Genomic DNA, 57,168 nt, shown 5'->3' with positions numbered 1-57,168 from the left:
CGCGCCCCTGCGTCACGAATGCACGCGAAGCGGACTGACCGCCGTCGTGGGCGCTCCCTTGCGCTTCGACGATGGGGTGCGGATCGGCGCGCTGACGTTGACACCGGACGGCAAGGTCACCAGCTACACGAAGCAATACCTGCATCCAGGAGAAGACGCGACCTTCGCGCCCGGATCGGGCGGGCCGCCGATTTCCGTTGACGGCGAGACTGTCGCGCTCGCCGTTTGTGCGGACACGGGCCATCCAGAGCATGCAGCGCAAGCATCCACCATGGGTGCGATCCTGTACGCGGCGGGCGTGCTATTCACCGCGAACGGTTACGCTGCGGATACCGCGTTGCTCCGGCGCTATGCGGCACAGCACCGCTTCGCCGTGCTGATGGCTAACCACGGCGCAGACACAGGCGGATGGTCATCCATAGGCAAGAGTGCGTTTTGGGACGAGCACGGCCGCTGCGTCGTCGCGGCGGACGGACCCGGGGCCGCGCTGGTCATCGCGAGCAGGGCCGACGCCGGCTGGCACGGTGAAGTCGTCTCGTTGCGATGAACCCATTTGAGTGGTGCATCTGTATCGCCACGCCGTGTTGGGGGCCGGGCAAGCGAAGCGTGTTGACCGCTAGCCCGACCTCGGCCACTATTGCCGCGTGAGCATCAGGTTCAGGTTCTGAACCGCAGCGCCGGATGCGCCTTTGCCAAGATTATCGAACACCGCGGACAGCAGGACGTGCCCGTGTTCCATGTTGGGAAATACGCTTAAGCGCATGTCGTTCGTACCGTTCAGCACTTGTGGATCCAGGTGTTTCAAGGCGCACGATTCGTGCAGCGGCAAGACATGGACGTGGGCCGCCTCGGCATAGTGGCGTGCGAGGCATGCCTGTAACGTGACGCCATCCACGTCGGGTGCCAGCAGCCGCAACGCCAAGGGCACCGTCAGCACGATGCCCTGGCGGAACGCACCCAACGCAGGGACAAAGATGGGACGCTGCGCGAGCCCGGCGTGCTGCTGGATCTCCGGGGTGTGCTTGTGCGCGAGTTCCAGACCATATACCTGGTATGAAGGCGCGTTGACGGCACCCTGTCCCTCATGTTCCTCCACGCCGGCACGCCCGCGTCCGGAGTAGCCCGACACCGCATGAATGCTGATAGGGTAGTCGCCTGGTATGAGCCCGGCCTGCAACAGGGGACGCAGCAAGCCAATCGCGCCGGTCGGATAGCAACCGGGATTGGTGACCCGACGTGCGTTGGCAATGCGCTCAGCCTGTCCCTGCGTCATTTCCGGAAAGCCGTACGTCCAGTCCGGCTGTGTGCGGTGGGCGGAACTTGCGTCGATGACCCGGACGGCAGGATTCACAATGGCGTCCACTGCCTCGCGCGCGGCAGCATCCGGCAAACAGAGGATGGCGATGTCGCAGGCATTGATGGCTTCTGCGCGACGCCGCGGATCCTTGCGTTCCGCAGCGGCAAGCGTGAACAGTCTAAGGTCGGTCCGGTTGCGCAGCCGTTCGTGGATTTGCAACCCGGTGGTGCCTTGGTCGCCGTCGATGAAAACAACGGGAGAGCTCATACGTGGAATACTCCGGTGACTGTGGGTTTTGACAAGGAGAACGAGCCCCTATGTTCCATGGACCGCTAGAATAGAGAAAGTTGTATTTCACAACGTGAATATTCAGTTTTTCTGAATCTGGACGCCAATATGCGAGAGATCAGCCTGGACCGTTTGCGCACTCTGGTCGCCATTGCCGACCGTGGCTCATTTGTCGAAGCGGCGCGTGCATTGCACCTGGCGCCGCCAACGGTCAGCCTCCACATCGCTGAACTCGAAGACCGCATTGGGGCGCCGCTCCTGTCGCGCAAGCGCGGACATGTCAGGCCGTCGGCGATAGGGGAGGTGCTGGTGGAGCGCGCGCGTCGACTGCTGGCCGATGCGGAGCAGGCGTTAGACGATATTCAACGCCAGGTGCAGGGGCTCGAAGGGCGCGCGCGGCTCGGTGCGTCGACTGGCGTGATCGCGCACCTGTTGCCGCAAGCGCTTGAGGTGCTGCGCCAGCACCATCCCGCTATCGACATTCAGGTTGCAGTACTCACTTCGCATGAAACGCTGTCCCGACTGGCGGATGGAACGCTGGATGTTGGGCTGATCGCGCTGCCTCAGCCCCCGGTGGCTGGACTCGTGATAAAGCCTTGGCGCCGCGACCCCGTGATGGCCTTTTTGCCGGCGCATTGGCGGTGTCCGGCCCGCGTCACGCCGGAATGGCTCGCTGCCCAACCTCTCATTCTCAATGACGCGACCACGCGTCTCTCGCGTCTGACTGCGGAGTGGTTCGCGACCGGGGGGCACCATCCTGCGCCGCGCATCCAGCTCAACTACAACGACGCGATCAAGAGTCTGGTAGCGGCAGGTTACGGCGCAGCGCTGTTGCCCCATGAGGCCACTACGCCATTACCCGATGGGCGCATCGTCATGCGTGCGCTGCGCCCGGCGTTGTGGCGCCGGCTCGGCATTGCACATCGTGCGGGGTACGTTGAGCGTTCCACGCAACACGTACTCGATGTGTTGTGGGATCTGCGATTGGCGTAGGCGTTGCCATTTTCCAATCGCCATTCGCCATTCGCCGCTTCGGTTCGTTCTTGCTGGGACAGTAGCTTTATTGCATGTCATGCCGAACAAGCGCGGCCGGTCGACATCGACGCCTAGATCGTTGACAATCGTTTTCCTTGCGTAAGCAAACAGGAGCCCACTTTGCCTTCAACGAATCTGCGTCTCTACGCCGACGCTCAATTCGCAAGTCCATATGCGATGTCGGCCTTCGTGGCCCTTCACGAAAAGGGATTGTCGTTTGAGCTTGTCACCATCGACCTGGCCAACAATGCGAACCTCGAACCTGGTTATGCACAGAGCTCACTCACGCAGCGCATACCTACGCTGATTCACGGCAGTTTCGCTTTGTCCGAGTCGTCAGCCATAACTGAATATCTCGACGAGGTTTTTCCGGGCACCTTGTTATACCCAAAAGATGCGATCAGTCGCGCTCGGGCACGCCAAGTCCAGGCGTGGCTGCGAAGCGATCTTATGCCCATCCGGCAGGAGCGCTCCACTGAGGTGGTATTTTATGGCGCTCCCGCAGCGCCCCTATCTGCTGCAGCACGTACGGCCGCAGGAAAACTGTTTTCTGCTTGCGAGGTGCTGCTTACCGACCACTCACCGAACCTCTTTGGCGAGTGGTGCATCGCAGACGTCGACCTCGCTCTGATGCTGAACCGGCTCGTCCTCAATGGTGATGCGGTGCCGGGAAGGTTGGCTGACTACGCTGCGCATCAGTGGCAAAGGCCGTCTGTTCAGCGTTGGATCGCCCTGAATCGCCCCCCGCTGTGAAACCCTCGAACTCGCCGCGCTTTGAGTATGCGACCGGCTAGTTGCTAGCCTCGCACCGCGCTCCTGAAGGCGGCTGAAAGCACGGCAAGCGCATCGCGCGGCCGGCCGTCGTTGACCCGTGAGTGAAGCAGAACCGGCAAGCGTGGTAAGTCAGGCAGCCCGAGCTTGGGGCCTACGTCCACTGCGCCCAATGGCAGCATGCGAGGAGCCAATGCTGCTACGCCGAGCCCCGCCACCACGGCTGCAGCGACTGCAGCAACGCCGCCACCGACGAAAACTTCTGTCCAAGGCAAGCCTGCCGCATCGAGAAGCTGGCCGGCCATCGCACGCACACCGCAAGGTTCAGCAAGTGTGGCAAGCGGCAGGGGCTCGCCGGCGCGATGCTCCCAGCTTGGCGCTGCGAACCAGCCGAATTGCTCGTCGGTAAGAATTTCTCCGTCGCTTCGACCGACATGCAAGCGGACGATCACCGTGTCGAGTTCCCGCCGGTCGAAACTTTGAAGCAGGTCACCCGACGAGCCGATCCGGATCTCGATCAGCAGTTGCGGGCTTTGCGCGTTCATGCGCGCGATCAGTGCGGGCAGCTCCGGTCCCGCAACATGGTCACTGATACCAATGACGAGACGCTGCCGGACCCCGGCAAATCCAGCGAGCGCGCGATCAGCCGCAAGCCTATCGCCAGGCGATCTTCGACAACCTGTATCGCACGCTGCACGAAACGTTCAACGTGCCCGAGGGCGACCAGTTCCTGACCATCACGGAGCATGACGCCGCGAACTTCCGTTACGGCGCGTCCTATCTTGGCATCGCCCGGAGTGACGATCTCGTGTTCATCCAGATCACCGCGAACAACACCCGCACCGTGGAACGGAAAAGAGTGCTGTTCCAGCAGATCGCGGAGTTGCTCGGCGAGAGCCCCGGCATCCGGCCGGAGGACGTGTTCGTGAGCCTTGTCGAGGTCGCAAAGGAGAATTGGTCCCTCGGCAACGGCCTCGCGCAATACGCTTGAGTCGGTGGTCGGTGCTGTTGATCGCGGCCACCATTTGCCGGCTGCTTCGCGACGCGCGACACAAAATTTGCGTGAATGTCCGTCGTCGAGAAAGTTGGTCGACCGCTGAGGGTTGACAAGAGCCGAATGCGACACGGCTGCCGGAGGTCGCTTCACGGGGCCAGTAACAGCCCTTCGGGCGTGTCTCACGAATGACGACTGCTGGGTGCGAAGCGGCCATTAGGGGTTTATATGCCATGCCCCCGTTTGGCAAATTCTCCGTCAGAAGCGCAAGATCTATGGATAGAACGTTTCGCCACGGTTCAGCATGTTGACGAATTCCTCGATTTTACGCGCCCTTGTTTCTGGTTTTTTGGCATTCTGTACCCGAAACAGGATGGCATAGCGGTTACGGCTGTTCAGTGTTGCAAAAAACTTCTTGGCTTCCGGATTTGCGTCCAAAGCCACCTGCAGGTCGTCCGGCACTATCGAGTTACTGGCCGACGTATAAGCAGCCTTCCAGCGGCCGTCCTTCCTAGCTTTCTCGATTTCGCACATGCCGGGCGGGCGCATTCTGCCTGCGGCGATCAGCGCTTCAGCCCTGTCTTTGTTAAGTTTGGACCAGATGCTTTTTGCGGAGCGTGGGGTGAAGCGCTGTAACCAGTATTTCTCGCTCTCAGCCTGCTTTTGACCATCAATCCAGCCATAGCAGAGGGCGCTTTCCAACGCCTGTTCGTAGGTTACGGTTCGCTGCTCGGTGCCTTTTTTCGCTAGACGCAGCCATGCTCCCGTCGAAGTGCTGCCGTTTTGCCCTAACCAACTTTCCCATTCGGTCTGACTTGTAAATGTTAGAACGCATTCGGTCATGTCACTATCCTGAATGGTTGAGTACATGCGCGGGGAAGGCGTCCGCAGTCTAACAGTGCTTATACGGGCATCAACGTCCGTGGTGCGAACCAAAGACCGGTCTCTCAGTAGCCACTAGCCCGTCGGCTGGTTTGGGTCGGTCTGAGACGGCCGGCCCTGGCGGAGGGCCGAAGTCAGAGTCCGGCCATCTTGAGTCGTCCACCGGACGACCCGCTGACGGTCGCATGTAGAATCCAGGCGGCGAAAATTGTAACAGTGGGAAGGTCAGGAGCTACTCAGTGCTGTTAGCGGCCGGCATTCGCCGTGACACCATCCTCAAACCACGACCAACATCACGCACGACCAAATCGAAGCCGCCAAGGCGATCCTTCTCTCCAAACAACGGGTTTCGACCCGCCTTCTGCAACGCACCCTGAAATTGCCCTACTCAGGCACAGAGGCAGTTCTCAATGCCCTGCAACATCAGGATGTGTTGACCCCTCGCCTAGATGGCTTTCGCCGGTTGACGAAGGCGTTCGAGAACGAAGACACCAAGCTCGTGTTTCGTTCGTGCGGTTCGTCTTCGAATCCGTCCGCTATTTTTCGGAAATGTGGGAGGAAGGAAATAGCGGCCACACGAAGATCATGAAGCTTCTGCGCCCCTCCTCGCAGGTCGCGCCGCTCCAGCTTCGGAAACTCGTACTCCATGCGTGTTTCCAGACTCGGCGGATGGGGTTGCTAGAGGCATCGATGGCGTTAGTTGAATACTGCTGTGACCGAGGTCTTGCTCCTGCGGTCGACGACGATGACCTTTCCGAGTTGGGCATCATGTGCTCGTCCGCCTCACGTCCATTCACCTTGGTCAGCGATCCAGCAGCGATAAGGAAGCGCTCCTTCGTCCGACTGGCTCGCTACCTAAGCCTTCGAGGCATGGACTCCGACACGCGTTGCTTCGAGTATTTTCTCCGCGGCGTGTACGACGTACCGACGGGCCAGGGGAAGAATGGAGGAACCTACAACGAGCACGTGGTGCCGCTTGCCTACATCCGAAAGCACTGCGTGCACCTATTGACGCAGGGAGGTACGGCCGAGCAAGCCACAAGCGACATCATCCGGTTTCTGGCAATCGTAAAAATCACCGACGACGAGCGAAACTATCTGGATCGCAGCATCAGCTCCGGTGGGCTAGGGTTGCAGGTCGACATGCCTGAGGCTTGGTACCCCGAAGTGGGGGACATCTTTGCGCGCCTCCACAAGGCGGGCATCGAGTTTCAGATGTCGACGTGACCGGCATAAAGGCAGAAAAGCTCATCGTCGCTCTTTTTGGGAAAGACCTGATCCGACGGCCGCGTTCGGCCACACTGAGACGTTGGCGGAGTTTGTGCGAATGGCCGCTTCGAAGATGAGGATTCAACCGGTCAACGCAACACACTAATGGCTGCGTGAGCGGTGAAGGGTGTTGCATCGACCGGTTGAATCCTCAAGATCGTTACGGCCGTTCGTCGATCCAAAAGCACAGTACGGCAATTGATGCTGCGAATGTCCTTGCCACTCGATCCCGACGAAACAGGACATGCAATACGGCAGCGCCGAGGAGGCCTGGCTGTGGCTGTCCGCCTGCCGGCAGAAACATGCAACGCCGGGGCGGCAGAGCAAGTGGCTCAGACTACGCGGTCGGAACAGTTCCGCCGTCGATGACGTACTCAGTGCCGGTGATGGCGCTGGCCCGCGCGGAGACGAGGAAGCCAATGAGTTCTGCCACTTCTCGGGGAGAGCATGGCCGGCCGAGAGGAATGCCCCCGAGCGAATCCATGATGATCTTGCGGGCGCCTTCCATGTCGATGCCGTTCTGCCGGGCGATCTCAGCAACGAGACCCGCGGCGGCATCTGTCTCGACCCAGCCGGGGGAGACACGCACGACGCGAACGCCTTTCGGACTGACTTCCCTGGACAAGGCTTTGCTGTAGTTCGACAGGGCAGCCTTGGCGGCGGCATAGGCAATCGTGGCCTCCGGCAACGGTAACTGCCGCTGGATCGACGTGACGTGGATGATGACGCCCGAGCGCTGCTCGGCCATCAAGGGCAACAGCGCGCGATCGATCCGCACCGCCGGGAACAGGTTCAGGTTCAATGCCTTGTGCCATTCGTCGTCGTCGAGCACCCTGAAGCCACCCGCCGGCGCAGATGAGCCACCCGCCACGTGCACGACAATATCGACGCCGCCGAGCCGTTCGAGCACGGCGTCGACAATGGTTTTACAGCCCTCAGCCGTCGTGATGTCCGCACCGATGAACCTGTCTTCGGAAAGGTCATCGGGACGCGAACGTGCTGTCGCGAGGACGTTCGCGCCGGCCTTGCAAAGGTGCGCGACAACGGCTTTACCGACTCCTTTGGTCCCGCCTGTGACAAGCGCCCGAAGGCCCTGAAGTTCGGGTGCGGCGCTCATCAGTGAATCTCGAGAGACGCGATCTTGCCGCCAGCCAGGACAAACGTGTAGGTCAGCTCGACCGGGCTACCGGGGAAGGCGCCCGTGAGCCTCGCGCGCATCGTGACGGCGGTGCCATCCTGGGACAGGTCCAACGGCTCGACGTTGTACTGGTATCTGGCTTTGGTGTCTTTCTTCCAGGCCTGGATGGCTTCGAGCCCCTCGATAGTGCGGCCCTCGTCGCGCACGACGGCGTCGGCAGCGAAGCAGTTCGCAAGAGAGGCAGTGTCGCTTGTGGTTTCCGCGTTCAGATAGGCATCCAGCGGCGGCGGCAGGGTCATGTTCATCGGACTTTTCCTGAATGTCACGTTTGCATGTCCCAATGATGGCGCTATAGTTACCACATCGCAAGAACGCACTAAAAAGTAAGTTAGCCGTGCCTAACCGAAAAGCCTACACTCCTGCGACCGCCGCGGTCGATGTCGAAGCGGCATTCAAGCTACTGGAAGGTCGTTGGAAGCTGGTGATCCTGTTTCACCTTTTCGGTGGCCAGGTGCGGCGTTTTTCGGACCTCGAGAGGCTGATCCCCGGCATCACGCAAAAGATGCTTGCCCAGCAGTTACGCCGCCTCGAAGAGGACGGCATTGTGACGCGCACGGTCTATCACCAGGTGCCGCCGAAGGTGGACTACCGCCTGACCGATTGGGGCCAAGCGCTCTGCCCGGCACTGGATGCGATCCTGAAATGGGCGGAGCGCCGTGAAGACTTTCCATCGGCTGCGTCGAGCGTGCGTGCCTAAGGCTGACAGACCTGTTTTCCAGAATACGAATTCTGTGGGTGGTCGACGCGGTGTCTGCTGTAAGTTAACGGATGCGTTTGCATCGGTTTGGGGTGCTCTCCCAAAATTTTCAGAATCACACCGTCGGGTCGCGCTATGGTCGGCCCGCGTCAGCGATCCGCCACTTTCTGTGATGGCCGACGAGATGAAGGCCGACGCGTTATCCGGCGACCGTCTCATGTTGCTCCCGGAACGGACGGTCGTAGAGCTTGTCCGAGCGGCTCAATCGGGGCGGGAAGGGACGACCGGGAAACTGCGGGCCGGGGTCCCTCCCCGGTCATCTTCAGACGTTTGCCCATAGTTGCGCAGAGCCATTCGAGCGACAGCTCCACCGGGCAACGGCCTTTCGTCCTCCGGTACTCATAAACGTTGGAAGTCCTCCTTGCTGCCTAGCGAGTCGCTTCAACGAGCGCTTGGGTTGCGCGATCACGAAACAGTGAGAACGGCCTTCGGCTCGAGAAAAGCCTCGAGCCCAAACGTTCCGTACTCGCGGCCGATACCAGATTGCTTGAATCCGCCGAATGGCGCGGCCGGTTCGTATGCCAGCGTGTTGACTAGCACTCGACCCGCGTCGATTCGCCGTGCGAGCTCGCGCGCACGCTGGTCATCCGCCGAAAACACATACGCTTGCAAGCCGAAGTTGGTGTCGTTGGCGATTGCGACCGCATCTTCAGTATCGCGGTACGCGATAATCGACAGTACAGGACCGAAGATCTCTTCGCGCGCAATCGCCATGTCGTTGGTTACATCGCTGAAGACGGTCGGACGTACGAACCATCCTGCATCGATGCCATCTGGTCGGCCTTCGCCTCCCGCGATCAGACGCGCGCCTGAGTCGATGCCGATCCGGATATAGCGCTGTACGCGTTCCCACTGCTTCTGGCTGACCATTGGGCCGACAGTCGTCCGCGGATCGCGCGGATCGCCTGCCTGCGTGCGCGCAACTTCTTGCTGCACCCGCGCTTCGAATTCCGCGAGCCGCTGCTGCGGAACCAGAATACGCGTGCCCGCGATGCACGCCTGGCCGCTATTCATGAAGCCGGCCTGAATCGCGAGCGGCACCACCTCGTCGAAGTTTGCGTCTTCGAGCACGAGTACCGGCGACTTGCCGCCAAGTTCGAGCGTCACGCGCTTCAACGTCTCCGCACCCGCGCGCAGAATCGTCTTGCCGACTGCGGTCGAACCGGTGAACGACAGCTTTGCGACATCCGGATGGGAACTGATCTGCGCACCGACCGTTTCGCCGCGTCCCGTTACGATGTTGAACAAGCCCGGCGGCAAGCCGGCTTCGTGCAACGCCTCGGTGACGACGCGCGTCTGGATCGCGCTCATCTCGCTTGGCTTGATGACGGCCGTGCAACCCGCAGCCAACGCGGTGGCGAGCTTGCCGCAGATGAATCCCGCGTTGCTGTTCCATGGCGTAATCAGACCGGCGACACCTAGTGGCTGCATCACGACCTCGGCAATACCCGCGCGACGCGTGAACGCATAGTCCTGCAGCACCTTCGCCGCTTCGAGCAGCACATTGCTGGCATGCTGCGCCATCCAGCGGCCGCGCGATATGGGCGCGCCATATTCCTCCGTGATCGCCTCGTACAGTTCGTCCTCTTTGGCGACAACGGCTTGGTGCATGCGCTTGAGCATGTCGATGCGCTCGCTCTTGCTGGTGCGGGAAAACGCGGGAAACGCGCGCTTTGCTGCGGCGATCGCATCGCGCGCGTCCTGCGCATCGGCGAGACGCACGCGGCCAATTACCTGCTCGGTCGCTGGATTGAAGAGGTTGAACAGTTCGTCGCCGTGCGGTGTGACGAAGGCGCCGTCGATATAGATTTTGTCGATGATCTGCATGGCTGCTCCCAGAAGACGTTCCAGATCACTAAAGATAGACCCGATGCATTGCCCCGACTAGTCATACAATACGGCATGTATCATTGAAAAATATAGGATAATGAGGACATCGGGCTTGGGCGAACTGGAGGCGGTGCTGGCCGTCGCGCGTCATCGCAGCTTCCGCGCGGCCGCGACGGATCTGGGCATGTCGACGTCTGCGCTCAGTCATGCCGTGGCGGCGCTCGAAGCGCGTATCGGCGTACGGCTCTTCAACCGCACGACGCGCAGCGTGTCATTGTCGGAAGCCGGCGTGCAGTTCGTCGACAGCGTTGCGCCTGCACTCTCCACGATCCGCGTCGCGATCGAGCAGGCCGGCAGCTTCCGTGACACGCCGTCGGGCACGCTGCGTATCAATGCGTCAACCGGCGCGGCCAGGCAGGTGATGCCGCTCTTCATCGAATTCCTGCGGCGCTATCCGGAGATGAAGCTCGATCTGGTCACTGAAGGGCGCCTGATCGATATAGTTGCCGAAGGCTTCGATGCTGGCATTCGGCTGACTGAAACGGTGCCGCAGGAAATGATCGCGGTGCCGTTCGGGGACAGGCAGCGCTTTGCCGTGGTCGGCAGTCCAGCCTATTTTGCGCAGCAAAAACCGCCGCGCACGCCCGCCGATCTGAACGCACACCGCTGCATCCGCTCACGCATGCCGAGCGGCGCGATATATCAGTGGGAGTTCGAGCGGCACGGCGAAACGTTGCGTATCGATGGCAAAGGCGCGCTGACGCTCGACGAGCCGGGCCTGATGCTGGCGGCGGCGCGTGCCGGTCTCGGTCTTGCGTATCTGACCGAATGGAACGTCGCCGCGGATCTGGAAGCTGGCACGCTGGTTCGCGTGCTGGACGATTGGACGCCCCCGCTCGACGGCCTCTGCCTGTACTATCCGGGCCGCCACCACGTGCCGGCCGGACTGCGCGCGCTGATCGACATGATCCGCGAACACACCGACGCGCGGCGGGCGCGCCATCAGCGCACGTCCGCATAGGGCAAGGAGCCCGGCGCACTGACTTAGTGCGGCGTTACGAGGTACGGACGACCGGTTGAGTCCGCAGTCGACAACGGAAGTTCGGAGCTCAGCCGGGTCGATCGAGCGCTGGCTGGCGACGAACTTCCGGGTTCGGCCAGTTTGCGACGATCCTCGTCCGAGATCGAATGACCGCAGCGGGCACGAAGACAGCCACACGTTTGCGCACCGCCTCATGACCCTGTTCGTTCGACAGGCGTCTACAAAATCACCCCAACAATCGTTGCTCAAGCCATCTGGGCTTGCCTTCACTTCTAGCCACTGAAAGCGCTTTTCACATTGCGGAATTCACGCCGAGTTTCCGCAGTGTTTTGTTTTCGTTCCTCGAAAACGCGTTCCGCATCGCGAAATCCAAGGCCTATCTCATTGAAAAATAAGGATAAACCAACTCTTATGTCTTATATAAGACTTCACCGCAGTGCACCAGAAGCGCCATACAATGATTCCACGCTGCCTGCTTCGACATTCATAGATCCGTAGCGGCACACGCCCCCCTTTCTTCAAACACGCTTAGGAATTTGACATGGCCCAGTATCAAGACGACATCAAGGCAGTTGCCGGTTTGAAAGAGAACCACGGCAGCGCATGGAATGCCATCAACCCCGAGTATGCTGCCCGCATGCGTGCCCAGAACAAGTTCAAGACGGGCCTGGACATTGCCAAGTACACCGCCAAGATCATGCGCGCCGACATGGCCGCCTATGATGCCGACTCGTCCAAGTACACTCAGTCGTTGGGTTGCTGGCACGGCTTCATCGGCCAGCAGAAAATGATCTCCATCAAGAAGCACTTCAACAGTACCGAGCGCCGCTACCTTTACCTGTCCGGCTGGATGGTGGCCGCGCTGCGCTCCGAGTTCGGCCCGCTGCCGGACCAGTCGATGCACGAAAAAACCTCCGTGAGCGCGCTGATCCGCGAGCTGTACACCTTCCTGCGCCAGGCCGACGCCCGTGAACTGGGCGGCCTGTTCCGCGAACTGGATGCTGCCCAAGGACCTGCCAAGGCCGCCATCCAGGAAAAAATCGACAACCACGTCACCCACGTTGTGCCCATCATCGCGGACATCGACGCGGGTTTCGGCAACGCCGAAGCAACGTACCTGCTGGCCAAGCAGTTCATCGAAGCGGGCGCATGCTGCATTCAGATCGAAAACCAGGTGTCCGACGAGAAGCAGTGCGGTCACCAGGATGGCAAGGTCACCGTGCCGCACGAGGACTTCCTGGCCAAGATCCGCGCCATCCGCTACGCCTTCCTGGAACTGGGCGTGGACGATGGCGTCATCGTGGCCCGTACCGACTCGCTGGGCGCTGGCCTGACCAAGCAGATCGCCGTGACCAACACGACGGGTGACCTGGGCGATCAATACAATTCCTTCCTCGATTGCGAAGAATTGTCGGCCGACGAACTGGGCAATGGTGACGTCATCATCAAGCGCGACGGCAAGCTGCTGCGCCCTAAGCGCCTGCCTAGCAACCTGTTCCAGTTCCGCGCCGGCACGGGCGAAGCGCGCTGCGTCCTGGATTGCGTCACCGCACTGCAAAACGGCGCTGACCTGCTGTGGATCGAGACCGAAAAGCCGCATATCGCCCAGATCGGCGGCATGGTCAGCGAGATTCGCAAAGTCATCCCGAACGCCAAGCTGGTGTACAACAACAGCCCATCGTTCAACTGGACCCTGAATTTCCGCCAGCAGGTGTATGACGCGATGAAGGCCGCGGGCAAGGATGTATCGGCATACGAGCGCACCCAGCTGATGAACGTGGAATACGATCAGACCGAACTGGCGAAGCTCGCCGACGAAAAGATCCGGACCTTCCAGGCCGACTCGTCGCGCGAAGCAGGTATCTTCCACCATCTGATTACGCTGCCGACCTACCACACCGCCGCACTGTCGACCGACAACCTGGCCAAGGAATACTTCGGCGACCAGGGCATGCTGGGTTATGTGGCTGGCGTGCAGCGCAAGGAAATCCGTCAGGGCATCGCCTGCGTCAAGCACCAGAACATGTCCGGCTCGGACATCGGCGACGACCACAAGGAGTATTTCAGCGGCGAAGCAGCCCTGAAAGCGGCTGGTAAAGACAACACCATGAACCAGTTCTGATACCAGTAGTACGCCCAAAACATAGCGCCAACCCAAAACGGGTTGGCGTTTTTTTATCCGGCGACATAGCGCGGGGAGGGGGCTCATCGAACGTTTTCTAGTGCGCTCACCTGCAAAGGCTTTATGTGTGGCTCGGTAGAGAACGACGAGCGGCGGATTCGCAGGTGGCCAGGAGCCGTCATTCACCGCTATGTTCACGCGTGCTGCCAGAAAAGCGACAGCCCTGCGCGTCCGGTCGGCTATCATGCTGATCCTCTCCGAAGTGGCTCCTTATGATTTCCGTCCGTAATGTCACGCTGCGCCGCGGCGTCAATGTCGTACTCGACCGCGCGTCCGTCACTTTCACCCCCGGAGAAAAGATTGGTCTTGTCGGCCGCAATGGCGCCGGCAAGTCATCCTTCTTCGGCCTTCTCAACGGCACGCTGCACGAAGACAGCGGCGAGTTCTCGATTCCCGCTGCATGGAAGATGGGCCAGGTCGCGCAGGAGATGCCGGAGACCGAGCAGAGCGCGACCGACTTCGTAGTCGAGGGTGACACCGGGCTGCTGGCCGCGCAGGCCGAAGTAGCCGCCGCCGAGGCCAGCGACGACGGCATGCGCATGGCGCACGCCTATATGGCCCTGCACGACGCCGGTGCACACGATGCCCCCGCACGTGCCCAAGCGCTGATCCTGGGCCTTGGCTTCAGTGCTGAGCAGCTTAGCCAGCCGGTCAACAGCTTCTCCGGCGGCTGGCGCATGCGACTGCAGCTGGCGCGCGCGCTCATGTGCCCGTCCGACCTACTGCTGCTCGACGAGCCGACCAATCACCTCGACCTCGACGCGCTGGTCTGGCTGGAAGCCTGGCTCAAGCGCTATCCAGGAACCCTGGTAATGATCAGCCACGACCGCGAATTCCTCGACGCGGTGACGCAGGTGACGGTGCACGTCGACAACGCCAAGCTCGTGCGTTATGGCGGCAACTACAGCAAGTTCGAAGACATGCGCGCTGAGCAGCTCGTGTTGCAGCAGGCCGCGATGGCCAAGCAGGTGGAAAAGATCGCCCACCTGCAGAAGTTCATCGACCGTTTCAAGGCCAAGGCCTCGAAGGCGAAGCAGGCGCAGAGCCGGGTCAAGGCGCTTGAACGCATGGAGAAGATCGCACCGGTGCTTGCCGATGCTGAGTTCAACTTCGAGTTCAAGGAGCCCCTCAACGTCCCGAACCCGCTGTTGTCCATGCTGGACGCGAGCTTCGGCTACCCCGCGCCGGCCGGCGCACTGCCGGGCACGCCGCCCACGGTCATCGTGCGGGGCATCAACCGTTCCGTGCTGGCCGGGCAGCGCATCGGCATTCTCGGTGCCAACGGCCAAGGCAAGTCCACGCTGGTGAAGACGGTGGCGCACGCGCTGGCGCCGATTTCCGGCGAAATCAGCGAAGGCAAAGGCCTGAACATCGGCTACTTCGCACAGCAGGAACTCGACGTGCTGCGCCCGCTCGACACGCCGCTGGAACACATGATCCGCCTTGCCAAGGACACGCCGGCGCACATGCGCGCCCCTGGCCAGAGTGGCACCGAACAATCGCTTCGCACCTTCCTCGGCACATTCAGCTTCAGCGGCGACATGGTCCATCAGGCGGTTGGCACGATGAGCGGCGGCGAAAAGGCGCGGCTCGTGTTGTGCATGATCGTGTGGCAGCGTCCCAACCTGCTGCTGCTCGACGAGCCTACCAACCACCTCGACCTGGCCACACGCGAAGCGCTAGCCATGGCGCTCAACGAATTCGAAGGCACGGTGATGCTGGTCAGTCACGACCGGGCCCTGCTGCGCGCCGTATGCGACGAGTTCTGGCTGGTCACCAAGGGCGGCGTCGAGCCCTTCGACGGGGATCTGGACGATTACCAGCAGTTCCTGCGCGACGAAGCCCGTCGTATGCGGGAGCAGCCTGCCGCGCAGTAGAAGGTCATCGCCTGCAATGGTGAGACAAAGGGCAGGGGTGAGCTTCGCAGGATTCAGCGTGAAGGTTGCCATCGAGCGCCTCGAGACTGATACGAATTTCGGCGTCGAGATCGTTCCCGGACTCACCTTTTTAGCCGCTTTGTTTCGCTGGATCGAACGGCAGAGATGGGTAGGTAGGAAACGACCGCCGTTCCGCCCCCTCCGTGGACTGGAGCCGGCCATCAAGAGACGTCCCCCATGGCCCGGAGGCAGGCCGCAGTGCTAAATCGACAACGCTAATCCGATACCGGGTCGTGACAGCATACGCAGAGCTTGTTTGCGTCGGCATCCCGGAAGTATGCGCCGTAGTAGTGAGGGTGATACTGGACTCTCAGGCCAGGAGGCCCTTCGCAATGCGCTCCGTTTGCGAGCGCGCAGGCGTATGCCCGATCAACCGTCTGCCGGTCACGCGCAAGCAGCGCCACCATCTGGCCATTTCCACCTCGCGCGGCATTGCCGTCATATGGCTTGCCAATAAGGAACAGCGGCCGCGGTGCGTCCGTTGCCATCCATCCTGCCCATGGCCTGTCGCGTTCGCAGAATTTGAGGCGATGTCCCAGTTCCTGCATCAAAGCCGAATAAAACTCGAACGCGCGATCGAAGTCGTTAATGCCGAGAAAAGTGTGCGAGATCACATTGAGTCTCTCAGGAGGACGGTGCCGACCAACATTATCACCGCCACAAGCTCTGATAACCCAATCCGCCGCTTCGGATTCGAACGGCCGCTTTCGGCAAGCCGGGGGGCGAATCGGGTCGGGAAGAGACCGAGGTCCCTTCCCGGCCAGGAAGGGGCATTGACAGCGCTCAAATCAACGGCTGCTTGCAGTATGGAAGCTGACACTCGTTCGTCCGAGAAGTCGTTGTCAAGCAAGCCCGCGCGACTTGCCTCCATTAATACCCATTCCATGGCCCCCGAATTAGGTGATCGTCTTGCCCGACTTTGACGAGGTCACGTCGTGCGCGATCTGTGAGAGTCGCTTTTCGCCAAACAGTTGAAGCAACGCATTTTCTGCTGAACGCAAGGCCTCATTGATGTGCCGATTTACCGCCGCCTCTACCGGGCAATCGCGATTGTCGTCAGCCGGGCCGACCGCGAACAATGCGGTGTGCGCGATGGCCACGTAAACGTCTCTCACCGTAAGAGCGTTGAGGTCACATGCGAGTGCCCAACCTCCGCCTGGACCGCCTGTAGACCTTGCATATCCAGCTTCGCGTAGCGCAGCCATTGTGCGGCGAACAACAACGGGGTTCGTATGCAGCATCTGCGCGATCGTCTCCGAAGTGGTCGCGCCGCCGCGAAGATGCATGTGGATGAGTACGTGCAGAAGTCGAGCCAGCCGGGTATCACGTTGCATAACTTTGAAAATGTGGAATTAGGTAACTTTAGATGTTACGATATACCGAGCTTCTTGTGTAAAACTGTCTCTTCGAGCAAGCATGAGTGCATACCGTCAAACCTATATTGAAGCCAACGGCATCCGCCTGCACGTCGCTGAGCAGGGCGATGGTCCGTTAGTGTTGCTTTGTCACGGCTTTCCCGAGACCTCGCATGCCTGGCGCCACCAGCTGGGGGCACTTGCGCGCGCCGGCTTCCGCGCAGTTGCCCCAGATTTGCGTGGCTACGGATCAAGCGAATGTCCAGCGATGATCGGACAGTACACAACCTTGGACGTCGTCGCTGACCTGGTTGCGCTCGTTGATGTGCTTGGAGAACGCGACGCAGTTATCGTGGGAAATGATTGGGGCGCAACCATTGCCTGGTATGCCGCGATGCTTCGGCCCGACCGATTTCGCGCGGTCGCTGCGCTCGGGGTGCCAATGATGGGCCGCGCTCCGATGGCGCCGAGTCGGCTTTTTCCGCAGACCGACCAGGCGTGGTTCTACACACATTACTTTTCCCAACCAGGGTTGGCCGAAACAGAACTTGAGCATGACGTTGCGGCCACATTGCGCAAGATCTATTTCTCTGCATCGGGCGATGTAGGTGTCCGCGACGCGAATACACCTAATCCCTTTGGACTTCTGTTACGGAGTGGCGGGCTCCTTGACTCTCTGAATGATCCGTCCTCGTTGCCCGCGTGGCTCGCCCCCGCCGACCTGGACAAATTTGTTCAGGCATTCAGCGTTTCTGGCTTTCGCGGCGGATTGAACTACTATCGCAACCTCGACCGCAACTGGGAAGTGCAAGCCGCTTTCGAGGGCCTGCGCGTCGAGGTCCCGGCGCTTTACCTTGTCGGCGAGCGCGACACAGGTCTGGCAATTCCAGGCATGCACGAGGTCATCGGCGCCATGCCCCAGTTCGTGCCAAACCTACGCCTCTCCCAAGTGATTCCGCGAGCAGGGCACTGGCTACAACAAGAGGCACCGGATTTGGTCAACTCCGCATTGATTGAGTTTTTTCGCGATCTTTGAGTTTGCCCCGGCGTGATCCGACGGTTCAACTGCGGATAGCGGACATTCCGCGCTCAATGAGGAATGTCGGAGACGGGTTCGACCACGGAAGTTCGGAGCTGAGTCGGGTCGATCGAGCACGGTTTTGGGTTGCGGCGTTTCCACTACGACCGACGCAAGGACGTCATAAGACGACTTGTATTGGCGAGAATTGTCCTGGCGGGATAGCCCGCAAACGCAGCGCTTGTCGCGCCCACTACGCGGTATTCAAGTCGAAGCGACAGAAATCCCGGCAAATGCTAAGCAAGCAACAGCAAGGCATCAGCGAGCGAGAGCACCGTTGTGCGCGAATCGAACGCCGTTGAAAAAAGATGATCGTGCACGACCTGATCCGGGTCGTAGCAGCAATCCTTGACCGTGAATAAACGGAAGTCCGCATCGCTCGCGTACGCGACCGACGACAGCACCACACCGGTCGACGCAATGCCCACCATGAGCAGGGTGTCGATGCCCTGGGCGGAAAGCCGCACCTGCAGGTCGGTACCAAAGAACACGCTGGCACGATGCGCGATGATGAGCGGTTCCGTGGCCTGTTGGCCGAGTTCCGGTGAGATCTGGTCGTCGACGAATAGACCAAGTTGCTTGATTCCCTGTCCGTTCCTGTTCAACGGACTGACTTCCGGATAGCCTGGACCAAAGTGGATCTTGGCGAAATAGATGCTGACGCCCTTGGCTCGCGCGGCGTCACACAGCTTGCGCGTATTGGAGAGCAAGGTGGGCGCGACCGATGGAAACAACGCCAGGATGTCGGTCTGATAATGCATGACCACCAGCGCGGTTTGCGCTGGAACAATTGCCGGAATCCGCATGGTCACACTGTGCGCATCAGCGGCGCTTTCCATGCCCTGTTGATGGTCTGACGAATCGGCGGATCCACGTTCAACGGGTGGCGACATAAGGCTACGCGATAGAGAGTGATGATCGACTCTACCACGATCAATCGGCCCGGACGGGCGCCGAACGTGGTCCGGCGCCCTTGTTTGCCCCTTATTTGCCCCTTATTTGCCCCTGACTTAACGCTATGTACGCAGATCGAAGCGGTCGAGGTTCATCACCTTTACCCAGGCAGCGACGAAGTCCTTGACGAACTTATCCGCCCCGTCCTCGCTTGCGTAGACTTCGCTCAGGGCCCGGAGTTGAGAGTGTGAGCCGAACACCAGATCCACTCGCGATCCGGTCCACTTGACCTGCCCCGTCTTACGGTCACGTCCCTCGAACACATCCCGGGTGAGCGCCTTCCATTCCACGCCCATGTCGAGCAGGTTGCGAAAGAAGTCGTTGGTCAGCGTTTCCGGGCGGTCGGTGAAGACGCCGTGCGCATCGTTCCCTGTATGGACATTCAGCACACGCAGGCCACCGATCAACACCGTCATTTCGGGCGCGGTCAGAGTCAGCAACTGCGCCTTGTCCAGCATCATCGCTTCTGCCGGAACACGAACGCTCGGGTTGAGGTAGTTGCGGAAGGCATCGGCCGTGGGTTCGAGGGCGCCAACCGAATGCACGTCGGTCTTTTCCTGCGAAGCGTCCATGCGGCCCGGCGAGAACGGTACGGTCAGCTTCTGCCCGGCCTTCTCCGCTGCCTTCTCGATACCGGCGCCGCCCGCCAGCACGATCAGATCGGCCATCGAGATCTTCTTGCCACCGGACTGGGCACCGTTGAACTCGCTCTGGATACCTTCGAGGGTCTTCAGCAGCTTGCCCAGCTGATCCGGCTCATTGGCCGCCCAGTCCTTCTGCGGAGCCAGGCGAATGCGCGCGCCGTTGGCGCCGCCGCGCTTGTCCGAACCGCGAAACGTCGATGCCGATGCCCAGGCAGTCTTCACCAGTTCCGAGACCGACAGCCCCGATGCCAGGATCTTCTGCTTGAGCGCCGCCACGTCCTGGTCATTGACCAGCGGATGGTCCGGCGCCGGAATGGGATCTTGCCAGAGCAACTCTTCGGCCGGGACTTCCGGGCCGAGGTAGCGGGCGCGCGGTCCCATGTCCCGGTGGGTTAGTTTGAACCAGGCACGGGCGAAGGCATCAGCAAATTCCTCAGGGTTCGCCATGAAGCGCCGCGAGATTTTCTCGTAGATGGGGTCAAAGCGCAGCGACAGGTCCGTGGTCAGCATGGTCGGCTTGAGCTTCTTCGACGGATCGTGAGCGTGCGGAACCGTTTCGCCGGCATTCTTGGCCACCCACTGGTTGGCTCCGGCAGGGCTCTTGGTCAGCTCGTATTCATAGCCGAACAGGTTTTCGAAGAAGCCACTGTCCCACTTCGTCGGCGCGGTCGTCCAGGTGACTTCCAGGCCGCTGGTGATCGAATCCGCACCCTTGCCTGTGCCGAAGCTGCTCTTCCATCCCAGACCCTGGTTTTCAAGGTCGGCGGCTTCGGGCGCGGGGCCTACGTGATCAGCGGGACCGGCACCGTGCGTCTTGCCGAAGGTGTGGCCGCCGGCAATCAGCGCGACGGTCTCCTCATCGTCCATGGCCATGCGGCCGAACGTATCCCGGATGTCGTACGCCGCGGCGAGCGGGTCCGGATTGCCATCGGGGCCTTCCGGATTCACGTAGATCAGGCCCATCTGCACGGCACCCAGGGGATTCTCGAGGTTGCGGCCGGGGTCGGTACGGCTGACTTCACCACCGTGCAATTCCTCGTCGGCTACAATCACACCTTCGTTGCCGTCCTTGCCGGCGGCGCCCTTGTCGTAGCGGACGTCGCCGCCCAGCCAGGTCTTCTCATTCCCCCAATACACGTCCTGGTCCGGTTCCCAGGTGTCTTCACGGCCGCCACCAAAGCCGAATGTCTTGAAGCCCATGGTTTCAAGGGCAACGTTACCGGCGAGGATCATCAGGTCGCCCCAGGAAATCTTCTGGCCATATTTCTGCTTGATGGGCCAGAGCAGCCGGCGAGCCTTGTCCAGGCTGACATTGTCCGGCCAGCTGTTGAGCGGTGCGAAACGCTGCTGGCCCCGGCCACCACCGCCACGGCCGTCACCGATGCGGTATGTGCCGGCGCTGTGCCAGGCCATACGGATAAACAAACCACCGTAATGGCCGAAGTCCGCCGGCCACCAGTCCTGCGAGTCAGTCATCAGCGCCGCGAGGTCTTTCTTGACTGCGGCGAGGTCGAGGCTCTTGAACGCCTCGGCATAGTTAAAGCTCTTGTCCAATGGATTGGACTTGTCGGAGTGCTGGCTGAGCAACTCTAGCCGCAACTGTTTCGGCCACCAGTCCCGGTTGGTGGTGCCGTCACCGGCGGCGTGGTTGAAGGGGCACTTTTCGTTAGACATGCTCTCTCCTTCGGAGGCGTACCAAACGTGAGTTCTAGTGTGAGTTCTAGTATTTCCGCGTCAATGCTTCCACTCGGGACCTGCGTCGGCAGGCCTGCCGCACACAAAATATAGTTGAAAGCGCTCGGCAACCAAATAAGAGGTTTGCAATTGCCTCAATAGCGCATCGCTATTGGTCACCCGCAACCGTGCTGGGGTTAGCCCCACCGATTGTCGCCCGGTGCTTGACCTATAGTTCCGATACGTAAGCAACTGCAGCGATCAGCGCTCGGAGGTTGCAATCATGACCATGGCTACCACGCTGGCAAGATGCCTGAGCAAGAAGCAGAGCCGGTTTGAAACCGTTCCTCGCCCAAGTGGCCTGGCAACGGCGCAGACTGCGTATGTCCCCGGAGACCGGCTCGCCCGAACTGTCCTGCTGGAGGACAGCCGAGGCTACCTCGCAGCGGTGATCCCTTCCACCCACCAGCTGAAACTGTTAGATATCTGCGAACAAACCGGCCGCAAGCTGTCGCTGGCGCATGGGGATGGCGTGCGCGAAGTGTTCAGGGACTGCGAAATCGGCGCGCTCCCGCCGGTCGGCATGGCGTACGGCACGCTGACCTGGCTCGACGACAGCCTGCTGACGCATCCCGACGTCTACTTCGAGGCGGGCGACCATGAGGAACTGGTGCATATGAGCACCGAGCAGTTCGCCGCCCTCATGACCGAAGCTCGGCGCGGGCATTTCGCGCACCGGATGATGTAGGGCGCCGCGCAAGGTTGGCGCGGCTAGTGCGCATGCACCGCTACCCGCTCGTGAAGCCCCTCACCGCGATCGGGTTGCCGAGCGGGTAGTCGGTGGAGGCGGCGAATGACGCGTGCGCCAGCGACGACGTCAGAACGTCCAGAAGAGGAAGTGTCGATGCCGCCGCTCATGGACCGGGCGAGGAGGCCGGGTTTCGGGGCCGAGCCGCACATCCGGATCGATCACCCGTGCGCGCAGCGCCATGTCGTAGAACGCCCCCACCATCGGTAGGGCGCTGTGCGCGCCTTCGCCCCAGTAGTTGCCGAGCGTCACACGTCCATCGTCGAAACCCACCCACGCCCCTGCGACCAGTTGCGGATGCATCAGGATGAACCAGCTATCCGTGTTGTCCTGTGTCGTGCCTGTCTTGCCGGCCACGTCGGCGCGAATCCCGAAGCGCGCCCGGATCGCCGCGCCGGTGCCCCGGCTAACGACGTCGCGCATCACGTCGACGAGCGTTTGCGCCGCGCCGGCGGGCAGTGCCTGCTCTGGCAATGCGCTCGCGAATTCGGCGAGCACCTTGCCGTCGTGATCCTCGATGCGCGTGACCATGCGCGGTTCGATATAGGCGCCACGGTTCGCGATCGTGCTGTACGCCGAGACCATTTCCCTGAGCGTGACCGGGCTTGTGCCGAGCGCGAGCGACGGCACCGCTTCGAGCGGACTCGCGCGCACACCCATTGCGTGCGCGAGCCGTGCGACCTTCTCGGGGCCTTCCTTTTGCATGAGCTGTGCGGTGACGCGGTTGCGCGAATACACTAGCGCGTCGCGCAGCGTCATCGGCCGGCCGGTGGGCGGCTCTGCGTCGGTAGGCCGCCAGATCGCATTCCCGGTCAGCGCAATGGCGACGTTACGGTCCACGATCGTATCGCTCGGCCGCGCACCGTCCGCGAAGGCCGCGCCGTAGACGAACGGCTTGAACGTCGAACCCGGCTGACGCCGGGCCTGCTGCACGTGATCGAACGGCTCGTCACGGAAGTCGCGGCTGCCAACCCATGCCTTGATATCTCCGTTGCGCGGGTCGATCGCGACAAAACCCGCCTGGATCTGCGTCTTGCTCCGGCAGAGCGCGCGCACGAACGTGGGGTTCGTGGCGAGCTTCCTGAGCGCGGCCTCATCCGATTGACCCGCATCGCGTGCGGCGCGGTAGTCGGGCGACTGCCGGATGAACGTCCGGAACAGGTCGTTGCCCGGCCAGCAGCCTGTGCGTTCGTTCCATGCGCCGTTCGCGATCCATTGCAACTGGTTCGTCTGCCAGTCCAACGCCTGCGTCGCCATGGCCTGCAGGCGTGAATCGATGGTCGTGCGCACGACCAGCCCGTCGGCATAGATGTTGTAGCCGTTGCGATCGGCCCATGCGATCAGCCACTTGCGCAATTGCGCCGAAAAATGCGGCGCGGCGCCCGGTTGCGCGGTCTGCAACTCGAAATCGATGTTGAGCGGTTGCCGCTTCAATGCGGTGTAGGCATCGGGCTTGAGCTTCCCGTATTTGTTCATCTGCCCAAGCACCGTGTTTCGCCGCTGCAACGCGCGCTCGGGGTTGAGCACAGGGTTGTAGGTGCTGTTGGCCTTCAGCATGCCGACGAGCGTCGCGCTTTCAAGAATGTCGAGCTGATTGGCCGATTTGCCGAAGTAGGTGCGTGCGGCCATTTCCACGCCGTAGGCGTTGTACAGGAATGGCACCGTGTTCAGGTACGTCTCCAGGATCTGATCCTTGCTGTACACGGCTTCGATCTTGAATGCCGTGATCGCTTCCCTGAGCTTGCGCGTGAGGGTCGGCGCGCGGCCGATCTCGTCGGGATACAGGTTGCGCGCGAGCTGCTGCGTGATCGTCGAGCCACCTTGCCGGTCGCCGGAGAACGTATGCAGCGCGGCCGACGCGGTACGTTTCCAGTCGATGCCATGATGCTCGTAGAAGCGGCGGTCTTCGGTCGCGATCAATGCATCCACCATGTGCGGCGAGACTTGCCCGAGCGACACCCACTCGCGATTGACCGGTTTGAACGCATCGAGCAGTTTGCCGTCGGCCGACACGATCAACGCTGGCCGGTCAACGCGGGCTTTGCGGATGTCGCCGATGCCCGGCGTAAACGGCACAAGCGCAAGCACGTATAGCAGGAAGAGCGCCGGCAATGCAGCGAGCGTCAGCGCGACGCCGCGTCGCGTCGGGTGGCGCAGGCGGCGCAGCGCGCTGTTGAGCGCGAGTCTGGTGATCGTGCTGCCGGCGGCGGCCAGCGGTTGGACACGGGCGAGCCACCGTGCGCAATGCTCACAAAACAACGATGCATATCGGCGAATCACGGTGGCGGGGTGCTGGCGGAAAGAGCGCGATCGTACCAAAGCGCAAGGGCGCTTCTGTTATCAAAACAGGGCCGCGGCGCATGGCATTTACAGAAGCTTACATTTGTTTCGTGTGGACAACGTTCGCGATGGCCACTGAAGCGACGATCGCCAACCGCGAGCTCAACGAGCTGGATGGCCGCCTCCGCTCACGGGCCATTCGGCGAGCGGAGGCTGGACGGCGGGTTCGTCGGCCCCTACTGGACGGTGATTGTCGCCATCATGTTCGGGTGGATGCCGCAGAAGATCTTGTAGACCCCCGGCTTGTCGAACTTGAACTTGTAGGTGTCGTTCTGATCGAGCGCGCTGGAGCGGAACAGGCCGGCGTCGTTGACAACCGTGTGCGGTTCGCCATCGAGGTTCTTCCAGGTCACGGTCGAGCCAGCTTTGATCGTGAGCGACATCGGCGAGAACATGAAATTCTTCACAACGACGACATGGTTCTCCTGCGCTTGCGCGAAGGAGAACTCGCAAGTCAATGCCGCCATGAGTATCCCGACCCCGAGGGGGACGACGAAGGCGCGGCGAAGGATGGTTGTTAGCATGATCTGGGTCCTGGTTGGTGAGCAGTGCCTGGAAAATCAGGCGAGCGTGGTGTCGGCGAGTGTCGCTGCGAGCGGGTGGCGCATGATCTTGATGCTGGTCACGCCAAGCATCCTGGGAAGCTGATCGCCCGGTACCGTCAGCGGCATGGGACCGGGCCCATTGCCTGCCGTCGGTTGCGGATAGGCCGTCGAGCGCGCCGTATGGAAGGTGATATTGCCTTCCACCTTCGACACGATCTGGTGGATATGGCCGTTCAAGACCGTGACCGAACCGAAGCGCGTCAGATAGCTCATGGCCTCGCCGGCGTCGCCGGTGCCCCAACCCCATGGTTGGTAGATCGTCCACATTGGCATGTGTGCAAAGACGACGATCGGCGTGCTGGACGAGCGGCCCCGCAGATCCGCTTTCAGCCAGGCGAGTTGGTCGTCGCCCAAGCCCCCCAAACCGTTTGGCTTGAAATGCATCACGTTGACCAGGCCGATAAAGTGGACGCCGCTGTGGTCGAAGCTGTAGTAGCCCTTGTTGCCGGAGGCTTGACCGAAACGCTTGAAGTATTCCGTTCCAGGCCCATCGGTCACGTCATGCTCGCCGGGCACGGTATGCAACTCGGTGATATTCAGCCCCGACATCAATTGGGCCGCGTGGTCGAACTCTTCTGCCTTTGAAAGATGCGTAATGTCGCCCGTGTGGATCGTCAGCGCCGGCTTGACCGGCATGGCATTGACGAAGTCAATGGTCTGCCTGAGCGTGCCCGCGACGTCGGGATTGGCTTCCTTATTGAAGCCAATATGCGTGTCGCTGATCTGCAGGAAAAGAGGAATGCCCGCGGCAGATGACGGGCCTTTCCCGGAGGCGGCAAGGCCCAGTTCCACGGGCGCGAGAACGCCGCCTGCCAAGACAAAGACGGTGCCCGCGCCACCGAACGCGAGACACTTCAACGCGCCGCGGCGCGACGGGTTGGACGGAAGATCTGACGACATATTGCCCTCGCAAGGAAAGTTCGAGAGGTGGCTCACCGGACCATCCGACGGACCTCCCGATTGGGTTCTCCAGGTAAACCGCCGTGCCATCCGTTTTATTCCGCGATGTGTACCGCGCTGCGGCGGCTAGGAAGCAGGATGCGCACGCAGGTCCGTGATGAAGCCGTTCAGCTCAGCTTCGCCGGCATCGGTAATCGCCCAGTAATTCATCCCCGCGGCACTCCAGTGGGCGAGGTGATAGCCCTGCTGCGCGTAGATGCGAGGCGTGGCGCCCGCGTCGTTGCCCGGCCACACATAAAGATTGATCGGGTGCAGCTTGTAGCGATAGACCATCACGGCTACCGCCCGTCCCTTCAGGTAATCCAGCCGCCCGCCGACCAGCGGATACCCCTGCTGCACAAGATCGACCACAGGCGGCGCAAAGTCCAGCTTGCCGTCAAACCACGGCTTGACCGTATGCCGGTCGGTTGAAATCACATCGGAGAGGTGACTGACCTGCAGCGAGCGAATATGGTTATCCACGAGTTCCTGGGTCAGGCGCGTCTCGCTCGACGGCACCGAGAGGTACAGCCCCACGCTCCAGGTCAACGCGACCACACTCATCAACATCGCGCCAGCCGGCGCCCAGGCCAGCGACCCACGGCCGCTCCACCGGCCGAATCGCTCACCCAGGCGCTGCCAGAGCGTGCGGCGCACCGGCAACGCAGCCTTGATGCGTTTCACCAGTTCCTGCGGCGCCGCTACGCGCAATTCCGCCTGCCGCAGCTGCGCACTCACCTGGCGGTGTTGTGCATAGACCTGTTGGCACTGCTCGCAGTCAGCAAGATGACGCTCGAATTCGAGCGCTTCGGACAGGCTCAACTCCTGGTCGAGATAGCCCGGCAGTAATTCAAACGCCTGTTTGTGATCCATCACGCCTCCTGATCCGTCGGGGCGAGCAGCGCCGCGAGTTGCTGGCGGCCTCGGCCCAGGCGAGACATCACCGTGCCGATCGGGATGCCCACGATGGCGGCGATTTCCTTGTACGACAAGTCTTCCAGCTCCCGCAGCACGACAACCTCCCGGTATTCCAGCCGCAAGCCCAGCAACGCCTTGTGCACCCGCTTCTGGCTCTGGCTGCGTATGAGCATGGCTTCAGGACTGTCGTCATGGTCGGCGACACTCGTCTCAAGGCTATGCATGTCTTCTTCGAACATCATGGTCTGCGCTGCATGCCCCCGGTTCTGCTGATGCCAGGTGTAGAAGGTGTTGCGCACAATGCTCAATAGCCATGCACGGGCATCCTCGCCGCGGAATCCGCCAAAGAACCGGAATGCGCGCAGGTACGCCTCCTGCACCACGTCCTGGGCATCCTGGTCGTTATGCGTCAACCATCGCGCAACATTGAAGGCCGAGTTCATATGCGGCAATAAAAGCGTCTCGAAGCGCTGCGCGGTGTCTGGATCGGCCATTTTGAAGTGTCTGCTGTAACCGCAATCCGTGACCGGCAGTGAGTTAACAGCAAGACCGCCGGCATGCCATTTTTATTCCCGGAACCGCGACCTGAAATGGATCCCGTGTTGATTCCGCATGGCAAGCGCCGATCATGTGATCGGTATGCCGCCTGCAGCCGTCGACGTCTCGGGCTGCCAGACCAGCACCACCGGCGAGCCTCCCATGCGTCGCAAGCGGATGACTGCTGATCTACCTCTTTCTCCACCTGGCCAATCATGCGCTCGGAATCTGGTCGCTGGATCTTGCCGGGCGCGGTTTCACGCTGGCGCTGCGGCTCAGGCATAGCGCGCCCGGAACGATCCTCAATCCAGCTTCAGCGGGCACTAGTTGACCAAGAGGTAGTAAAAGAGAAGGCCGATGGTAATGATCCCAACGGCGTTCCAAAACTTGAACTGGTCGCGATTCATGATCCCATCCGATCTGGATTGGTACGCCACAAAAAGGTCGTTCAACTGCTCTGCCAGCCGTATCCTTTTTCGAGATGCCGTGTGCGGCCTGCGCCCGCAATCAAGGCGCGGGCTTCGTCTGTGCGGTCTGGTTGTCACCGGCCTGTGCTGCCTGGTTTCCACCCATCAGCGCATTCCTTTGCGCTTGATGTTTGGCTTCCAGCCTTTGCTCCGCTGCTTGAATGTCGGCGGGATAGTCACCATTGTCGCCTTGGGATGGGTTGTAGCCGACCGACTCCAGTTCCTCGAGTTCATGTCGCACTTGCGCGCGAGTGATTTGATGCGTGGCGGGTGCCGGCGGCGTTTGCGCATAGACACAAACGGAAGTTGCCATCAACGCAGTGCTCACGATGAGCGAGCCGCGTATGGGCAGCGCAAAAAGCCGATTCAGCGAGTTCGATTTCATGTCAGTACTCCTTGGTTGTCCGAGCGAGCGATGCCCGCGGTCGACCCGACTGCGCAGCAGGACGCTCTGCATGGGTAAACCGCGGAGCCGGTCTGCTTATTCCCCAATTTCCTTCGCGGAAAAAACGCATCCGCGGCATCAGGGATAAGAGGACAAAGGAACATGAACCGAGGCACAGGAATTTCCCTTGGCCGCTGGCCGCATCCATAGCTTGTGCCGGAATAAAACGGGTGGCTGCGCGGTTCTACAAATGCACGGCGAACGAGTTCTCGGGATTGATCGATACCCCCGGAAACCGGAAGCGAGTTACGTGCCCAAGCGTAGCCTTCACGGAGATGCGCTTTGGAAGCTATCCCTACTGTATTTGGAGCTCGTCATGAAAATCCTGATTTTGGCCGCTGTCGCGGCATTGACTTCCTTCGCTGCCATGGCCCAGTCGTCCAGCACCCCCCCAACTTCTGACAGCAGCACCCATACTGTCGGGCCGCGCGATCCCTACACGGATGGCGCGAAAGCAGGCAAGTTCGACGTTTATTCCGACGGCGCAAAAATCACGGATCGGCGCGATCCGTTCACCGACGGCGCGCACAGCTAAGACGCCGCCAGATCCACAGGCGGCTTAAATAGAGGTTCTTCGGACTGTCGTATGCGTACTGCACGCGGGTGCAAGTGGCAGGAAGAAAAACGCTGGTTTGCTCCCCTCTCCCATGAAATGGGAGAAGGGAGCTACGGCAGCGCTGGATTTAGCCCGGCGATGCATCGACCCACGCGAACGTCGGATGAACCTGAATCCAAGGCGCCTCAGGCGCCTGCACTACCCATTGGAAGTGATGCTAACCTAGCGTGCTGCTCGGCAGTGCTGGCGCTTGGTGGCAAGCGCTGGCGCATCGACAGGCGTGGAGGGTAGAGTAGAGCATGTCACACGTTCCCTATCTTCAAAGGTGGTGGCCGGCGGGTGTGCGATCGGTCCGTCTGACCACAGGACTGGTGCTGTTTACCTATGTTGGTACGCACCTGCTGAACCACTCGCTGGGGAATATCTCGCTCGCCTGGCTGGAGCGTGGTCTGCTCGTGCAGAAGTTCATCTGGCAGGGATGGCTTGGAACGGCCGTGCTGTACAGCGCGCTGGTGACGCATTTCGTCCTGGGTCTGTGGGCTCTGTACGAACGGCGCTCGTTGCATTGGACCCCGGGTGAGGTAGCGCAACTCGTCCTCGGCTTGTGCATACCGCCGCTGCTAGCCAACCATGTTGTGAATACGCGGGTCGCCTTTGCCGAGTTCGGCCTGAACAAGGGCTACGCGCAGTTGCTGTACTCGTTCTGGATCGATTCACCGTTCTTCGGCCGCGTGCAGCTGATGCTATTGGTGGTCGCCTGGCTGCATGGGTGTTACGGCATCTGGTTCTGGTTGCGCTTGAAACCATGGTTCGGGGCGTGGCGCAGCGTGCTGCTGAGCGTCGCCGTGCTGATCCCGGTGCTCGCGCTGCTAGGTTTCTTGCAGGGCGGACGGGAAGTGATCGCGCTCGCGCAGGATCCCGTCTGGCGCGCCGCGGCGACCCGGACCACGATCATCGGAACGGGGTTGCAAAACCTCTGGCTCGCCGAGCTGCGCAACGACTTTTTGCTCTTCGATGGTGGCGCGCTGCTGCTGGTGCTTGCAGCGCGCCTGGTGCGCACGGCGCGGGAGCGCCGGGCCGGGCGGCTCTGTGTTCTGTATCCGGACGGGCGAAAGGTATTCGCGCCGCTCGGATTCTCGGTGCTGGAGGCTAGCCGCATGGCCGGCGTGCCCCATGCCAGCACCTGCGGTGGCCGTGCCCGATGCACATTGTGCCGGGTGCGTGTGCTCAGTGCTGTGCCGCTGCCCGCGCCGGCGGAGGCCGAGCGGCGCGTTCTGGAGCGGCTGGGAGCGGATTCGCGGACAGTGCGCCTCGCCTGCCAGTTGCGGCCGACCCATGATCTGTCCGTGTGGCCGCTGGTGCCGCCGGCCGCATCGGCGGCCTTCCTGCAGCGGCGCCAGCGGGACGTCATGCCGCAAGAGCGGTTCGCGGCGTTCATGTTCGTGGATATGCGGGATTCCACAAAGCTTGCGGCGGCACAATTGCCGTTCGACAGCCTGTTCATGGTCAGCCGCTTCCTCAGTGCGGTCTGTGCCGCGGTGGTTCAGGCAGGCGGTCTGCCAAACCAGTTCCTGGGAGACGCGGTGCTCGCGATCTTTGGCTTGCGCTGCGAGCCAGCCGAGGCCTGTCGCCAGGCGCTCAGCGCAGTGCCGCTGGTTGCAGCCAATATTGAGGAACTCAACGCTGCGCTCAAGCAGCAGTTGCAGACGCCAATCCGCTTTGGCATCGGCTTGCATTGCGGCCGGGCCATCATGGGCGAGATTGGTTTCCGCGACCACGTTACGTTCACGGCAATTGGTGACCCGTTGAATGTGGCCTCGAGACTCGAGCAGTTGACAAAGGAGATGGCTTGCGAGGCGATCGTCTCGGAGCAGGTCTTCCAGCAAGCCGGCGTTTCGGCCGCGGGCCTGCCGCAGCTTGCCGCACGCCTGCGAGGCCGCGATGACCCGGTGCCCGTTTGTGTGCTGTCCAAGGCGGCGCAGATGCCTCGGGCCTGACTACGCCCTGCGCACCACGCCCGAGCAGGGCAAGGACAAGGGCAAGCTGCGCGAAGTGTTCGGTTGGCCACCATCAGCACTGGCCACGCCCCCCGGCTCGCTTGCGCGATTGCCCTTATGCGCTAATGCTTGTTCCCATGTCACCTTCACGGAGCCGCATCATGGACACACGAAGCGAACTGCAAGCCACCGTGGATGCCCTGGTTCAACCGGGCAAAGGCCTGCTGGCCGCCGACGAGAGCGGGGCGACGATCGCCAAGCGGTTCGAGCGCATCGGCGTGGCATCGAGCGAGGAAAGCCGCCGGGCGTGGCGCAGCCTGCTCCTGTCGACACCAGGTCTTGGTGAATGCATCAGCGGCGTGATCCTGTACGAGGAAACGCTAGGCCAGTGCGCCGACGATGGCACGCCGCTGCCAGAACTGGCTGCGCGCCATGGCATCGTGCCCGGCATCAAGGTGGACAAGGGCAAGCTCGCGCTCGCCCACGCTCCCGGCGACGAGATCACCGAGGGCCTCGACGGGCTGGCCAAGCGGCTTGCCGCCTATCGCCAGCAAGGCGCGCGCTTTGCCAAGTGGCGCGCGGTGTACAACGTGTCTGACAAACTGCCCGGCCGGCTTGCCATCCAGGCCAATGCGCAGGCGCTGGCGCGTTATGCCGCGATCTGCCAGGAGATGGGCGTGGTGCCGATCGTCGAGCCCGAGGTGCTGATGGATGGCGCGCACGCCATGGCGCGTTGCGCCGAGGTCACCGAGGCCGTGCTGCATGAAGTCTTTCACGCCTTGCACCAGCATGCGGTAGTGCTCGAACACATGCTCCTGAAACCCAGCATGGTGCTCCCCGGCAAGGAGGCCGGGCACGTGGCGCCGGCCGAGGTTGCCATGCAGACCGTGCAGGTGCTCAAGCGCACGGTGCCCGCGGCGGTGCCGGGCATCTTCTTCCTGTCCGGCGGCCAAACGCCCACCGAGGCCACCGCCAATCTCGATGCCATGAACCGGCTCGCCCAGTTGCCCTGGCGGCTGTCCTTCTCCTACGGGCGCGCCTTGCAGGAGCCGCCCTTGCTGGCCTGGCGCGGCGAGGCCGCTAACGCGGCGCAAGCGCAACGGGCGCTGCTGCAGCGCTCACGGCTGAATGGCCTGGCCAGCCTGGGACAATATGACGCGGCGCTGGAGACCGCTGCGGGCTGAGCATTCGGCAGGCGCGGCCAGGATCGGGCGCTCAAACTCTGAAAAAGCGCTCCAGCGGGAAGTCGAGTAGCGCTCGGACGCGCGGCGCCATGCGGGCCTGGCTGCCAACCACGGTTCTGGATTTGGCAGACAGCCGGGTCTATCCTTTTCTCGGACTCATGCCAGCGACCGGTCGGCTGACAGATTGACCCGGCGCCGGAAGCGCCGGCATCGGGTACGCTCGCCGCCACGCAGTGAAAGCAGGCGGCCGCTGTTCAACCGGTGCCATACCGGACAGGAGACAATCAAATGCGTGTTTCAATATCGCGGCGGGCCCTCATGTGGCTCTCCGGCCTCGCCTTGGCGGGGTCAATGACCTGGGTGCAGGCGGCGCCAATCTCGTTTACCGTGCCGCTCAGCGGCGCGCAGGAGGTGCCTCCTGTCGAGACCAAGGGCAGCGGTTCCGCCGACCTCACCTACGACCCTGGCACACGGGTTGTCACCTGGGCAGTCACGCTGAGCGGCCTACCCAGCGAGGCCACCATGGCGCATTTCCACGGGCCTGCCACAAGCGGCAAGAACGCGAGCGTGAAAATCTGGCTGTCCGGGAAGGGCGCTGCGGTCACCAGTCCCCTCAAGGGCCAGGCCACCCTCTCCCCGGCTGACGCGCAAGAGTTTCTTGCCGGCGAGATGTACATCAACGTGCACACAAAGGATCATCCCGCCGGCGAAATCCGTGGCCAGGTGCTGCCGCCTAAGAGCAACTAACGCGGCGCTTGCGCTCAGGTCTGGGCAGCTCAGAGATACGCCGTGAGAAGCGCCGCCGCGGCGGCGCCAACGCCCAGCACAAGCAGCGCCAGCAGCGCGGATGCCAGTCGTGGCGTGGCGATGCGCGCCGGTAATGGCTTGCGGCCGGTCAGCATGGGAAGCAGGAGGTTGTGGCCCTTGGCCAGTGCATACAGTGCGATGGCCAGCACGTGCAACGCTACCGCCGCCAGCAGCGCGTCCCACAGGATTGTGTGCAGCGCCGTGATCGCATTGGCGACCGATGCGGGCACCCATTCGGTGAGCGGCCCTTTGTCCGCGATGTCGTTGTTGATGTAGAGCCCGCTGAGCGTTTCGCCCAGCATCAACGCAAGCAGCAGCACCATCCACCCGCCCGCCGGGTTGTGGCCGACTTGCACGTCGGCCTCGCGGCGCAACATATGCCGCAGATGGCGGAACGCAGCGGCGGGCGAGGCCACAAAGCTGCGAAAGCGTGCGGTTTCGCTACCGAAGCAGCCCCAAAGCAACCGGAAAAGCACCAGCGCGAGCAGTGCTTCGCCAATCCGGACATGCCAGTCCATCCAGTTCAGCCGCCAGGTCGCATAGGCTCCCGCTACCAGCACCACTGCCAGCCAGTGGAACAGCCGCGTCGGCGCGTCCCAGACCAGCACAGGGCGACGATCACTTTGCCCCGGAGATTTGACCTGGCCGTCAGGTTTCATCATTGAGCCCTCCCGCATATGTTGCCACGGTGGTCTCTGGCCACAATGGCGCCATTCAAGCTGGAGCCATTCAACCGCAATCCGCGACAATGGGCAATCGTTGGCACGGGCTCACGGCAAGACAGGTTCCTCCATCTGATAAGCCCGGTGAAGTAGCGCCAGGAAGCTCGGCGCCTCAGGCATGGGCGCGGAACCGATCCGGCTCACCGCCACCCCCGGTGTCCAGGAGTTCATCACCGCCGCGCCAGCCAGGCCAGGCAGATCGGCAAGCGTCACGGGCTGGACGCGCTGACGCACACCGAGGCGATCCAGTTGCCGGCGGACGATACCCATGGTCGTGCCTGCCAGCATCTCGGCCTCGGGCCACACCACCGTTTCAGCTTCTCCGTCCCAAAAGACCAGGTTCCAGATGCTCCCCTCGCTAAGCCGCCCCTGGGCGTCAACGAAAGCGGCATCGTCGAAGCCTTTGCCCACGGACTGGCGCAGGAAATACGTCTTGGCCACTTCGCCAACGTGCTTCAGGGCGGGGAGCACCCGCTCGTGAGGGACAGCGGCCAACCCCAACGGGGCCTGTGGGCCGGACGCGGGCGGCCCGGTACGCACCAGCACTTCAGGCTCGACATCCGCGCCGGCCACGGTGAACTCACCCGCCGGTAGGTACACGGTGGCCACCAGCGAGACGTCCGCCGGCGCGTATGCCAGCGCCGCGCGAAGATAGGCACGCACCTGATCGTCGGGCAAGGCGCGGCCGAACAACGCCATCGAGGCAACCCTGAGCCGCTCGAGATGGAGATCCAGCCCACGGACCCGGCCGCCGCGCACCTGCACGGCGGTGAAATGCGCGTAGCCCGCAAAGGCGAGGGGTGCCAACTCGGCGAGCGTTGCCGGCAGGCCGTTGCGTTGAACGATAAAGGAAGACTGACTAGCTGGCATGGGTTGCTGTGACTCCGGTAGTGGCGTGCAATGGGCTTGGCGAACGTCGCGCGCCGCCTGCATGCGCAGGGTTGGCCGCAACTATCTGCTATTGACCGCGCTTTGAGAAACGAGTATTTCTTGCCGGATCATTAAAAATGGCTTGAAGATCGATGAAGCGAATGCTGCCGGGCACACGAGCACTGAGGACCTTCGAGGCAGCCGGGCGGCACTTGAACTTCACGCGCGCGGCGCAGGAGGTGGGGTTGACGCCGGCGGCCGTCAGCTACCAGATCAAGGAGATCGAGGACCAGCTAGGCATCACGCTGTTCGCGCGCACCAGCCGCAGCATCCAGCTGACGCCCGCCGGCGCCGTCCTGTTCGAGGCGGCCGCCGACGCGCTCGACACCTTGCAGCGGGCCACCAGCCGGGCCCGGAGAATGGCGCGGGGACCGGCGCATCTGCGCATCTCGCTAGGCGCGATGTTCGCCACCAACTGGCTGCTGCCCCGGCTTGCGCGGTTCAGGGCCGCCAACCCGGCGCTTGAACTCACATTCGATATTTCCGATCAGGTACGGGACTTCGACGCGGACGACGTGGATATCGCGATCCGCTTTGGCGCCGGGCATTACGAAGACACGTGCTCAGACCGGCTGTTCGACACGGTTGTCGTCCCGATCTGCAGCCCGAAACTGCGCGAAGCCGGTGCCCGGCTGCAAACACCGCGGGACTTGCTTGGCCACACGCTGTGCCATGTCGACTGTCCGGTCGACGGCATGGCCTGGCCCGACTGGCGCATGTGGATGGCCGCGGCCGGCGTCGACGATTTCGACGACAGCCGCTGCGTTGCCTTTTCCGATTCGAGCCATGTCGTGCAGGCCGTGATCGACGGCGCTGCCATTGGCCTCGTGGAACTGCCCATGGTCGCCAATGACCTGGCCCAAGGCCGCCTGGTGCGCCTATTCGAGATTAGCGTGAGCATCGCGCCGGCGTATGCCTATCATCTCGTCTATCCGGCGCGCAGCAGCCAGGATCCTCGCATCCTTGCGTTCAGCCAATGGATGCGCGATGAGACGGCGCATACGGCGCACACGGCTCACATGTCGTTGTCTCCTGTCCGCCTGTGATCGGTGGTGGAGACATTGCAACAGCAGGCGGATGCGCAGCCCACCGGGTTGTCGAAGTGCTTCAAGGCAGCGCACCGGCAGGCAATACGCTCCACCCCGAAGCACCACTCGATGTCGTCCTGCGTTGACTCCTGAGGACACCGTTCTCGTCGAACTCGAAAAGGACCGTCGACGATCGGATCTCCCCGCCGGAAAACAGCGGGCCAATGAATGGAATAAAGCTCTCCGGGTGAGGCTTGGAGGTCGCAAAGGAATAGATCAGTATCGTGGATCCGTCTCGCAGCGTCGTCATGGAGGTGGGCGTCCCAAGCTGCGCGGTAACGTCGTCAACGGTAGAGAAATCGGGAATGAAGTTCGACAATTGCTCCGGCTTCACGTCGACGCCCGTCGATACACAGGCAACCAACAGGATGCAAGTCGCAATCAGTGCATAAACACGCTTCATGCCGACGCCGCCGTACTGTTGGGCCGTGACTGAGAACGTGCTGATGGCCATGATGCCAGCCCGGCCGCGCGATGCGTCCGGCACGTCATTGACAAAGGATAGGACTTTGCCGGCGGATGCGCGATGAGACTGCTTACCCAGTTGAGGGCGGTCATCCGGGCTGACGCCGGTGATCGGGGTTGCCCCCGCATGGCGCGGGGGCATTCGCCGCATCAGAAGATGTGCTTGATGCCAACCATCGAGCCCAACTGCTTGCCGCCCGGCGCGGGCGCCGTGCCCGTGCCCGCACTGCTTACCGACAGCGCCGATTGCCCGCCGTTGGCGATATAGCCAGCCGTGGCATACACCGAGGTCCGCTTGGAGAACGCATAGCTGGCGCGCAGGGCACCCAACCACGCCTTGTCCGCGCTGTTGCGGTACTTCAGGTAATACAGCTCGCCCGCGACATTCACGGTGGGCGTGACGTCATAGGACACGCCGCCGTAGAACAAATTGCTGCGCGACGCCGTCAGCGCCTCGTTGCGGCGGGCGACCCAGCCCAGGCCCGCCTTGGCGTTGCCGGCCAGCACATAGCCACCCAGGGCCAGGCGGTCATCCTTCAGGTTGCTGTTGGTCAGCCCGGCGAACGCGCCGGGGCCGCCGCGCAGCGAGTCGTACGCGGCGGAGACGGACCACCAGTTGGTCTCGTACTGCAGCAGGGCAGACCACTCACGGCAAGCCTTGCTGTCCGCGGCATTCTCGCCGGCGCAGTTGGTGCCCGACGGGCTCGGCCCGGCATTGACCGTGTCGCGGCCAAAGCTATACGTGGCGCCCACCGTCAGCCCGCCAAACTTGCCCTTGTAGGCCACGGCGTTGTCGGCGCGCGCGTTGGGGAAATAGTTGTCCAGCGAACTGGAGCCATAGGCGTTCGGCCCCAGGATGTCGGAGTCCAGCATCGCCCAGAACAGCATGGTGTACTGCCGGCCAAAGCTGATCTGGCCCCAGTTGTTGCTCAGCCCCACCCATGCCTGGCGCCCGAACAACCGCCCTCCCTGGTTGGTCGCGCCGCTGTCCACCCCGAAGCCGGACTCCAGTGCAAAGTTCGCTTTCAAGCCGCCGCCAAGGTCTTCGGTGCCACGCAGGCCCCAGCGCGACGGCACCGTGCCGCTCAGGTTCGGCATGCGCGTGACGCTGTTGCTGGCGGCGCCGATGTGGTTCACGTACTCGACACCGGTATCGACCACGCCGTACAGCGTGACGGACTGGGCCGAGGCCAAAGCCGGCAGCGCGCAAAACAAGGCAAGCGCTAAGGGGCGCAGCTTTCTCATGTTGACTCCTCCTTTCTTCTTATCAGAGCCCGCGGGTTGCGGGCGGTTGGCTCAATCCAGGTACTGCAGTCCGGCGCGGGCCAGGGCGTCGCGCAGGTTGTACATATCGAGTCCCAGCTCGCCCGCGGCGAAGCGCTCCCGTTTTGCGGCTTCGTTGGCCGTGCGCGCTTCGGCAGCCTCGGCCACTGCCGCGGCCAAGGCCGCGGGCACCACCACCACGCCGTCGTCGTCCGCGATCACCACGTCGCCCGGATTGACGAAGGCGCCCGCGCACACCACCGGCACGTTGGCCGAGCCGAGCGTGGCGCGCGCGCAGCCTTTGGCGTGCACCGCGCGGCTGAACACGGGGAAGCCCATCGCGGTCAGGTCCTTGACGTCGCGCACGCCGCCATCGATCACCAGGCCCTTGGCGCCACGTGCCCGGTAGGACGTGGCCAGCAGATCGCCGAAGAAGCCATCCGTGCTGTCTGCCGTGCAGGCTGCGACCACCACGTCGCCGGGCTGGATCAACTCCGCCGCCACATGCAGCATCCAGTTGTCACCGGGCTGCAGCAGCACCGTGACGGCCGGGCCGCAAGTGGCTGCGCCTGCGTACACCGGGCGCATGGTCGGCTTCATCAGGCCAAGACGGCCCATGGCTTCGTGCACGGTCGCCACGCCGAAGCGGGACAGGCGGGCTACCGCATCGGGATGCGCCCGTTCGATCTGGCGCCGGACCACGCCAAGCTGGGTTTGAGCGGGATGCATACAGTCTCCTTACGTTCTCAATGTCAAAGTCCGCGGGCCTTGAGCCGGGCGTCCAGGCGGGGGTACACCCGGCGGGCATTCCCCTCGAAGATCTTGTGCCGTTCCTCGGGCGTGAGCTGGCTCGCCTGGTCGACATAGCGGCGCGTGTCATCATAGTGGTGGCCGGTGCGCGGATCGATGCCGCGTACCGCGCCAATCATCTCGGAGGCAAACAGGATGTTGTCGACGGGAATCACGCGCGTGAGCAGGTCGATGCCCGGCTGGTGATACACGCATGTGTCGAAGAAAATGTTGCCGAGCAGATGCGTCTCAAGCTCCGGGAGCTTCAGTTCCTGCGCCAGGCCACGGAAGCGCCCCCAGTGATAAGGCACCGCGCCGCCCCCGTGCGGAATCACGAACTTCAACGTGGGAAACCGCTTGAACAGATCGCTGGTCAGGCATTGCATGAACGCGGTGGTGTCGGCATTCAGGTAGTGCGCGCCGGTGGTGTGAAAGCAGGCATTGCAACTGGTGCTGACGTGGATCATCGCCGGCACGTCATACGCGGCCAGCATCTCGTAGATGGGATACCAGTACGGGTCAGACAGCGGCGGCGAGGTCCAGTGGCCGCCCGAGGGATCGGGGTTCAGGTTCACGCCTACGAACCCATATTCGACAATGCAACGCTCAAGCTCGGCCAGGCACGTTCGCGTATCCACGCCCGGTGACTGCGGCAGCATGGCCGCACCCACGAAGTGATCCGGGAACAGTTCCGCGACCCGGTAGCAGAGTTCGTTGCACAGGCTCGACCATGTGGCGCTGGTTTCGAAGTTGCCAACGTGGTGCGCCATGAACGAAGCGCGCGGCGAGAAGATGGTCAGGTCGGAGCCGCGCTCCTGCATCAGCCGCAGCTGATTGGAGGCGATGGCGTCGACCAGCTCAGCGTCGCTGATATGCAGGTCCGACGCGCAGGGGCCAAGGCTGGGCGAGCCGAGGTTGGCGATCTGCTGCTTGCGCCAGTCTTCCAGCGCCTTCGGCGCGGTGGTGAAATGCCCGTGGCAATCGATGATCATGGATGCGTGTGCTAGGTGCGTGCTAGGTGCTTGCGAGGTGTGTGCCAGGCGTGCACGTTCAGTTGGCAGGCCATGCGGCGGCGGGGATCATGACCTCGCCACGCATGATGGGTCGGGCGGTACGCACCAGCGCGCTGCGCGCGATGGTGTTTGGCCGCGTGGGATCGGTCTCCAGCTCGACGGTGAACTCGCCGGTGGGGTGTTCGACGCTGATGGCATGGACCGGGCCACTGCCGGGGATCTCGGCCATGCCTTGCGCCACCGTATGGGGCAGGACGCAAGCAGCGCCCACCGTCACGGCCGCCAGCACGCCGATGGCCTCATGGCACACGTGGGGAATAAAGCAGCGCGTGGTGAGGCTGCCGCCGGCACGCGGCGGGGCGATCAAGCACATCTTGGGATAGCTCTTTGCGGTGGCGTCGCCCAGGCCCATGCGATGTCCTGCTTCAAGGCGCAAGGCTTCCAGCGTGGCCTTGAGAGGCTCGTCTTCATTCAGGGCTTGCACGCTTTCATAACCGGTGCGCCCGAGATCGCAGGCGCGCAGCAGCACCATCGGCATGCCGTTGTCGATCAGCGTGGCATCCACCGCAATCGTCTGGCCGGTGGCATCGACGCCCACCGTCAACCGGTCCAGCGCGTTGCCGCTGGGAAGCAGGGCAGGGCAGACGGACCCCGCTGTATCCAGGAAATCGATCACGATGGGCGCGGCCGTACCGGGTACGCCATCGATGCGTGCATCGCCCGCGTAGTGTGGCTTGCCGCCGGGCGTGCGCATGGTGATGTCGCACACCATCCCGGTATTGCGGGTGAGCACCCTGGCGCGGGTGACATCGCCAGATGGCTTGAGCAAGCCGCACTCCACCGCGAACGGCAGCACGGCAGCCAGCATGTTGCCGCAGTTAGGCGTGGTGTCCACCGTATCCGTCCTGGGCTGCAGCTGCGCAAACAGGAACTCCAGGTCCGACTCGCCCGGCACGCCGCACCCCACGATGCCCACCTTGCTGGTCAGCGGATGCGCGCCACCCAGGCCGTCGATCTGCCGCGGGTCCGGCGAGCCCATAGCCGCCAGCAACACGCGGTCCCGCGCAGCGCTCTGCGCCGGCAGGTCCCTGGCCAGAAAGAACGGGCCGCGAGACGTGCCGCCGCGCATCAGGATGCACGGTACCGGCACGAGATCCGAAGCGATGAGGTCATTCATGGAACACGATCCGCGTACGTCGATGATGGGCGAGTATTGGCGCATAGCCCTTGCGGTGGGTTGCCTTCTGACCCGGCCAGTGTTCCAATCTTCTTATTGGCTTGGCGAAACGAAGGCACCACGAAGGCACCAACGACGGCACAACGAAAGCACAACGCCAGCGACATTCAGGCACCCGATGGATCTCTCCCCGATCAGCTTGCATCACCTCTATGTGTTTGCCGGCGTGGCCGCCGCAGGCGGCGTGCGGCGCGCAACCGAGACGCTGCACCGCGCCTCCTCGGCCATCGCGCGCTCGGTTGCCGCGCTGGAGACCAGCCTGGAGGTGGAGTTGTTCGAGCGCAAAGGGCGCGGCATGCTGCTCACGCGCGCCGGAGAAGAAGTGCTGCTGCGCGTGCAGCAGATCGACACCATCCTCAGAGAGGTCCGCGACGAAGCCATGCGGCTGCGCAGCCGGCATGGCGGCGCCGTCGCCAGCCTCGAATCCCTGTACAACGAGCGCCGGCTGGAGGTAGCCACCATGCTGGCCGAGGCGCACCACATGCCCAGCGTGGGCGCGGTGCTTGGCATTTCGCAATCCGCGGTCAGCCAGGCGGTGGCGCGGCTGGAGGAGATACTCGGGCAGCCGCTGTTCCTGCGCACCGCGCGCGGCATGATTCCTACGGACGTGGGCGATCGCTGGATGGTGCGGTTCGAGCGCGTGCTGGCGGAGCTGCGCCATATCAAGGCTGACGTTGCCGCGCTGAGCGGGGTGCTGGAGGGCGTGGTGACGGTAGGCGCGTTGCCACTCGGGCGCACGCAACTGCTGCCAGCCGCCATCGCCGGACTCCACGCGCGCCACCCGCGCCTGCGCTTTCGCTCGCTGGAAAGCCCTTATGAGGAGCTGACCGCAGGGCTGCTCAGCGGGCGCATCGACCTGATCCTTGGCGCCCTGCGGCCGGGTTCCGCCCAGGGCTTGACCATTGAGCCGCTGTTCGAGGACCGCATGGCGCTGATTGCCAGCGCCGCCCATCCGCTGGCCTCTAAACGGCGGCTCACCCTGCGCGATGTCGAGGCCTATCCGTGGGTGCTCTCCCGTGCCCGCTCACCGCTGCGTGAAGCGCTGGACGGCTACTTTGTGCAGCAGGGACGGCCCTTGCCGCAACCCTTCGTGGAAACCGGCGACCTGGCCCTGCTGCGCGGCCTGCTGTTGCGTGGCGAGATGATCACTGCCTTATCCGCCCACCAGCTTCACTATGAGATAGAGCAAGGATCGCTGTGCGTGCTCGATCTCCCCATCCCCGGCGTGAGCCGCCCCATCGGCATCACGACCCGGGCGGGCGCCCGGCTCTCGCCCGGCGCGGCTGCGCTGCTTGCCGAGCTGCGCGCCTGCAGCGCGGCCTGGCGCTAGCGTCCACGCCGCAGCCCATGCCCGAGCCCTCAGCCATCCGGGTGTCGATAAGCAGAAGGCAACGCCCCACCAGCCGAAAGCAATACAGGCAGACCGCCCGGATCGTAGACTAGCCTTGCCATGAACGTTGCGCTGGCGTGCACCCCCAGCATGGCGATTCTGGCCATTAGTCAGATGAACGATAAGAGCCCGCGTTCGGGTTCACCAGGAGACGGCATGACTGCACGGCCCCGGCTCGATATCCGAGCCCATATCAATGATCGAACAATGTCGAGCTACCAGTGGCTGTTGCTCGGCCTATGCTTCCTGATCGTCGCCACAGACGGCATGGATGTCGCCATCATGGGTTTCCTCGCCCCGGACATCACGCGCGAGTGGGGCATCTCCCGGGCCAGCTTCGGCATCGTGATGAGTGCCGCGCCGCTCGGCCTGGCCATCGGTGCGCTGCTGGTGGGCCCGCTGTCCGACCGCTTCGGCCGCAAGAAGCTGCTGATCGGCTCCATCGCGCTGTTCGGCGCATTCAACCTGCTGAGCGCGTTTTCCGACGGCATCGTGACGCTGTCGCTGCTGCGCTTTCTCACCGGCCTCGGCCTGGGCGCGGCCATGCCCAGCACCACCACGCTGCTCTCCGAATACGTGCCGGAACGCTCCCGCAGCACGCTGCTGGCCGCCATGTTCACTGGCTTCAACCTAGGCTCCGCGCTGGTCGGCTTCGGCGCCGCCGCGCTGCTGCCGCATTACGGCTGGCGCACGGTGCTGATGGTGGGCGGCGCGCTGCCGCTGGCCTGCCTGCCGATCTACATGCTGCTGATTCCGGAATCCGTGCGCTTCATGGTCGTGCGCAAAGCGGCCCCGGAGAAAATCGCCCGCACGCTGCGCCGCGTGTGCGGCGGCAGCTTCGCGGACAACACCGAGTTCACCATCAGCGAGCCACCGGTGCCCACTTCGCAACCCGTGCGCACGCTCCTGTCGTCAGGCTATCGCGGCATCACACTATCCCTTTGGCTCACCTACTTCATGGGCTTGCTGGTGATCTACCTGCTCAGCGGCTGGCTGCCGACCCTGATCAAGGACGCCGGGCTGCCGATTGAGCGCGCCGCCAACCTCACCGCGCTCTTCCAGCTGGGCGGCACGGTAGGCGCACTCGTGGTCGGGTTCTACATGGACCGCCGCGCCGCCAACAAGGTCATCGCGCTGGCCTACGTCTGCGGCGCCGCATGGATTCTGCTGCTGGCCTCGGGCAATGTGAGCTCCACGCTGTTTGCCTTCTACGTGCTGATGGCGGGCTTGTGCATGAGCGGCGCGCAGACCGGCCTGAACGCCTTCGCCCCCGGGTGCTATCCCACCCCGGTGCGCGCCACGGGCGTGAGCTGGATGCTGGGCATTGGCCGCTTTGGCAGCATTACCGGGTCCATGGCTGGCGGCGTGCTGCTCAGCCTGGGCTGGGGCTTCAGCGCGGTCATCGCCATCCTTGCCATCCCGGCCACCCTGGCCGCAGTATCGATCATTTCCACCAAGGTGCAGCAACGCGCCGCACTCGCCTGAGTCTTTAACATGGCCACTATCATCGGCGCCATCGCGTCATCCCACACGCCCACCATCGGCTTCGCGCTGGATGCGGGCAAGCAGCAGGATCCCGCCTGGGCTCCGATCTTTGCCGCATACGCGCCGGTCAGTGAATGGTTGGCCGCTGCCAAGCCGGATGTCCTGGTCATGGTCTACAACGACCATGTGACATCCTTCTTCTTCGATCACTACTCCGCTTTCGCGCTGGGCATCGGCGAGTCCTACGCCGCCGCCGATGAAGGCGGTGGCCCGCGCGCGCTGCCCGCCATCGGGGGCCATGCCGGGCTGTCCCGGCACATCGGCGCATCGCTGATGGCCGATGAGTTCGACATGTCCTTCTTCCAGGACAAGGCACTCGACCACGGCTGCTTCTCGCCCCTGTCTGTCCTGCTGCCGCATGGCGACGGCTGGCCGGTCAAGATCGTCCCGCTGCAAGTCGGCGTGCTGCAGTTCCCGGCGCCGTCCGCACGCCGCTGCTACAAGCTGGGGCAGGGGCTGCGCCGCGCCATCGAGAGCTACCCGGAAGACCTGCGCGTGGCCATCGTGGCCACCGGCGGGCTCTCGCATCAGGTGCACGGCGAGCGCGCCGGATTCAACAACACGCCGTGGGATCACCGCTTCCTGGACCTGTTCGAATCCGACCCCGAGGCGCTGCTGGAGATGACGCACGCCGACTACGCCAGGCTGGGTGGCTTCGAGAGCGCCGAGGTGGTGATGTGGATGATCATGCGCGGCGCCATGTCCAACCGCATGCACCGCATCCATCGCGACTACTACCTGCCATCCATGACCGGCATCGCGGTAGCCGTCTACGAGAACGAAGCCTGCACCGATCCCGAGCGCCTCGCAGCGCGCGCCGAACGCCAGCGCGAGCATATCGGCCACCAGTTGCGCGGCATCGAAGCGCTGGAAGGCACCTATCCCTTCACGCTGGAAACCAGCGTGCGAGCCTATCGCATCAACCGCTACCTGCATCAACTGGTGCAGCCGGACTTCCGCGTGCGCTTCCTGGCTGAGCCGGCCGCCACGTACGACGAAGCCGGGCTCACCGCGCAGGAACGCGATATGATCACCCAGCGCGACTGGCGCGGGATGATCCATTACGGCGTGATCTTCTTCCTGCTGGAGAAGCTAGGCGCCGTCAGCGGCGTCTCTAACCTCCATATCTACGCCGCCATGCGTGGCGAAACGCTGGCGGATTTCCAGAAGACCCGCAACGCGCCGGGTGCGCTTTACTCGGTGAGCGGGGCAGCTGCCAAAGCCGCCAGATCCGCTAAAGCCGGTCTGGGCGACGCCTGGCAAAGCCCAGCCGAGCAACCAGACGCAGCGGCGCCCGCCGCCAAGCCAGACTAAAGCTAGCGGCCGAGCCGGCCGCTTCCTTTTCGCTTTCCCTGCGTTTTGACCCCCGCCGTGCTTTCGCACGGTGAGGTCTGCTGTTGCCTAAATAATGGTGCTTCAGACTTTCCTGTGGGTCGATTCATCGCGGGGCCAAATCCAGCGCTGCCGTAGCTCCCCTCTCCCCCGTCCCCTCTCCCATTTCATGGGCGAGGGGTGCAAACCAGCGCATTGCTTCCGGCAGCTCGCACCCGAATGCAGTACCCACACGAAAGTCAGAAGCAACCAGAAAATTCCACGGTGCGCTACATCATCACCAAGAACCTGTCGATCGACTCCATCCAAGGCTTCCAGCCCAGCGCCTGGCAGAACCGCATCGTCCAGGTCTGCGAGCTGCTCGATGCCAGCTACGTCGACCTCGACGCGTTCCGCGCCAAGGGCGGCAAGATGCTGATGTTCCGTTCTCCCGCTTCTACCTGATCCCCGGCTTTGGTCACGGCAGCGGGCAGTTCCAGAGCAGAGCGGACTGGCTGGCGGCATTGGATACGTGGGTGGTGAATGGCACGGTGCCGACGCAGTTGGTGGCTACGGATGGCAACTCAGGCACCACGACCACGGCTACCAATGGGCGTACGCGGCCGATTTGCCTGTACGGCACGTATCCGAAGTACACCGGGCCGGCTAGCCCGACGCAGGCGCAGCAGAATGACGCGGCTAACTTTACTGGTACGGTGAGGGCTAGTTAAGCGGGGAGGGGCTGGCCCATGCAATGTGGGCCGGGGTGGCTACCCCTGCTTTTTGATGGAAAGCGCATGTACGGCGCTATGTGACTAGGCGCGCAATAGCGCCGCAAATCTGATCGATTCGCTGCCAGGATCGGCCGCAAGCTCACAGCTTTCCATCGGTTACTGGTAGTGCCCTTGGCCGTGAAATCTACTCAAAATGCCCACTCGCAGTGGCCAGCCTCGGCAATGGTCTACTATGGCCCTCTCTCACTAGAGCTACGTACCCATGAAATTTGTCGGCTTTGATCCAGGAGGAAAGAGTGCGTTCGGATGGTGCGTCGTCACCTTTGACCATGGCGCAACAAGTTGTGTAGGCGGCGTCGCCAGCCATGCCGAAGAGGCATTCCAGGATGTCACGAAGGTTATCAAGGTGCCACCGGTTGCCGTGGGCATCGATGCCCCCCTTTTCTGGGTACCCACAGAAGACCGGCGGGCCGATAGAGAGGTGCGTAAGCTGGTTCGCGCCGCGGGCGGACACAGTGGCACTGTCGCGCACGTCAATTCGCTGCGGGGCGCCTGCCTGGCGCAAGGCATTCTGATCGCAAGGATGGTGGCCCAGCTCTGGCCGGAGACAGCCGTCACTGAAGCCCATCCGAAGGCGCTTCTGAAGGTGTGCGAGGCGGCAAGGAAGTTTGCTGAGAGCCGCGATTTGTCAGGCGTGATGGAACACACGAGGGACGCGGCGCTTGCCGCATTTGCCGCGTATGCATTGGCTATCTCCGTCGACGGCTGGCACGATCTCGCGCTGTCCGAATCCTCGCCTTTTTTTCCGGCGGGCTCACCCGCCCACTACTGGTTTCCACAGCGACAACTCTGATACGGTGCATCGATCAACCGGTCCGCGCCGCCTCCGCGCGTGATGTCAGAAAAGTCAGGTAGGCTGCGATCAGCAACAGGGCTACGCTCGCTTCGAAGGTGCTTTGGTAGCCGCTGCTGTCGAACAGCAAGCCCCCCACGGTAGAGCCTATGGCAATGGCAAGCTGGACAACGGCCACCATCAGCCCGCCGCCGGCCTCGGCGTTCTGCGGAAATGTCCTGGCCACCCAGCCCCACCATCCTACGGGCGCTGCGGTGGCAACCAGCCCCCAAAAACCCAGGAGTGCAACGACGGCAGTCATCCAGCCTCCAAAAGCGATCAATGCCACGGCGATGGCCGCCATCAAGATCGGTATGGCAATCAGCGTCTGGTAGAAGCGCCGCTGGAGTACCGTGCCGATGAGCGCGGTGCCGATGAAGCCTGCAACACCGATCAGCAGCAGAATGAGCGAGAGCGCGGATACGCCAACCCGCGTCACCGTTTCCAGGAACGGCCGCAGGTAGGTGAACAACGTGAACTGTCCCATGAAGAAGAGGCCAGCACCGAGCATCCCCAAGGTCACCACCGGATTCCTAAATAGCGCGAAGACGTTGCCGGAGCTGGAGCCGGCGCCGGCGCTACGCGGCTCCACGCGCATGGACGGCAGGCTGATCCATTGCCACGCCAGCGCGATCAACGCTACCGGCACCAGGCAAAAGAAGGCGCCACGCCATCCAATGACCGCACCCAGGTAGCTGCCTAGCGGCGCGGCCACCACCGTGGCCAGTGCGTTGCCGCCATTGAAGATGGCCAAGGCGCGCGGCACGTGACTGGCTGGAACGAGCCGCATGGCTGTCGCCGCCGACATGGACCAGAACCCGCCTACGACCACGCCAATGAGCGCACGGCCTGCCATGTAGGTGAAATAGCTCGAAGCCATCGCGACGACCGCGCCTGACAGGGTCATTACGCCCGTCAGCCCCAGCAGCAGTGTCTTGCGATTCATGCTGCCGGCAAGCGTGGAAATGAACAGGCTCGTCACCACAGCGAATGCGCCGGAGATCGCGATACCTTGCCCCATCATCCCCTCGGTGACATGGAGATCCGCAGCCATGGGCGTCAGCAGGCTGACGGGCATGAATTCCGAGGCGATCAGCGCAAAGACGCACAGCGTCATCGCAAAGACGCCGCTCCAGAACGCCGGCTGCTCCCCAGCCTCTCGTTGGGTGGAGGTTTCGCCCGCAGGGGCGGTACAAACGTTCGTTGTCATGACATTGAAATTGACTTTCTCATGCCCTGTATCTTCGCGAACGCAAGCCACCGTGACTAGCTAATGAATACTTAAATGGGATATAAGCTAGGCTACTGAATATGCCTTGGGAGACTGCGCCGTGGCCAGACGCAACCTCAACGATCTCTTGGCCTTCGTCACCGTGGCGCGCGAAGGCAGCTTCACCCGTGCCGCTGCTGCGCTGGGTGTGACGCAATCGGCCCTGAGCCAGACCATTCGCGGATTGGAGGAGCGATTGCAGATCCGGCTGCTCACGCGCACCACGCGCAGCGTTTCACCAACCGTAGCGGGCGAACGGCTGATGCAGGCCATCGGCCATCGCTTCGACGAGATCGAGGCGGAGCTCGATGCCTTGACCGAATTGCGCGAGAAGCCCGCCGGCACCGTGCGCATCACCTGCGGTGACAACGTGCTACACAGCATTTTGCTGCCCAAGCTCACGCCGCTGCTGCGCGAGTATCCGGACATCAAGCTGGAGTTCGACGTGAACTACGGCTTCCGTGACATCGTGGCTGACCGGTTCGATGCCGGCGTACGCCTGGGTAACACCATCGACAAAGACATGATTGCCGTGCCTATCGGCCCACCGTTGCGTCTGGCGGTGGTGGCTTCGCCGGAATATCTTGCTGCTCACCCCATCCCCAGGACGCCAAATGACCTGACGGCGCACCGCTGCATCAATCAGCGTATGGCCACATCCGGCGGGTTGTACGTTTGGGATTTCGAGCGCCGAGGCCGCCGGGTGAACGTACGCGTCGATGGTCAGCTGATCTTCAACACCGCACAGCCCCAGGTGGACGCGGCGCTGGCCGGGCTGGGTATCACCCTGCTGCCCGAAGATGAGTTGATGCAGCATATCGAAGCAGGCCAGCTAGTGCGCGTGCTGGAGGACTGGTGCCCGAAATTCGAGGGCTACCACCTGTACTACCCCAGCAGGCGCCAGCCCTCGCCGGCGTTTTCGCTGGTGGTGCAAACGCTGCGCATCGTTGGCCCTGGTGCGACAAGTGGGACAAGGCATTGAGCAATCAGCAATCAGCAATCCGCCGGTTGAATCCCCAGTCAGGCGCGCTCATTCGGCTATGATGCTGGCTCTGGCGATACCGGAAACTACGCGTCATGGCGAGGAAATTCGGGTTTGTCCCGGTACAGTATTCGCGCTCGTTGTCGATATGCAGTGTAGGCACCGCCCCCCTCAATTCGCCCGATCTGCTGTCATGGTCAAACATACGCATCCCAGCCGTCGTAAGCGTTTCCCGATGTGGGTTGGCTGCGCATTCACGCTCGTCGATGTCGTTGCAAGCCATCGCAGCCCGGACGCCACCATGCCTCGCCATCGGTTCCTTCGCGATGCAAGTTCCAGCGGTTCGCTTTCCACTGCGTCAAAAGTGCCTGCTGAAGCACGGCTAATCCATCCCGAATCCGCAAAGTGAATCACCAAGCGCGACGCATTGGGTTTGCCGCCCTGCTAACGGGCCTGGTCAGCCTTCTTTTATTGTTCTTGCCCGGTTGCCAACAGCAAGACAACGCTTCGCCAGGCGCGGCCGTGCCCGCCAGGACCGCCATTACCGCGTTGATATGGGCGCCAGACTGGCCGGAGGAGATGCTCCAGATTGCGGCTGAATTCAGCAAGCTCAATCCAGACGTCCGCGTGGATGTGCAGTTCATGATTGGCAATTCGGTCGAGGAGAATATCAAGCCCCGGATCGCCTCTGGCAACTTGCCGGATCTGGTGAGTGTCAACCCGAACGCCTATGCGGCTGAATTGGCCGATCAAGGCATCCTGACAGATGTGAGCACCACATCGGCATGGAACAACATGCTCAGCCCGCTCAAGGGGGACTGGACCAGTCGCCAATCCAAGCGCTTTGGCATATCCGGCGGCGTGGCGACAACGCTGATCTACTACAACAAGGCACTGTTCGCGAAAGCTGGGATCAAGGAACTGCCAACCAATTTCCACGAGTTCCTGATGGTTTGCGAGCAGCTGAAGCTTGCGGGCTTCACACCCATCATGTGGAGCGGCGGCTTCCCGAACATGCTCGGCAACGGCCCCTTCAGCTTTGGCTTTGCCAACAACGTGGTGGCGCGCGAGCCAGCCTGGAAGCAGAAAATCGGCGATGGCACGCTGGACCTGAACACGCCTCAGGTAGCCGATATCTTTGCCAGTATTGCGCTGATGCCGCAACGCGGCTACGTGCAAGACGCCTTCATGGCGACGGATTACGATGAGGGCATACGGTTGTTCAAGGAGGGCAAGGTCGCGATGGCTTTTCACGGCAGTTGGGCGGCTGGCCATTTGCTGCACGGCAACCCTTTCGAGGTTGGCGTGTTTATTCCACCCTGGAACGCGCCCGGCAAGCGTGTGGTGCCTGTGATCGGCAGCGAAACCGGGTTTGCGGTGTGTGACACGCCCAACAAGGCCGCAGCCATGCGCCTACTCGAATTCATTGCCGGGAAAGGCTTCTCCATTCTCCAAAGAAAACGCCAGAACATCCCCCCATTCAAGCAAGCCGCGGGCACGCTCGTGAGCGATCAGAAGATGGTCGACTACACAAACATGGTCAGCCGCTATCCGGTGACCGCCAGCCCATACTATTCGGTTCTACCCTCCAACTCGATCGAGCAGCTTCATCACTTGATGCAGGAAGTGCTGACCAGAAAGATCACGCCCAGACAGGCCGCCAAACTTCTCGACGCGTCCGTCAAGAATGAAGCGAAGATGCATTACAAATGAGCTCAATCCTAGGTTCGCTGCGAAGCGCCTTCGCCTATCTCTCGCTGGACCTGCTGCGCCGTGTCGAGATTCGCTACCGGCTGATGACCGCGTTCATCCTGCTGTCGCTGATACCGATACTGATCTCGGGCTACATATCGTATGTAGAGTCGACCGCCGCGATCAAGCAGAAGGCCGAGGTATTCTCCAAGGAGATGGTCAAGCAGGTCTCCAAGAACATCGCGCTGCGCATGGAGCAGGTCGAGACGGAGAGCAGCCTTCTTGTCCTGTCCGATCGCGTTCAAAATGCGCTGACAAACGTGGTCAATGGCAGCGCAGAGGAGCAGAACGAGGCACGCCAGGATATGACCCGGCTGCTCCTGCAGCACTACGGGTCGGTTGACTTCATCAACCAGAAGTACCTGCTCGACAAGAACAACCGGATCCTGGACACCCAGGCGTTCGCGCAACTGACCCGGGGCGTGATGCGTCTGGTCAAGCAGGCGCCCGATCGGAATGGCCGGCCTTACTGGGGCAGCTACGACAACGGTGTTGGGCAACAAAACCTCGGGATGGTGCGTGCCATCATCGGCAAGAGCAACAATCGGCGGATCGGCACGCTGGTCCTGGTCATTCGCCCCGAACAGTTCTCGACCATCTTCAATGACGTCGCCTTGGGGAGCGGAACGGAGATTTACGTGCTCGATGCCCGCAGCAACAAGCTGGTTGTCCGCACCGACGGCATTTCCACGAACACCGACGGGACGGCCGAGCCCGACCTGATCAGGAAGATCGCGAGCAACGGGCTAAACGGGGAGTCCAGTGGCTTCGTCGACTTCGAGGACAAGCGCGAGGGGCGCTACCTTGCCGCGTACACAGGCATTCCCGGCACGACATGGATCGTGGTCAGCACAATCCCGGAAAAGAAACTGACGGCGGAGGCACAGTCCGTGCGCAATCAGATCGTGCTGGTTGGCATCTCGGGTTTCCTGCTTTCCATCTTCCTGGCCTACTTTATTTCCCACAGCATTTCGGCACCGCTCAGAGAGCTGGTGCGAAAGATGCACGACACCGGCAACGATACGGGCGCCGAGGCGCCGGCGCCAGCGCGCACCGATGCTGGCGGCAGGGATGAACTAGGCCGGCTCGCGCAGCGTTTTGAAAGAATGAGTGGGGCCATCAAGCAGAAGATCCAGAAGATCAACGAGATCAACGCCTCCCTGGAGCAGACCGTCGACCAGCGAACCGCGGAGCTCGTCACCAAGGAGCAGGAGTCGCGAACGTTGATCGAGAACTCGCCGGACACCATTACCCGCTACGACCGAGACCTCCGCCGCACTTACGCCAATCCCGCCTTCTGTAAATCGGCAGGGTGCAGCCTAGCCGAGTCGCTCGGCAAGCGGCCATCGGAAGTCCCCGGCGGCGCCAATGCGCTGATCTACGAGCAGAAGATAGCCGAAACCATTGCAAGCGGAAAAAGTGGGCAAATGGAGCTGAGATGGGTCAGCAGGGATGGACAGGAACACTGCACCCATATCCGCCTGACGCCAGAGATCGACCGCTCGGGCAAGGTGAACTCGGTGCTGGCCGTGGGGCGTGATCTGTCGGACCGGATGGCATTCGAGGCGACGATCTGGAAACAGGCCAATTTCGATGCGCTGACCCATCTTCCGAATCGCCAGATGTTTCACAGCCGGCTCGAGCACGAAGCCAGCCTGGCGCATCGCTCCGAGCAGCGCATGGCCCTGATGCTGATTGACCTGGATCGCTTCAAGGAGGTCAACGACTCCCTGGGACACGACACAGGAGACATCCTGCTGATCGAGGCGGCCAGGCGCATCATTTCGTGCGTGCGCGAATCGGACATCGTCGCTCGCCTTGGCGGTGACGAGTTCACCGTCATTCTGCCCAACACGGGCGATACCGAAAGCATTGAACGCATCGCAAAGGCCATCATCCACAAGCTGGCCGAGCCCTTCGCGCTCGGCGCGGATGAGGCTTTCATTTCCGCCAGCGTCGGCGTCACGCTTTACCCCGACGACACCAGCGAGCTGGACGTCCTGTTCAAGAATGCCGACCAGGCCATGTACGCGGCCAAGAACGCCGGGCGCAATCGTTTCAACTACTTCACGCCCGACTTGCGCGTGGCGGCGGAAAAGCGCCTGCGTCTCACCAGCGATCTGCGCGCCGCCCTGCCTGGCGGGCAGTTCCAGGTCTACTACCAGCCCATCGTTGACCTGGCGACAGGGGAAATCCGCAAAGCCGAGGCCCTGATCCGCTGGTTGCACCCTGAGCGCGGCACGATCAGTCCGCTGGATTTCATTGCGCTGGCCGAAGACACGGGGCTCATCGTGCCGATCGGGGATTGGGTGTTCAAGCAGGCCGTGCATCAGGCCCGTCAATGGCGCAACCGATTCCATCCGTCTTTCCAGATCAGCGTCAACATGTCGCCGATGCAGATTCGGCAAGACAGCCAGGTTTGTGCGCAATGGTCCGACTATCTCATGCGGGAAGGGATGCCGGGGCAGAGCATGGTGGTTGAAATCACGGAGGGCCTGCTGCTGGACGCTGAACTGAACAAGAAGCTGCTGACCTTCCGCGATGCGGGAATCGGCGTCTCGATCGACGACTTCGGCACCGGTTACTCGTCCCTGGCCTATCTCAAGCGCTTCGACATCGATTACCTCAAGATCGACCGCTCATTCGTGCAGAACCTCGGCTCCGACGGCGACAATCAGGCGCTTTGCGAGGCCATGGTCATGCTGGCTCATAAGCTGGGATTGAAGGTCATTGCCGAGGGCGTGGAGACGACGGAGCAACGCGATTTCCTCGTCGCCGTGGGTTGTGATTTTGCCCAAGGCTATTTGTATTCGGAGCCGGTTCCGCCCGATCGGTTTGAGGTGCGGGTATGGCCGAATGTCGAGGAAACGATTTAATCCGAACCCCCGAGCAAAAATCGAACGGCATCGCGCCACCAGCCACCGTCCACCCGCCCAAACCAATCGTTGTGCTCGGCATCAGGCAGTACGCACAATAGCCGAGGCGCTATCAGCCCCTTGTGCAACGCCACGCCAAAGCGCGCCGGGACGATGCTGTCGCGCTCCGCAACCACCACCACAACCGGCCGGTCGAACCGCGCCAGGTTGGCCGCGCTGTCATAGCGGTCTCGCAGCAGCCACGACACCGGCAGCCAGGGATAGTGGTAGCCAGCAACATGTTGCAGCGTGTCCCACGGCGTGATCAGCATCAGGCCTGCTGTCTTGTCCCGCTGGCGCGCTGCGGCCGCGGCCGCAACGCCAGCCCCCAGCGATTCGCCGATCACCAGCAGCGGGGCGCCGTATTGGCGATAGGCCTGCGCGATGATCTGCTCGGCATCGGCCACCAGGCTGGCTTCGCCCAACGGCCCCGGGCGCGGTCCGTAGCCCGGGTACTCGGCAAGAATCACGCGCACGCCCTGGGGCGCCAGCGCTGCGGCGTAGGCTCGACGGTGGCCGGCATGTCCGGCATTGCCATGGAACACAATCGCGGTGGCACGTACCGGCCCGGCGGGCTCGGCCACCAAGCCCTTGAAGTCTTGCGAAGACGGCCACGCCTTCAGCCCGCCAGCAAGCAACTCCGGCAACGCCGCCTTGGCCGGAAAATACAGGAACTGGTCTTGCAGCGCCGCAAGGGCAGGGCACGGCAGAAGACAGCCGAGCCATAGCGCAAGCCCGGCAGTCTTCACCGCGATGCCCATCCCGGCATCGCGGCATTGCGGCCGCCTCTCAGTCCACGCCGTTGCCATGCGCCTTATGCTGCGACGCCATCACCTGCTGCTGGGCGGGTGGCACGGCTTCATAGTGACTGAGCTGGATCGTGTAGTTGCCGTGGCCGCCTGTGATGCTGTTCAGGCGCGACTGATAGTCGTTCAACTCCGACAGCGGCACCTGTCCCGCCACCAGAACGCTGTTGCCTGCCGCGGTGCGCGTGCCACGCACCTGGCCGCGCTTGGCGGAAAGGTCGCTGATGATGTCGCCCATTGCCGCCTCGGGCATCGTCACCTCGATATCCACGATCGGCTCCAGCACGCTCGGCCGCGCCTTGAGCACGGCCTCGATAAAGGCCTTGCGCCCCGCAGCCGCGAAAGCCACCTCCTTAGAATCCACCGAATGGCTCTTGCCGTCGAACACGGTCACGCGCACGTCCTGCATCGGAAAGCCCGCCAGCGGCCCGCTCTCCAGCACCTGGCGGATGCCCTTTTCCACAGCGGGAATGAACTGGCCCGGAATCGCACCCCCCTTGACCGCATCGACAAACTCGAAGCCCGCGCCGCGTGGCAGCGGCTCCACGCGCAGCTGCACCTCGCCAAACTGGCCGGCGCCGCCCGTCTGCTTCTTGTGGCGATGATGCCCCTCCGCCTTGCCGCCGATGGTTTCGCGATAAGCGATCTTCGGCGGCCGCGTCACCACCTCCAGCTTGTACTGGCCGGTCAGGCGCTCCAGCGCGCAGCGCAGCTGCAGCTCGCCCAGGCCAAGCATCACCGTCTCATTGGTGCCCGCCGGGTGCTCGATGCGCAGGCAGGGGTCTTCCGCGCCAAGCTTCTGCAGGACCTCCGACAAGCGCTGCTCGTTGCCGCGGCGCGCCGGCTCGATCGCCAGGCCGTAGATCGGGGTAGGGAAATCGAGCGGGGCCAGGTGGATGTTGCCGTCCTCGCTGGCATCATGCAGCACGGCATCAAAGGCGATCTCATCGATCTTGGCCACGGCGCAGATATCGCCCGGCCCGGCCTGCGGCACCTCAACGCGCTCCTTGCCCTGCAGCATCAGCAGATGCGCCACCTTGAACGGCTGGCGCGCATCGCCGATAAACAGCAGGCTGTCGCGCGTGACCGTGCCCTGGTGGATGCGGAACACAGCCATCTTGCCCAGATACGGGTCCATCGTGATCTTGAAGACATGCGCCAGCACATGCTTGTCCGGCACCGGCTCCGCGCGGATCGCCACCCGGCGCTCGCCCGCATCACGATAGAACAACGGCGGATTGCCCTCGGCCGGGTTCGGCAGCAGCCGCACAAACACATCGAGCAGCTCCGCGACACCAGCCCCGCTGGCCGCCGAAGTAAAGCAGATCGGCACCAGGTGGCCCTCGCGCAGCGCCCGCTCGAACGGCGCATGCAACTGCTCCGGCGCAATCTGCTCGCCCTGCTCCAGATACAACTCCATCAGCTTCGGATCGATTTCCACCACCTGATCCACCAGCGCCTCGTGCGCCGACGCCACCGACAGGAAATCCGCCTCGCCAGCCGGGTTAAAGAAACAATCCACCACCTCGCCGCCGCGCCCCGCCGGCAGGTTGATCGGCAAGCACTCCTTGCCGAACGCCTCCTGGATATCGGCCAGCAGCTTGGGCAGATCCACCTTCTCCTTGTCGATGCCGTTGACCACGATCATCCGGCACAACTTGCGCGCCTGCGCCCAGGCCATCATGCGCCGCGTCGTCATCTCGATGCCCGTCTGCGCGTTGATGACGATGGCAGCCGTCTCCACCGCCGCCAGGGCGCTCATCGACAGCCCGGAGAAATCCGGATAGCCGGGCGTGTCCAGCAGGTAGATGCGGGTATCTCGATAGTGGAGGTGGGCCGCCGCGGTGGTGAGCGAGTGGTGGTACTTGCGCTCCAGCGGATCAAAATCGCAGACCGTGGTGCCGCGCTCCACGCTGCCAGGCATGTGCAGCGCACCTCCCTTGTGCAGCAGCGCCTCCACCAGGGAGGTCTTGCCGCACCCCGCGTGCCCCAGCAGGGCGACGGTACGAATTGCATCGGGACTATAAAGCATGGTCGCCCTCGTCCGGCAATGGCAGTGAGATCATTATTGGCGATATGGGGTGGGAACGCCATGTGGGGTGAATCCGGATCTGGGGTGGGGTGGGGACGGTGTGGGTGGTGGGGGTGCGGGGAGGGGGGGCTGGGTGCAGGAGTCTCTTTTTATGGTGCGCTGCGCAATGACTGGTTCGTTCCTGAGATTCACTTGGCGATGCCGTCGTCACGGGGTCGCTGCGGTTTCTGCTGCCAGCAGGTTCGCGTCGCGGGTGAGTCGCCAGCGTCCGTCGGGGTCTTTGCGCAGGATGGTGAGCGTGTAGCCGGAGCGGTGCATGGCGGGGCTGCCGTCAGGCGGCGTGACGGTCATGCGGATGTGGTTGCGGAGGTGGGCCTAGTTGCTTAGGACTTCCAGGATGTCGTAGGTGCCGTCGATCTGGACGTTCTTCATGCCTTCGGAGGCTGCGGCGAACTCCTTCTTGCCGAAGGGCGGCTGGCCGGGGAGCATGAAGATGACGTCGTCGGTCATTAGGTCCAGGACTGTGGGGAGGTCGCCGGATTTGGTGGCGGTGAACCATGTGTTGACTACGTCGCGGATGGCGCTTTCGTTCTGGGGTCATTCTTCTTGCTCCTGTAAGGGTCAAGCCAGGGCAGTCCGTCGAAACACTGCGAATAGACGGCAGCTACCGCCATCGGCCACGCACGGCCACTCAGATTTGCTCGCTGCCGTCGGTTTGCGAATGAGCATCGGGCGTTCCGACCGGCGCGCTCGAGTTGCGCTCGTCCTCATCCGCTAAAATCATATCCGACGCTACTTCGAGCGAAAGAGCTTGCCCTCGCCCTTGGTCGCCACGATCACAATCAAAGTCAAGCCACTCAGGAGCCCACTCGGTGAAAAGAGAAAAGAAATACGTCGACACTAGGTTCAGCGTAGAAGTGTTGCGCGAAGCTATGAGCGCAGTAATGGCCAGGGCAGCGGCGGCCAAGGTGGCAGTCGACCTTACTCAACTATCCGTCGATCACGGCGACTCGATCTGGCATTACGACAGCGTTGATGAGTTTTTTGCAGATTTCCGGAGCTTTTTTGGTGACGCATCCTTCTCGATTTACGGGAATGGCTTTGATCTCACTGTTTTCTATTCGAAACAGAACACCAATGTAAACATGAGGGCACCCTCTCGCGCTGATATCGTGGCGGTGTTCGAGGTCTTCGAGAAGCACGCGGCTCAGTCAAAGCTGCCACCGGCACCCGTACCTGTAC

The 57,168-nt window shown here is 62.5% G+C and carries 51 protein-coding genes and 2 pseudogenes (2 of these 53 cut by a window edge); 26 read left to right on the top strand and 27 right to left on the bottom strand.

The features are described from left to right. Window positions 1–547, top strand: partial view of a carbon-nitrogen hydrolase family protein gene (locus AC07XB_RS09385; RefSeq protein WP_492830568.1) — the 3' portion only. 203 nt of this gene lie to the left of the window's left edge; 547 of the gene's 750 nt are visible here — the last part of the coding sequence; its start codon lies beyond the left edge, outside the window; it ends in the stop codon at window positions 545–547. Window positions 548–634: 87 nt separating this feature from the next. Here AC07XB_RS09385 and argC read toward each other — a convergent pair whose 3' ends face one another. Next, window positions 635–1,564 (bottom strand): N-acetyl-gamma-glutamyl-phosphate reductase, encoded by a 930-nt coding sequence (gene argC / locus AC07XB_RS09380; protein WP_492830569.1) that lies wholly within the window; start codon window positions 1,562–1,564, stop codon window positions 635–637. Between the two features lie 129 nt (window positions 1,565–1,693). Between argC and AC07XB_RS09375 the strand changes: the two genes are divergently transcribed. Both AC07XB_RS09375 and yfcF read left to right on the top strand, forming a co-directional pair. Continuing rightward, window positions 1,694–2,578, top strand: coding sequence for a LysR family transcriptional regulator (locus tag AC07XB_RS09375; RefSeq protein ID WP_492373838.1), 885 nt, complete (start codon window positions 1,694–1,696; stop codon window positions 2,576–2,578). 162 nt (window positions 2,579–2,740) lie between these two features. Further along, window positions 2,741–3,373 carry a glutathione transferase gene (yfcF, locus tag AC07XB_RS09370; RefSeq protein ID WP_492373837.1) on the top strand — a complete coding sequence of 211 codons (633 nt, stop codon included), beginning with the start codon at window positions 2,741–2,743 and terminating at the stop codon, window positions 3,371–3,373. Window positions 3,374–3,417: 44 nt separating this feature from the next. Here the strand turns inward: yfcF and AC07XB_RS09365 are convergent. Continuing rightward, window positions 3,418–4,041: pseudogene (locus tag AC07XB_RS09365) on the bottom strand (LysR substrate-binding domain-containing protein); the annotation flags it as partial. Between AC07XB_RS09365 and AC07XB_RS09360 the strand changes: the two are divergent. After that, on the top strand, window positions 4,017–4,382 hold the full coding sequence (locus AC07XB_RS09360) for a tautomerase family protein (protein ID WP_492373873.1): 366 nt from the start codon (window positions 4,017–4,019) through the stop codon (window positions 4,380–4,382). The pseudogene AC07XB_RS09365 and the gene AC07XB_RS09360 overlap by 25 nt on opposite strands. A gap of 276 nt (window positions 4,383–4,658) precedes the next feature. Here the strand turns inward: AC07XB_RS09360 and AC07XB_RS09355 are convergent, their stop codons facing one another. After that, window positions 4,659–5,228 (bottom strand): YdeI/OmpD-associated family protein, encoded by a 570-nt coding sequence (locus AC07XB_RS09355; protein WP_492373836.1) that lies wholly within the window; start codon window positions 5,226–5,228, stop codon window positions 4,659–4,661. A 549-nt stretch (window positions 5,229–5,777) separates the two neighbouring features. On the opposite strand from AC07XB_RS09355, the gene AC07XB_RS09350 reads away from it, so the two are divergent. Continuing rightward, complete coding sequence (locus AC07XB_RS09350) at window positions 5,778–6,494, top strand: hypothetical protein (RefSeq protein ID WP_492830570.1); 717 nt, start codon at window positions 5,778–5,780, stop codon at window positions 6,492–6,494. Window positions 6,495–6,873: 379 nt separating this feature from the next. On the opposite strand, the gene AC07XB_RS09345 is transcribed toward AC07XB_RS09350, so the two are convergent. Continuing rightward, a complete protein-coding gene (locus AC07XB_RS09345; protein ID WP_492373834.1) occupies window positions 6,874–7,653 on the bottom strand; it encodes an SDR family oxidoreductase in 780 nt (259 codons plus the stop codon). Continuing rightward, the gene (locus tag AC07XB_RS09340; RefSeq protein ID WP_492373833.1) at window positions 7,653–7,979 is read right to left on the bottom strand and encodes a nuclear transport factor 2 family protein; all 327 of its coding nucleotides are present in this window, start codon (window positions 7,977–7,979) and stop codon (window positions 7,653–7,655) included. Before AC07XB_RS09340 ends, AC07XB_RS09345 begins: the two co-directional genes overlap by 1 nt. A gap of 89 nt (window positions 7,980–8,068) precedes the next feature. Here AC07XB_RS09340 and AC07XB_RS09335 point away from each other — a divergent pair, with 89 nt between their 5' ends. Continuing rightward, window positions 8,069–8,431: a winged helix-turn-helix transcriptional regulator gene (locus AC07XB_RS09335; protein WP_492812786.1), complete on the top strand. Its 363-nt coding sequence runs from the start codon at window positions 8,069–8,071 to the stop codon at window positions 8,429–8,431. A gap of 465 nt (window positions 8,432–8,896) precedes the next feature. Here the strand turns inward: AC07XB_RS09335 and AC07XB_RS09330 are convergent, their stop codons facing one another. After that, window positions 8,897–10,318: an aldehyde dehydrogenase family protein gene (locus tag AC07XB_RS09330; protein WP_492830571.1), complete on the bottom strand. Its 1,422-nt coding sequence runs from the start codon at window positions 10,316–10,318 to the stop codon at window positions 8,897–8,899. A 100-nt stretch (window positions 10,319–10,418) separates the two neighbouring features. Here AC07XB_RS09330 and AC07XB_RS09325 point away from each other — a divergent pair, with 100 nt between their 5' ends. The 3 genes from AC07XB_RS09325 (at window position 10,419) to AC07XB_RS09315 (ending at window position 15,422) form a co-directional block, all read left to right on the top strand. After that, a complete protein-coding gene (locus AC07XB_RS09325; protein ID WP_492830572.1) occupies window positions 10,419–11,342 on the top strand; it encodes a LysR family transcriptional regulator in 924 nt (307 codons plus the stop codon). A gap of 562 nt (window positions 11,343–11,904) precedes the next feature. Then, window positions 11,905–13,485 (top strand): isocitrate lyase, encoded by a 1,581-nt coding sequence (locus AC07XB_RS09320; RefSeq protein ID WP_043354195.1) that lies wholly within the window; start codon window positions 11,905–11,907, stop codon window positions 13,483–13,485. Window positions 13,486–13,757: 272 nt separating this feature from the next. Next, window positions 13,758–15,422 carry an ABC-F family ATP-binding cassette domain-containing protein gene (locus AC07XB_RS09315; protein ID WP_492830573.1) on the top strand — a complete coding sequence of 555 codons (1,665 nt, stop codon included), beginning with the start codon at window positions 13,758–13,760 and terminating at the stop codon, window positions 15,420–15,422. A 275-nt stretch (window positions 15,423–15,697) separates the two neighbouring features. Here the strand turns inward: AC07XB_RS09315 and AC07XB_RS09310 are convergent, their stop codons facing one another. Continuing rightward, window positions 15,698–16,096: a VOC family protein gene (locus AC07XB_RS09310; protein WP_492373827.1), complete on the bottom strand. Its 399-nt coding sequence runs from the start codon at window positions 16,094–16,096 to the stop codon at window positions 15,698–15,700. Window positions 16,097–16,378: 282 nt separating this feature from the next. Continuing rightward, window positions 16,379–16,816, bottom strand: a complete 438-nt coding sequence (locus AC07XB_RS09305) for an Rrf2 family transcriptional regulator (protein ID WP_492373872.1) — start codon at window positions 16,814–16,816, stop codon at window positions 16,379–16,381. An 82-nt stretch (window positions 16,817–16,898) separates the two neighbouring features. Between AC07XB_RS09305 and AC07XB_RS09300 the strand changes: the two genes are divergently transcribed. Beyond that, complete coding sequence (locus tag AC07XB_RS09300) at window positions 16,899–17,873, top strand: alpha/beta fold hydrolase (RefSeq protein WP_492830574.1); 975 nt, start codon at window positions 16,899–16,901, stop codon at window positions 17,871–17,873. Window positions 17,874–18,151: 278 nt separating this feature from the next. Here AC07XB_RS09300 and AC07XB_RS09295 read toward each other — a convergent pair whose 3' ends face one another. Both AC07XB_RS09295 and katG read right to left on the bottom strand, forming a co-directional pair. Further along, a complete protein-coding gene (locus AC07XB_RS09295; RefSeq protein ID WP_492373825.1) occupies window positions 18,152–18,754 on the bottom strand; it encodes a cysteine hydrolase family protein in 603 nt (200 codons plus the stop codon). 177 nt (window positions 18,755–18,931) lie between these two features. Continuing rightward, entirely contained in the window at window positions 18,932–21,187 is a 2,256-nt protein-coding gene (katG, locus tag AC07XB_RS09290) for a catalase/peroxidase HPI (RefSeq protein WP_492830575.1), read from the bottom strand. A 283-nt stretch (window positions 21,188–21,470) separates the two neighbouring features. Here katG and AC07XB_RS09285 point away from each other — a divergent pair, with 283 nt between their 5' ends. After that, the gene (locus AC07XB_RS09285; protein ID WP_492830576.1) at window positions 21,471–21,935 is read left to right on the top strand and encodes an aminoacyl-tRNA deacylase; all 465 of its coding nucleotides are present in this window, start codon (window positions 21,471–21,473) and stop codon (window positions 21,933–21,935) included. 129 nt (window positions 21,936–22,064) lie between these two features. Here AC07XB_RS09285 and AC07XB_RS09280 read toward each other — a convergent pair whose 3' ends face one another. The 6 genes from AC07XB_RS09280 to AC07XB_RS09255 all read right to left on the bottom strand — a co-directional run bounded on the left by AC07XB_RS09280 (window position 22,065) and on the right by AC07XB_RS09255 (window position 28,186). Further along, the gene (locus AC07XB_RS09280) at window positions 22,065–24,272 is read right to left on the bottom strand and encodes a penicillin-binding protein 1A (protein WP_492830602.1); all 2,208 of its coding nucleotides are present in this window, start codon (window positions 24,270–24,272) and stop codon (window positions 22,065–22,067) included. Window positions 24,273–24,511: 239 nt separating this feature from the next. After that, the gene (locus tag AC07XB_RS09275; protein WP_492373822.1) at window positions 24,512–24,859 is read right to left on the bottom strand and encodes a cupredoxin domain-containing protein; all 348 of its coding nucleotides are present in this window, start codon (window positions 24,857–24,859) and stop codon (window positions 24,512–24,514) included. 36 nt (window positions 24,860–24,895) lie between these two features. Further along, window positions 24,896–25,840: a metallophosphoesterase family protein gene (locus tag AC07XB_RS09270; RefSeq protein ID WP_492812774.1), complete on the bottom strand. Its 945-nt coding sequence runs from the start codon at window positions 25,838–25,840 to the stop codon at window positions 24,896–24,898. Window positions 25,841–25,966: 126 nt separating this feature from the next. Next, entirely contained in the window at window positions 25,967–26,752 is a 786-nt protein-coding gene (locus AC07XB_RS09265) for an anti-sigma factor family protein (protein ID WP_492830577.1), read from the bottom strand. Beyond that, a complete protein-coding gene (locus AC07XB_RS09260; RefSeq protein WP_492373819.1) occupies window positions 26,752–27,291 on the bottom strand; it encodes a sigma-70 family RNA polymerase sigma factor in 540 nt (179 codons plus the stop codon). Before AC07XB_RS09260 ends, AC07XB_RS09265 begins: the two co-directional genes overlap by 1 nt. Before the next feature lie 550 nt (window positions 27,292–27,841). Next, on the bottom strand, window positions 27,842–28,186 hold the full coding sequence (locus AC07XB_RS09255; RefSeq protein ID WP_492830578.1) for a DUF4148 domain-containing protein: 345 nt from the start codon (window positions 28,184–28,186) through the stop codon (window positions 27,842–27,844). A gap of 376 nt (window positions 28,187–28,562) precedes the next feature. On the opposite strand from AC07XB_RS09255, the gene AC07XB_RS09250 reads away from it, so the two are divergent. The 4 genes from AC07XB_RS09250 to AC07XB_RS09235 all read left to right on the top strand — a co-directional run bounded on the left by AC07XB_RS09250 (window position 28,563) and on the right by AC07XB_RS09235 (window position 32,730). Next, window positions 28,563–28,781, top strand: a complete 219-nt coding sequence (locus AC07XB_RS09250; RefSeq protein ID WP_492373817.1) for a hypothetical protein — start codon at window positions 28,563–28,565, stop codon at window positions 28,779–28,781. Window positions 28,782–29,173: 392 nt separating this feature from the next. Continuing rightward, entirely contained in the window at window positions 29,174–30,799 is a 1,626-nt protein-coding gene (locus AC07XB_RS09245; RefSeq protein WP_494752792.1) for an adenylate/guanylate cyclase domain-containing protein, read from the top strand. Window positions 30,800–30,960: 161 nt separating this feature from the next. Further along, on the top strand, window positions 30,961–31,983 hold the full coding sequence (locus AC07XB_RS09240; protein WP_492830579.1) for a class I fructose-bisphosphate aldolase: 1,023 nt from the start codon (window positions 30,961–30,963) through the stop codon (window positions 31,981–31,983). Between the two features lie 288 nt (window positions 31,984–32,271). Then, window positions 32,272–32,730, top strand: a complete 459-nt coding sequence (locus tag AC07XB_RS09235) for a CHRD domain-containing protein (protein ID WP_492373814.1) — start codon at window positions 32,272–32,274, stop codon at window positions 32,728–32,730. A gap of 29 nt (window positions 32,731–32,759) precedes the next feature. Here the strand turns inward: AC07XB_RS09235 and AC07XB_RS09230 are convergent, their stop codons facing one another. Both AC07XB_RS09230 and AC07XB_RS09225 read right to left on the bottom strand, forming a co-directional pair. Continuing rightward, window positions 32,760–33,449, bottom strand: coding sequence for a cytochrome b/b6 domain-containing protein (locus AC07XB_RS09230; RefSeq protein ID WP_492830603.1), 690 nt, complete (start codon window positions 33,447–33,449; stop codon window positions 32,760–32,762). Window positions 33,450–33,560: 111 nt separating this feature from the next. Continuing rightward, window positions 33,561–34,382, bottom strand: coding sequence for an aminotransferase class IV family protein (locus AC07XB_RS09225; protein ID WP_492830580.1), 822 nt, complete (start codon window positions 34,380–34,382; stop codon window positions 33,561–33,563). Between the two features lie 152 nt (window positions 34,383–34,534). On the opposite strand from AC07XB_RS09225, the gene gcvA reads away from it, so the two are divergent. Further along, the gene (gene gcvA, locus AC07XB_RS09220) at window positions 34,535–35,488 is read left to right on the top strand and encodes a transcriptional regulator GcvA (RefSeq protein WP_492373811.1); all 954 of its coding nucleotides are present in this window, start codon (window positions 34,535–34,537) and stop codon (window positions 35,486–35,488) included. 61 nt (window positions 35,489–35,549) lie between these two features. Here the strand turns inward: gcvA and AC07XB_RS09215 are convergent, their stop codons facing one another. From AC07XB_RS09215 to AC07XB_RS09195, 5 genes are all read right to left on the bottom strand, one after another. Beyond that, the gene (locus tag AC07XB_RS09215; protein WP_492830604.1) at window positions 35,550–35,933 is read right to left on the bottom strand and encodes a hypothetical protein; all 384 of its coding nucleotides are present in this window, start codon (window positions 35,931–35,933) and stop codon (window positions 35,550–35,552) included. A gap of 212 nt (window positions 35,934–36,145) precedes the next feature. After that, window positions 36,146–37,240 carry a porin gene (locus tag AC07XB_RS09210; RefSeq protein ID WP_492812755.1) on the bottom strand — a complete coding sequence of 365 codons (1,095 nt, stop codon included), beginning with the start codon at window positions 37,238–37,240 and terminating at the stop codon, window positions 36,146–36,148. 51 nt (window positions 37,241–37,291) lie between these two features. Further along, entirely contained in the window at window positions 37,292–37,987 is a 696-nt protein-coding gene (ligK, locus tag AC07XB_RS09205) for a 4-carboxy-4-hydroxy-2-oxoadipate aldolase/oxaloacetate decarboxylase (RefSeq protein WP_492830581.1), read from the bottom strand. 23 nt (window positions 37,988–38,010) lie between these two features. Continuing rightward, window positions 38,011–39,039, bottom strand: a complete 1,029-nt coding sequence (locus tag AC07XB_RS09200) for an amidohydrolase family protein (RefSeq protein ID WP_492830582.1) — start codon at window positions 39,037–39,039, stop codon at window positions 38,011–38,013. 58 nt (window positions 39,040–39,097) lie between these two features. Next, on the bottom strand, window positions 39,098–40,237 hold the full coding sequence (locus AC07XB_RS09195) for a 4-oxalomesaconate tautomerase (protein WP_492830583.1): 1,140 nt from the start codon (window positions 40,235–40,237) through the stop codon (window positions 39,098–39,100). Window positions 40,238–40,415: 178 nt separating this feature from the next. Here AC07XB_RS09195 and AC07XB_RS09190 point away from each other — a divergent pair, with 178 nt between their 5' ends. The 6 genes from AC07XB_RS09190 (at window position 40,416) to AC07XB_RS09165 (ending at window position 46,130) form a co-directional block, all read left to right on the top strand. Next, window positions 40,416–41,627 (top strand): LysR family transcriptional regulator, encoded by a 1,212-nt coding sequence (locus AC07XB_RS09190; protein WP_492830584.1) that lies wholly within the window; start codon window positions 40,416–40,418, stop codon window positions 41,625–41,627. Between the two features lie 216 nt (window positions 41,628–41,843). Next, window positions 41,844–43,172: an MFS transporter gene (locus AC07XB_RS09185; protein WP_492812745.1), complete on the top strand. Its 1,329-nt coding sequence runs from the start codon at window positions 41,844–41,846 to the stop codon at window positions 43,170–43,172. Between the two features lie 9 nt (window positions 43,173–43,181). After that, the gene (locus tag AC07XB_RS09180; RefSeq protein ID WP_492830585.1) at window positions 43,182–44,546 is read left to right on the top strand and encodes a gallate dioxygenase; all 1,365 of its coding nucleotides are present in this window, start codon (window positions 43,182–43,184) and stop codon (window positions 44,544–44,546) included. A 282-nt stretch (window positions 44,547–44,828) separates the two neighbouring features. Next, the gene (locus AC07XB_RS09175) at window positions 44,829–45,008 is read left to right on the top strand and encodes a hypothetical protein (RefSeq protein WP_492830586.1); all 180 of its coding nucleotides are present in this window, start codon (window positions 44,829–44,831) and stop codon (window positions 45,006–45,008) included. Continuing rightward, window positions 45,005–45,274: a tannase/feruloyl esterase family alpha/beta hydrolase gene (locus AC07XB_RS09170; protein WP_494752794.1), complete on the top strand. Its 270-nt coding sequence runs from the start codon at window positions 45,005–45,007 to the stop codon at window positions 45,272–45,274. Before AC07XB_RS09175 ends, AC07XB_RS09170 begins: the two co-directional genes overlap by 4 nt. Window positions 45,275–45,539: 265 nt before the next feature. After that, window positions 45,540–46,130 carry a DUF429 domain-containing protein gene (locus AC07XB_RS09165; RefSeq protein WP_492830587.1) on the top strand — a complete coding sequence of 197 codons (591 nt, stop codon included), beginning with the start codon at window positions 45,540–45,542 and terminating at the stop codon, window positions 46,128–46,130. Between the two features lie 13 nt (window positions 46,131–46,143). On the opposite strand, the gene AC07XB_RS09160 is transcribed toward AC07XB_RS09165, so the two are convergent. Next, on the bottom strand, window positions 46,144–47,379 hold the full coding sequence (locus AC07XB_RS09160; protein ID WP_492830588.1) for an MFS transporter: 1,236 nt from the start codon (window positions 47,377–47,379) through the stop codon (window positions 46,144–46,146). A gap of 121 nt (window positions 47,380–47,500) precedes the next feature. Here AC07XB_RS09160 and AC07XB_RS09155 point away from each other — a divergent pair, with 121 nt between their 5' ends. The 3 genes from AC07XB_RS09155 (at window position 47,501) to AC07XB_RS09145 (ending at window position 53,049) form a co-directional block, all read left to right on the top strand. Next, a complete protein-coding gene (locus tag AC07XB_RS09155) occupies window positions 47,501–48,421 on the top strand; it encodes a LysR family transcriptional regulator (RefSeq protein ID WP_492373810.1) in 921 nt (306 codons plus the stop codon). 477 nt (window positions 48,422–48,898) lie between these two features. Beyond that, window positions 48,899–50,134 (top strand): ABC transporter substrate-binding protein, encoded by a 1,236-nt coding sequence (locus AC07XB_RS09150; protein ID WP_492830606.1) that lies wholly within the window; start codon window positions 48,899–48,901, stop codon window positions 50,132–50,134. After that, on the top strand, window positions 50,131–53,049 hold the full coding sequence (locus AC07XB_RS09145) for a bifunctional diguanylate cyclase/phosphodiesterase (RefSeq protein ID WP_492830589.1): 2,919 nt from the start codon (window positions 50,131–50,133) through the stop codon (window positions 53,047–53,049). The genes AC07XB_RS09150 and AC07XB_RS09145 overlap by 4 nt, the downstream gene beginning before the upstream one ends. Here the strand turns inward: AC07XB_RS09145 and AC07XB_RS09140 are convergent. From AC07XB_RS09140 to AC07XB_RS09130, 3 genes and pseudogenes are all read right to left on the bottom strand, one after another. Then, entirely contained in the window at window positions 53,046–53,849 is an 804-nt protein-coding gene (locus AC07XB_RS09140) for an alpha/beta hydrolase (protein ID WP_492830607.1), read from the bottom strand. The genes AC07XB_RS09145 and AC07XB_RS09140 overlap by 4 nt on opposite strands. A gap of 28 nt (window positions 53,850–53,877) precedes the next feature. Beyond that, on the bottom strand, window positions 53,878–55,926 hold the full coding sequence (gene fusA, locus AC07XB_RS09135) for an elongation factor G (protein ID WP_492830590.1): 2,049 nt from the start codon (window positions 55,924–55,926) through the stop codon (window positions 53,878–53,880). Window positions 55,927–56,133: 207 nt separating this feature from the next. After that, window positions 56,134–56,505: pseudogene (locus AC07XB_RS09130) on the bottom strand (SgcJ/EcaC family oxidoreductase). A 293-nt stretch (window positions 56,506–56,798) separates the two neighbouring features. On the opposite strand from AC07XB_RS09130, the gene AC07XB_RS09125 reads away from it, so the two are divergent. Then, window positions 56,799–57,168 carry the beginning of a TIR domain-containing protein gene (locus AC07XB_RS09125; RefSeq protein ID WP_492830591.1) on the top strand. The gene runs 425 nt beyond the window's last position, so 370 of the gene's 795 nt are visible here — the first part of the coding sequence; its start codon is at window positions 56,799–56,801; the stop codon falls past the right edge of the window.

The organism is Cupriavidus sp. GW821-FHT02F09, from assembly GCF_059421605.1.
Note: the sequence above shows the minus strand (reverse complement) of the source record. Positions and strands in the feature narration are given on the sequence as shown.

Coding starts and splice junctions, on each gene's coding strand:
- argC (WP_492830569.1), bottom strand. CDS start 1,564: ATGAGCTCTCCCGTTGTTTTCATCGACGGCGACCAAGGCACCACCGGG.
- AC07XB_RS09375 (WP_492373838.1), top strand. CDS start 1,694: ATGCGAGAGATCAGCCTGGACCGTTTGCGCACTCTGGTCGCCATTGCC.
- AC07XB_RS09355 (WP_492373836.1), bottom strand. CDS start 5,228: ATGACCGAATGCGTTCTAACATTTACAAGTCAGACCGAATGGGAAAGT.
- AC07XB_RS09345 (WP_492373834.1), bottom strand. CDS start 7,653: ATGAGCGCCGCACCCGAACTTCAGGGCCTTCGGGCGCTTGTCACAGGC.
- AC07XB_RS09340 (WP_492373833.1), bottom strand. CDS start 7,979: ATGAACATGACCCTGCCGCCGCCGCTGGATGCCTATCTGAACGCGGAA.
- AC07XB_RS09330 (WP_492830571.1), bottom strand. CDS start 10,318: ATGCAGATCATCGACAAAATCTATATCGACGGCGCCTTCGTCACACCG.
- AC07XB_RS09325 (WP_492830572.1), top strand. CDS start 10,419: ATGAGGACATCGGGCTTGGGCGAACTGGAGGCGGTGCTGGCCGTCGCG.
- AC07XB_RS09320 (WP_043354195.1), top strand. CDS start 11,905: ATGGCCCAGTATCAAGACGACATCAAGGCAGTTGCCGGTTTGAAAGAG.
- AC07XB_RS09315 (WP_492830573.1), top strand. CDS start 13,758: ATGATTTCCGTCCGTAATGTCACGCTGCGCCGCGGCGTCAATGTCGTA.
- AC07XB_RS09305 (WP_492373872.1), bottom strand. CDS start 16,816: ATGCAACGTGATACCCGGCTGGCTCGACTTCTGCACGTACTCATCCAC.
- AC07XB_RS09300 (WP_492830574.1), top strand. CDS start 16,899: ATGAGTGCATACCGTCAAACCTATATTGAAGCCAACGGCATCCGCCTG.
- AC07XB_RS09295 (WP_492373825.1), bottom strand. CDS start 18,754: ATGGAAAGCGCCGCTGATGCGCACAGTGTGACCATGCGGATTCCGGCA.
- katG (WP_492830575.1), bottom strand. CDS start 21,187: ATGTCTAACGAAAAGTGCCCCTTCAACCACGCCGCCGGTGACGGCACC.
- AC07XB_RS09285 (WP_492830576.1), top strand. CDS start 21,471: ATGACCATGGCTACCACGCTGGCAAGATGCCTGAGCAAGAAGCAGAGC.
- AC07XB_RS09275 (WP_492373822.1), bottom strand. CDS start 24,859: ATGCTAACAACCATCCTTCGCCGCGCCTTCGTCGTCCCCCTCGGGGTC.
- AC07XB_RS09270 (WP_492812774.1), bottom strand. CDS start 25,840: ATGTCGTCAGATCTTCCGTCCAACCCGTCGCGCCGCGGCGCGTTGAAG.
- AC07XB_RS09265 (WP_492830577.1), bottom strand. CDS start 26,752: ATGGATCACAAACAGGCGTTTGAATTACTGCCGGGCTATCTCGACCAG.
- AC07XB_RS09260 (WP_492373819.1), bottom strand. CDS start 27,291: ATGGCCGATCCAGACACCGCGCAGCGCTTCGAGACGCTTTTATTGCCG.
- AC07XB_RS09255 (WP_492830578.1), bottom strand. CDS start 28,186: ATGAAATCGAACTCGCTGAATCGGCTTTTTGCGCTGCCCATACGCGGC.
- AC07XB_RS09250 (WP_492373817.1), top strand. CDS start 28,563: ATGAAAATCCTGATTTTGGCCGCTGTCGCGGCATTGACTTCCTTCGCT.
- AC07XB_RS09240 (WP_492830579.1), top strand. CDS start 30,961: ATGGACACACGAAGCGAACTGCAAGCCACCGTGGATGCCCTGGTTCAA.
- AC07XB_RS09235 (WP_492373814.1), top strand. CDS start 32,272: ATGCGTGTTTCAATATCGCGGCGGGCCCTCATGTGGCTCTCCGGCCTC.
- AC07XB_RS09230 (WP_492830603.1), bottom strand. CDS start 33,449: ATGAAACCTGACGGCCAGGTCAAATCTCCGGGGCAAAGTGATCGTCGC.
- AC07XB_RS09225 (WP_492830580.1), bottom strand. CDS start 34,382: ATGCCAGCTAGTCAGTCTTCCTTTATCGTTCAACGCAACGGCCTGCCG.
- gcvA (WP_492373811.1), top strand. CDS start 34,535: ATGAAGCGAATGCTGCCGGGCACACGAGCACTGAGGACCTTCGAGGCA.
- AC07XB_RS09215 (WP_492830604.1), bottom strand. CDS start 35,933: ATGAAGCGTGTTTATGCACTGATTGCGACTTGCATCCTGTTGGTTGCC.
- AC07XB_RS09210 (WP_492812755.1), bottom strand. CDS start 37,240: ATGAGAAAGCTGCGCCCCTTAGCGCTTGCCTTGTTTTGCGCGCTGCCG.
- ligK (WP_492830581.1), bottom strand. CDS start 37,987: ATGCATCCCGCTCAAACCCAGCTTGGCGTGGTCCGGCGCCAGATCGAA.
- AC07XB_RS09200 (WP_492830582.1), bottom strand. CDS start 39,039: ATGATCATCGATTGCCACGGGCATTTCACCACCGCGCCGAAGGCGCTG.
- AC07XB_RS09195 (WP_492830583.1), bottom strand. CDS start 40,237: ATGAATGACCTCATCGCTTCGGATCTCGTGCCGGTACCGTGCATCCTG.
- AC07XB_RS09190 (WP_492830584.1), top strand. CDS start 40,416: ATGGATCTCTCCCCGATCAGCTTGCATCACCTCTATGTGTTTGCCGGC.
- AC07XB_RS09185 (WP_492812745.1), top strand. CDS start 41,844: ATGACTGCACGGCCCCGGCTCGATATCCGAGCCCATATCAATGATCGA.
- AC07XB_RS09180 (WP_492830585.1), top strand. CDS start 43,182: ATGGCCACTATCATCGGCGCCATCGCGTCATCCCACACGCCCACCATC.
- AC07XB_RS09165 (WP_492830587.1), top strand. CDS start 45,540: ATGAAATTTGTCGGCTTTGATCCAGGAGGAAAGAGTGCGTTCGGATGG.
- AC07XB_RS09160 (WP_492830588.1), bottom strand. CDS start 47,379: ATGACAACGAACGTTTGTACCGCCCCTGCGGGCGAAACCTCCACCCAA.
- AC07XB_RS09145 (WP_492830589.1), top strand. CDS start 50,131: ATGAGCTCAATCCTAGGTTCGCTGCGAAGCGCCTTCGCCTATCTCTCG.
- AC07XB_RS09140 (WP_492830607.1), bottom strand. CDS start 53,849: ATGGGCATCGCGGTGAAGACTGCCGGGCTTGCGCTATGGCTCGGCTGT.
- fusA (WP_492830590.1), bottom strand. CDS start 55,926: ATGCTTTATAGTCCCGATGCAATTCGTACCGTCGCCCTGCTGGGGCAC.